At 30.6% G+C, this 52,818-nt stretch carries 81 protein-coding genes and 3 pseudogenes (2 of these 84 cut by a window edge); 68 read left to right on the top strand and 16 right to left on the bottom strand.

The features are described from left to right. Positions 1-1,071: the 3' portion of a deoxyguanosinetriphosphate triphosphohydrolase gene (locus ACNI3D_RS05515; RefSeq protein ID WP_419768539.1), read on the top strand. 261 nt of this gene lie to the left of the window's left edge; only the last 1,071 of its 1,332 coding nucleotides appear in the window; its start codon lies off the left edge, out of view; the stop codon is at positions 1,069-1,071. 5 nt (positions 1,072-1,076) lie between these two features. Here ACNI3D_RS05515 and ACNI3D_RS05520 read toward each other — a convergent pair. Further along, positions 1,077-1,324, bottom strand: a pseudogene (locus tag ACNI3D_RS05520) (helix-turn-helix domain-containing protein). A 415-nt stretch (positions 1,325-1,739) separates the two neighbouring features. Here ACNI3D_RS05520 and ACNI3D_RS05525 point away from each other — a divergent pair. From ACNI3D_RS05525 to ACNI3D_RS05535, 4 genes and pseudogenes are all read left to right on the top strand, one after another. Then, positions 1,740-2,432, top strand: coding sequence for a hypothetical protein (locus ACNI3D_RS05525; protein ID WP_419768540.1), 693 nt, complete (start codon positions 1,740-1,742; stop codon positions 2,430-2,432). A 213-nt stretch (positions 2,433-2,645) separates the two neighbouring features. Continuing rightward, positions 2,646-3,173, top strand: a pseudogene (locus ACNI3D_RS16995) (MCP four helix bundle domain-containing protein); the annotation flags it as partial. A 126-nt stretch (positions 3,174-3,299) separates the two neighbouring features. Beyond that, positions 3,300-4,649: pseudogene (locus ACNI3D_RS05530) on the top strand (methyl-accepting chemotaxis protein); the annotation flags it as partial. A gap of 188 nt (positions 4,650-4,837) precedes the next feature. Next, positions 4,838-7,159 carry a HAMP domain-containing methyl-accepting chemotaxis protein gene (locus tag ACNI3D_RS05535; protein ID WP_419768542.1) on the top strand — a complete coding sequence of 774 codons (2,322 nt, stop codon included), beginning with the start codon at positions 4,838-4,840 and terminating at the stop codon, positions 7,157-7,159. A 6-nt stretch (positions 7,160-7,165) separates the two neighbouring features. Here ACNI3D_RS05535 and ACNI3D_RS05540 read toward each other — a convergent pair whose 3' ends face one another. From ACNI3D_RS05540 to ACNI3D_RS05550, 3 genes are read right to left on the bottom strand one after another with little or no spacing between them, the layout of a single operon-like run. Beyond that, positions 7,166-7,801 (bottom strand): N-acetyltransferase, encoded by a 636-nt coding sequence (locus tag ACNI3D_RS05540; RefSeq protein ID WP_419768543.1) that lies wholly within the window; start codon positions 7,799-7,801, stop codon positions 7,166-7,168. A gap of 2 nt (positions 7,802-7,803) precedes the next feature. Next, on the bottom strand, positions 7,804-8,070 hold the full coding sequence (locus ACNI3D_RS05545; RefSeq protein ID WP_129102042.1) for a hypothetical protein: 267 nt from the start codon (positions 8,068-8,070) through the stop codon (positions 7,804-7,806). Positions 8,071-8,101: 31 nt separating this feature from the next. Continuing rightward, a complete protein-coding gene (locus ACNI3D_RS05550) occupies positions 8,102-8,518 on the bottom strand; it encodes a hypothetical protein (protein ID WP_419768544.1) in 417 nt (138 codons plus the stop codon). 47 nt (positions 8,519-8,565) lie between these two features. Between ACNI3D_RS05550 and ACNI3D_RS05555 the strand changes: the two genes are divergently transcribed. Continuing rightward, positions 8,566-8,901, top strand: a complete 336-nt coding sequence (locus ACNI3D_RS05555) for a DNA adenine methylase (protein WP_419768981.1) — start codon at positions 8,566-8,568, stop codon at positions 8,899-8,901. A 22-nt stretch (positions 8,902-8,923) separates the two neighbouring features. On the opposite strand, the gene ACNI3D_RS05560 is transcribed toward ACNI3D_RS05555, so the two are convergent. Further along, on the bottom strand, positions 8,924-9,277 hold the full coding sequence (locus ACNI3D_RS05560; RefSeq protein WP_419768545.1) for a hypothetical protein: 354 nt from the start codon (positions 9,275-9,277) through the stop codon (positions 8,924-8,926). A 107-nt stretch (positions 9,278-9,384) separates the two neighbouring features. Between ACNI3D_RS05560 and ACNI3D_RS05565 the strand changes: the two genes are divergently transcribed. Further along, positions 9,385-10,047: a S24 family peptidase gene (locus ACNI3D_RS05565; protein ID WP_419768546.1), complete on the top strand. Its 663-nt coding sequence runs from the start codon at positions 9,385-9,387 to the stop codon at positions 10,045-10,047. Between the two features lies 1 nt (position 10,048). Continuing rightward, positions 10,049-11,017 carry a hypothetical protein gene (locus ACNI3D_RS05570; RefSeq protein ID WP_419768547.1) on the top strand — a complete coding sequence of 323 codons (969 nt, stop codon included), beginning with the start codon at positions 10,049-10,051 and terminating at the stop codon, positions 11,015-11,017. A 485-nt stretch (positions 11,018-11,502) separates the two neighbouring features. Here ACNI3D_RS05570 and ACNI3D_RS05575 read toward each other — a convergent pair whose 3' ends face one another. Together ACNI3D_RS05575 and ACNI3D_RS05580 are read right to left on the bottom strand one after the other, a co-directional pair. Next, a complete protein-coding gene (locus ACNI3D_RS05575) occupies positions 11,503-12,258 on the bottom strand; it encodes a hypothetical protein (RefSeq protein WP_419768548.1) in 756 nt (251 codons plus the stop codon). Positions 12,259-12,346: 88 nt separating this feature from the next. Then, positions 12,347-13,030 (bottom strand): LexA family transcriptional regulator, encoded by a 684-nt coding sequence (locus tag ACNI3D_RS05580; protein WP_419768549.1) that lies wholly within the window; start codon positions 13,028-13,030, stop codon positions 12,347-12,349. Between the two features lie 342 nt (positions 13,031-13,372). Here ACNI3D_RS05580 and ACNI3D_RS05585 point away from each other — a divergent pair, with 342 nt between their 5' ends. From ACNI3D_RS05585 to ACNI3D_RS05680, 20 genes are all read left to right on the top strand, one after another. Further along, positions 13,373-13,513 carry a hypothetical protein gene (locus tag ACNI3D_RS05585; RefSeq protein ID WP_419768550.1) on the top strand — a complete coding sequence of 47 codons (141 nt, stop codon included), beginning with the start codon at positions 13,373-13,375 and terminating at the stop codon, positions 13,511-13,513. Beyond that, positions 13,506-13,766: a hypothetical protein gene (locus ACNI3D_RS05590; RefSeq protein WP_419768551.1), complete on the top strand. Its 261-nt coding sequence runs from the start codon at positions 13,506-13,508 to the stop codon at positions 13,764-13,766. Before ACNI3D_RS05585 ends, ACNI3D_RS05590 begins: the two co-directional genes overlap by 8 nt. A gap of 1 nt (position 13,767) precedes the next feature. Continuing rightward, positions 13,768-14,004, top strand: a complete 237-nt coding sequence (locus ACNI3D_RS05595) for a hypothetical protein (RefSeq protein ID WP_419768552.1) — start codon at positions 13,768-13,770, stop codon at positions 14,002-14,004. A gap of 1 nt (position 14,005) precedes the next feature. Continuing rightward, a complete protein-coding gene (locus tag ACNI3D_RS05600) occupies positions 14,006-16,114 on the top strand; it encodes a TnsB C-terminal domain-containing protein (protein WP_419768553.1) in 2,109 nt (702 codons plus the stop codon). A gap of 9 nt (positions 16,115-16,123) precedes the next feature. Beyond that, positions 16,124-16,828: an AAA family ATPase gene (locus tag ACNI3D_RS05605; RefSeq protein WP_419768554.1), complete on the top strand. Its 705-nt coding sequence runs from the start codon at positions 16,124-16,126 to the stop codon at positions 16,826-16,828. Beyond that, positions 16,818-17,645, top strand: coding sequence for a hypothetical protein (locus tag ACNI3D_RS05610; RefSeq protein WP_419768555.1), 828 nt, complete (start codon positions 16,818-16,820; stop codon positions 17,643-17,645). Before ACNI3D_RS05605 ends, ACNI3D_RS05610 begins: the two co-directional genes overlap by 11 nt. A 32-nt stretch (positions 17,646-17,677) precedes the next feature. Next, positions 17,678-17,854: a hypothetical protein gene (locus tag ACNI3D_RS05615; protein ID WP_419768556.1), complete on the top strand. Its 177-nt coding sequence runs from the start codon at positions 17,678-17,680 to the stop codon at positions 17,852-17,854. After that, positions 17,851-17,979 carry a hypothetical protein gene (locus ACNI3D_RS05620; RefSeq protein ID WP_419768557.1) on the top strand — a complete coding sequence of 43 codons (129 nt, stop codon included), beginning with the start codon at positions 17,851-17,853 and terminating at the stop codon, positions 17,977-17,979. The genes ACNI3D_RS05615 and ACNI3D_RS05620 overlap by 4 nt, the downstream gene beginning before the upstream one ends. Then, positions 17,972-18,244, top strand: coding sequence for a hypothetical protein (locus ACNI3D_RS05625; RefSeq protein ID WP_419768558.1), 273 nt, complete (start codon positions 17,972-17,974; stop codon positions 18,242-18,244). The genes ACNI3D_RS05620 and ACNI3D_RS05625 overlap by 8 nt, the downstream gene beginning before the upstream one ends. Continuing rightward, positions 18,234-18,662: a hypothetical protein gene (locus tag ACNI3D_RS05630; RefSeq protein ID WP_419768559.1), complete on the top strand. Its 429-nt coding sequence runs from the start codon at positions 18,234-18,236 to the stop codon at positions 18,660-18,662. Before ACNI3D_RS05625 ends, ACNI3D_RS05630 begins: the two co-directional genes overlap by 11 nt. Before the next feature lie 67 nt (positions 18,663-18,729). After that, positions 18,730-18,918, top strand: a complete 189-nt coding sequence (locus tag ACNI3D_RS05635; RefSeq protein WP_419768560.1) for a hypothetical protein — start codon at positions 18,730-18,732, stop codon at positions 18,916-18,918. After that, complete coding sequence (locus ACNI3D_RS05640) at positions 18,918-19,586, top strand: DUF3164 family protein (RefSeq protein WP_419768561.1); 669 nt, start codon at positions 18,918-18,920, stop codon at positions 19,584-19,586. Before ACNI3D_RS05635 ends, ACNI3D_RS05640 begins: the two co-directional genes overlap by 1 nt. Further along, on the top strand, positions 19,586-20,173 hold the full coding sequence (locus ACNI3D_RS05645; protein ID WP_419768562.1) for an N-acetylmuramoyl-L-alanine amidase: 588 nt from the start codon (positions 19,586-19,588) through the stop codon (positions 20,171-20,173). The genes ACNI3D_RS05640 and ACNI3D_RS05645 overlap by 1 nt, the downstream gene beginning before the upstream one ends. After that, on the top strand, positions 20,170-20,322 hold the full coding sequence (locus ACNI3D_RS05650; protein WP_419768563.1) for a hypothetical protein: 153 nt from the start codon (positions 20,170-20,172) through the stop codon (positions 20,320-20,322). Before ACNI3D_RS05645 ends, ACNI3D_RS05650 begins: the two co-directional genes overlap by 4 nt. Positions 20,323-20,324: 2 nt before the next feature. After that, positions 20,325-20,552 carry a hypothetical protein gene (locus tag ACNI3D_RS05655; RefSeq protein ID WP_419768564.1) on the top strand — a complete coding sequence of 76 codons (228 nt, stop codon included), beginning with the start codon at positions 20,325-20,327 and terminating at the stop codon, positions 20,550-20,552. A gap of 151 nt (positions 20,553-20,703) precedes the next feature. Further along, complete coding sequence (locus ACNI3D_RS05660; RefSeq protein WP_419768565.1) at positions 20,704-20,919, top strand: hypothetical protein; 216 nt, start codon at positions 20,704-20,706, stop codon at positions 20,917-20,919. A gap of 14 nt (positions 20,920-20,933) precedes the next feature. After that, positions 20,934-21,227 carry a hypothetical protein gene (locus tag ACNI3D_RS05665; protein ID WP_419768566.1) on the top strand — a complete coding sequence of 98 codons (294 nt, stop codon included), beginning with the start codon at positions 20,934-20,936 and terminating at the stop codon, positions 21,225-21,227. Then, positions 21,227-22,132: an AAA family ATPase gene (locus ACNI3D_RS05670; RefSeq protein ID WP_419768567.1), complete on the top strand. Its 906-nt coding sequence runs from the start codon at positions 21,227-21,229 to the stop codon at positions 22,130-22,132. The genes ACNI3D_RS05665 and ACNI3D_RS05670 overlap by 1 nt, the downstream gene beginning before the upstream one ends. A 232-nt stretch (positions 22,133-22,364) precedes the next feature. Then, positions 22,365-22,796 (top strand): phage protein GemA/Gp16 family protein, encoded by a 432-nt coding sequence (locus ACNI3D_RS05675; RefSeq protein WP_419768568.1) that lies wholly within the window; start codon positions 22,365-22,367, stop codon positions 22,794-22,796. A gap of 132 nt (positions 22,797-22,928) precedes the next feature. Further along, on the top strand, positions 22,929-23,180 hold the full coding sequence (locus ACNI3D_RS05680; protein ID WP_419768569.1) for a Mor transcription activator family protein: 252 nt from the start codon (positions 22,929-22,931) through the stop codon (positions 23,178-23,180). Here the strand turns inward: ACNI3D_RS05680 and ACNI3D_RS05685 are convergent. From ACNI3D_RS05685 to ACNI3D_RS05705, 5 genes are all read right to left on the bottom strand, one after another. After that, a complete protein-coding gene (locus ACNI3D_RS05685; protein WP_419768570.1) occupies positions 23,177-23,671 on the bottom strand; it encodes a phage virion morphogenesis family protein in 495 nt (164 codons plus the stop codon). The genes ACNI3D_RS05680 and ACNI3D_RS05685 overlap by 4 nt on opposite strands. A gap of 86 nt (positions 23,672-23,757) precedes the next feature. Further along, on the bottom strand, positions 23,758-24,975 hold the full coding sequence (locus tag ACNI3D_RS05690) for a phage head morphogenesis protein (RefSeq protein WP_419768571.1): 1,218 nt from the start codon (positions 24,973-24,975) through the stop codon (positions 23,758-23,760). Next, positions 24,968-26,356 (bottom strand): phage portal protein family protein, encoded by a 1,389-nt coding sequence (locus ACNI3D_RS05695; protein ID WP_419768572.1) that lies wholly within the window; start codon positions 26,354-26,356, stop codon positions 24,968-24,970. Before ACNI3D_RS05695 ends, ACNI3D_RS05690 begins: the two co-directional genes overlap by 8 nt. A 3-nt stretch (positions 26,357-26,359) precedes the next feature. Continuing rightward, positions 26,360-27,961 carry a phage terminase large subunit gene (gene terL / locus ACNI3D_RS05700; RefSeq protein ID WP_419768573.1) on the bottom strand — a complete coding sequence of 534 codons (1,602 nt, stop codon included), beginning with the start codon at positions 27,959-27,961 and terminating at the stop codon, positions 26,360-26,362. Between the two features lie 111 nt (positions 27,962-28,072). Next, positions 28,073-28,588 carry a DUF1804 family protein gene (locus tag ACNI3D_RS05705; protein WP_419768574.1) on the bottom strand — a complete coding sequence of 172 codons (516 nt, stop codon included), beginning with the start codon at positions 28,586-28,588 and terminating at the stop codon, positions 28,073-28,075. Positions 28,589-28,725: 137 nt separating this feature from the next. Between ACNI3D_RS05705 and ACNI3D_RS05710 the strand changes: the two genes are divergently transcribed. The 22 genes from ACNI3D_RS05710 (at position 28,726) to ACNI3D_RS05815 (ending at position 43,620) form a co-directional block, all read left to right on the top strand. Then, positions 28,726-29,634 carry a phage protease gene (locus ACNI3D_RS05710; protein WP_419768575.1) on the top strand — a complete coding sequence of 303 codons (909 nt, stop codon included), beginning with the start codon at positions 28,726-28,728 and terminating at the stop codon, positions 29,632-29,634. Between the two features lie 12 nt (positions 29,635-29,646). Then, complete coding sequence (locus ACNI3D_RS05715; protein WP_419768576.1) at positions 29,647-30,132, top strand: hypothetical protein; 486 nt, start codon at positions 29,647-29,649, stop codon at positions 30,130-30,132. An 11-nt stretch (positions 30,133-30,143) separates the two neighbouring features. Beyond that, complete coding sequence (locus ACNI3D_RS05720) at positions 30,144-31,130, top strand: major capsid protein (protein ID WP_419768577.1); 987 nt, start codon at positions 30,144-30,146, stop codon at positions 31,128-31,130. After that, positions 31,121-31,444, top strand: coding sequence for a hypothetical protein (locus ACNI3D_RS05725; protein WP_419768578.1), 324 nt, complete (start codon positions 31,121-31,123; stop codon positions 31,442-31,444). Before ACNI3D_RS05720 ends, ACNI3D_RS05725 begins: the two co-directional genes overlap by 10 nt. Beyond that, positions 31,435-31,776 carry a hypothetical protein gene (locus ACNI3D_RS05730; protein ID WP_419768579.1) on the top strand — a complete coding sequence of 114 codons (342 nt, stop codon included), beginning with the start codon at positions 31,435-31,437 and terminating at the stop codon, positions 31,774-31,776. The genes ACNI3D_RS05725 and ACNI3D_RS05730 overlap by 10 nt, the downstream gene beginning before the upstream one ends. Positions 31,777-31,785: 9 nt before the next feature. Further along, a complete protein-coding gene (locus ACNI3D_RS05735; RefSeq protein WP_419768580.1) occupies positions 31,786-32,211 on the top strand; it encodes a hypothetical protein in 426 nt (141 codons plus the stop codon). Continuing rightward, a complete protein-coding gene (locus ACNI3D_RS05740) occupies positions 32,208-32,510 on the top strand; it encodes a hypothetical protein (protein WP_419768581.1) in 303 nt (100 codons plus the stop codon). Before ACNI3D_RS05735 ends, ACNI3D_RS05740 begins: the two co-directional genes overlap by 4 nt. A gap of 48 nt (positions 32,511-32,558) precedes the next feature. Further along, positions 32,559-32,873: a phage holin family protein gene (locus tag ACNI3D_RS05745; RefSeq protein WP_419768582.1), complete on the top strand. Its 315-nt coding sequence runs from the start codon at positions 32,559-32,561 to the stop codon at positions 32,871-32,873. Next, positions 32,870-33,433 (top strand): hypothetical protein, encoded by a 564-nt coding sequence (locus ACNI3D_RS05750; RefSeq protein WP_419768583.1) that lies wholly within the window; start codon positions 32,870-32,872, stop codon positions 33,431-33,433. The genes ACNI3D_RS05745 and ACNI3D_RS05750 overlap by 4 nt, the downstream gene beginning before the upstream one ends. Further along, positions 33,434-33,781, top strand: coding sequence for a hypothetical protein (locus ACNI3D_RS05755; RefSeq protein WP_419768584.1), 348 nt, complete (start codon positions 33,434-33,436; stop codon positions 33,779-33,781). It begins immediately after the preceding gene. Further along, a complete protein-coding gene (locus ACNI3D_RS05760; RefSeq protein WP_419768585.1) occupies positions 33,781-34,875 on the top strand; it encodes a baseplate J/gp47 family protein in 1,095 nt (364 codons plus the stop codon). The genes ACNI3D_RS05755 and ACNI3D_RS05760 overlap by 1 nt, the downstream gene beginning before the upstream one ends. Beyond that, entirely contained in the window at positions 34,872-35,495 is a 624-nt protein-coding gene (locus ACNI3D_RS05765; RefSeq protein ID WP_419768586.1) for a phage tail protein I, read from the top strand. Before ACNI3D_RS05760 ends, ACNI3D_RS05765 begins: the two co-directional genes overlap by 4 nt. Next, positions 35,496-36,566, top strand: coding sequence for a phage tail protein (locus tag ACNI3D_RS05770; protein ID WP_419768587.1), 1,071 nt, complete (start codon positions 35,496-35,498; stop codon positions 36,564-36,566). A gap of 4 nt (positions 36,567-36,570) precedes the next feature. Continuing rightward, complete coding sequence (locus ACNI3D_RS05775; protein ID WP_419768588.1) at positions 36,571-37,080, top strand: hypothetical protein; 510 nt, start codon at positions 36,571-36,573, stop codon at positions 37,078-37,080. Between the two features lie 9 nt (positions 37,081-37,089). After that, positions 37,090-38,259, top strand: a complete 1,170-nt coding sequence (locus ACNI3D_RS05780) for a phage tail sheath protein (protein WP_419768589.1) — start codon at positions 37,090-37,092, stop codon at positions 38,257-38,259. A 22-nt stretch (positions 38,260-38,281) separates the two neighbouring features. Beyond that, positions 38,282-38,770: a phage major tail tube protein gene (locus ACNI3D_RS05785; RefSeq protein ID WP_419768590.1), complete on the top strand. Its 489-nt coding sequence runs from the start codon at positions 38,282-38,284 to the stop codon at positions 38,768-38,770. Between the two features lie 9 nt (positions 38,771-38,779). Beyond that, positions 38,780-39,067, top strand: coding sequence for a phage tail assembly protein (locus ACNI3D_RS05790; RefSeq protein ID WP_419768591.1), 288 nt, complete (start codon positions 38,780-38,782; stop codon positions 39,065-39,067). Positions 39,068-39,210: 143 nt separating this feature from the next. Beyond that, positions 39,211-41,223 carry a phage tail tape measure protein gene (locus tag ACNI3D_RS05795; protein WP_419768592.1) on the top strand — a complete coding sequence of 671 codons (2,013 nt, stop codon included), beginning with the start codon at positions 39,211-39,213 and terminating at the stop codon, positions 41,221-41,223. 2 nt (positions 41,224-41,225) lie between these two features. Further along, on the top strand, positions 41,226-41,591 hold the full coding sequence (locus ACNI3D_RS05800; protein ID WP_419768593.1) for a phage tail protein: 366 nt from the start codon (positions 41,226-41,228) through the stop codon (positions 41,589-41,591). Further along, positions 41,588-41,791, top strand: coding sequence for a phage tail protein (locus ACNI3D_RS05805; protein WP_419768594.1), 204 nt, complete (start codon positions 41,588-41,590; stop codon positions 41,789-41,791). Before ACNI3D_RS05800 ends, ACNI3D_RS05805 begins: the two co-directional genes overlap by 4 nt. A gap of 13 nt (positions 41,792-41,804) precedes the next feature. Further along, positions 41,805-42,746 carry a contractile injection system protein, VgrG/Pvc8 family gene (locus tag ACNI3D_RS05810; RefSeq protein WP_419768595.1) on the top strand — a complete coding sequence of 314 codons (942 nt, stop codon included), beginning with the start codon at positions 41,805-41,807 and terminating at the stop codon, positions 42,744-42,746. 94 nt (positions 42,747-42,840) lie between these two features. Further along, the gene (locus tag ACNI3D_RS05815; RefSeq protein ID WP_419768596.1) at positions 42,841-43,620 is read left to right on the top strand and encodes a DNA adenine methylase; all 780 of its coding nucleotides are present in this window, start codon (positions 42,841-42,843) and stop codon (positions 43,618-43,620) included. Between the two features lie 19 nt (positions 43,621-43,639). Here the strand turns inward: ACNI3D_RS05815 and ACNI3D_RS05820 are convergent, their stop codons facing one another. Genes ACNI3D_RS05820 through ACNI3D_RS05835 form a run of 4 tightly spaced genes read right to left on the bottom strand, consistent with a single transcriptional unit; the run spans position 43,640 to position 44,565 of the window. After that, positions 43,640-43,885, bottom strand: coding sequence for a hypothetical protein (locus tag ACNI3D_RS05820; protein ID WP_419768597.1), 246 nt, complete (start codon positions 43,883-43,885; stop codon positions 43,640-43,642). Between the two features lie 13 nt (positions 43,886-43,898). Next, positions 43,899-44,084: a hypothetical protein gene (locus ACNI3D_RS05825; protein WP_419768598.1), complete on the bottom strand. Its 186-nt coding sequence runs from the start codon at positions 44,082-44,084 to the stop codon at positions 43,899-43,901. A 3-nt stretch (positions 44,085-44,087) separates the two neighbouring features. Next, on the bottom strand, positions 44,088-44,339 hold the full coding sequence (locus ACNI3D_RS05830) for a hypothetical protein (protein WP_419768599.1): 252 nt from the start codon (positions 44,337-44,339) through the stop codon (positions 44,088-44,090). After that, positions 44,326-44,565 carry a hypothetical protein gene (locus ACNI3D_RS05835; RefSeq protein ID WP_419768600.1) on the bottom strand — a complete coding sequence of 80 codons (240 nt, stop codon included), beginning with the start codon at positions 44,563-44,565 and terminating at the stop codon, positions 44,326-44,328. The genes ACNI3D_RS05830 and ACNI3D_RS05835 overlap by 14 nt, the downstream gene beginning before the upstream one ends. A gap of 28 nt (positions 44,566-44,593) precedes the next feature. Here ACNI3D_RS05835 and ACNI3D_RS05840 point away from each other — a divergent pair, with 28 nt between their 5' ends. The 18 genes from ACNI3D_RS05840 to rpsH form a co-directional block, all read left to right on the top strand. Further along, positions 44,594-45,241 carry a S24 family peptidase gene (locus tag ACNI3D_RS05840; RefSeq protein ID WP_419768601.1) on the top strand — a complete coding sequence of 216 codons (648 nt, stop codon included), beginning with the start codon at positions 44,594-44,596 and terminating at the stop codon, positions 45,239-45,241. Positions 45,242-45,251: 10 nt separating this feature from the next. Next, entirely contained in the window at positions 45,252-46,007 is a 756-nt protein-coding gene (locus ACNI3D_RS05845) for a YkgJ family cysteine cluster protein (protein ID WP_419768602.1), read from the top strand. A gap of 333 nt (positions 46,008-46,340) precedes the next feature. Beyond that, entirely contained in the window at positions 46,341-46,655 is a 315-nt protein-coding gene (rpsJ, locus tag ACNI3D_RS05850; protein WP_013134908.1) for a 30S ribosomal protein S10, read from the top strand. Positions 46,656-46,668: 13 nt separating this feature from the next. Continuing rightward, positions 46,669-47,244 (top strand): 50S ribosomal protein L3, encoded by a 576-nt coding sequence (rplC, locus tag ACNI3D_RS05855; protein ID WP_129101154.1) that lies wholly within the window; start codon positions 46,669-46,671, stop codon positions 47,242-47,244. Beyond that, positions 47,241-47,828, top strand: a complete 588-nt coding sequence (rplD, locus tag ACNI3D_RS05860; RefSeq protein WP_419768603.1) for a 50S ribosomal protein L4 — start codon at positions 47,241-47,243, stop codon at positions 47,826-47,828. Before rplC ends, rplD begins: the two co-directional genes overlap by 4 nt. A gap of 1 nt (position 47,829) precedes the next feature. After that, the gene (locus tag ACNI3D_RS05865) at positions 47,830-48,111 is read left to right on the top strand and encodes a 50S ribosomal protein L23 (protein ID WP_013134911.1); all 282 of its coding nucleotides are present in this window, start codon (positions 47,830-47,832) and stop codon (positions 48,109-48,111) included. Positions 48,112-48,120: 9 nt separating this feature from the next. Then, positions 48,121-48,948: a 50S ribosomal protein L2 gene (gene rplB, locus ACNI3D_RS05870; RefSeq protein WP_129101156.1), complete on the top strand. Its 828-nt coding sequence runs from the start codon at positions 48,121-48,123 to the stop codon at positions 48,946-48,948. 9 nt (positions 48,949-48,957) lie between these two features. Then, positions 48,958-49,236: a 30S ribosomal protein S19 gene (rpsS, locus tag ACNI3D_RS05875; RefSeq protein ID WP_013134913.1), complete on the top strand. Its 279-nt coding sequence runs from the start codon at positions 48,958-48,960 to the stop codon at positions 49,234-49,236. A gap of 1 nt (position 49,237) precedes the next feature. After that, positions 49,238-49,570 (top strand): 50S ribosomal protein L22, encoded by a 333-nt coding sequence (rplV, locus tag ACNI3D_RS05880; RefSeq protein WP_129101157.1) that lies wholly within the window; start codon positions 49,238-49,240, stop codon positions 49,568-49,570. Beyond that, a complete protein-coding gene (rpsC, locus tag ACNI3D_RS05885; RefSeq protein ID WP_129101158.1) occupies positions 49,570-50,268 on the top strand; it encodes a 30S ribosomal protein S3 in 699 nt (232 codons plus the stop codon). The genes rplV and rpsC overlap by 1 nt, the downstream gene beginning before the upstream one ends. 2 nt (positions 50,269-50,270) lie before the next feature. Next, positions 50,271-50,696, top strand: coding sequence for a 50S ribosomal protein L16 (gene rplP, locus ACNI3D_RS05890; protein ID WP_129101159.1), 426 nt, complete (start codon positions 50,271-50,273; stop codon positions 50,694-50,696). Beyond that, positions 50,683-50,874, top strand: a complete 192-nt coding sequence (gene rpmC / locus ACNI3D_RS05895; protein WP_013134917.1) for a 50S ribosomal protein L29 — start codon at positions 50,683-50,685, stop codon at positions 50,872-50,874. The genes rplP and rpmC overlap by 14 nt, the downstream gene beginning before the upstream one ends. A gap of 11 nt (positions 50,875-50,885) precedes the next feature. After that, positions 50,886-51,140, top strand: a complete 255-nt coding sequence (rpsQ, locus tag ACNI3D_RS05900) for a 30S ribosomal protein S17 (RefSeq protein ID WP_129101160.1) — start codon at positions 50,886-50,888, stop codon at positions 51,138-51,140. Next, complete coding sequence (gene rplN, locus ACNI3D_RS05905) at positions 51,140-51,508, top strand: 50S ribosomal protein L14 (protein ID WP_013134919.1); 369 nt, start codon at positions 51,140-51,142, stop codon at positions 51,506-51,508. Before rpsQ ends, rplN begins: the two co-directional genes overlap by 1 nt. Position 51,509: 1 nt before the next feature. Further along, positions 51,510-51,749 carry a 50S ribosomal protein L24 gene (rplX, locus tag ACNI3D_RS05910; RefSeq protein ID WP_129101161.1) on the top strand — a complete coding sequence of 80 codons (240 nt, stop codon included), beginning with the start codon at positions 51,510-51,512 and terminating at the stop codon, positions 51,747-51,749. A 1-nt stretch (position 51,750) separates the two neighbouring features. Beyond that, positions 51,751-52,299, top strand: a complete 549-nt coding sequence (rplE, locus tag ACNI3D_RS05915; RefSeq protein ID WP_129101162.1) for a 50S ribosomal protein L5 — start codon at positions 51,751-51,753, stop codon at positions 52,297-52,299. Continuing rightward, complete coding sequence (locus tag ACNI3D_RS05920; RefSeq protein WP_013134922.1) at positions 52,299-52,484, top strand: type Z 30S ribosomal protein S14; 186 nt, start codon at positions 52,299-52,301, stop codon at positions 52,482-52,484. The genes rplE and ACNI3D_RS05920 overlap by 1 nt, the downstream gene beginning before the upstream one ends. Before the next feature lie 12 nt (positions 52,485-52,496). Next, positions 52,497-52,818: the 5' portion of a 30S ribosomal protein S8 gene (gene rpsH / locus ACNI3D_RS05925; RefSeq protein WP_013134923.1), read on the top strand. 77 nt of this gene lie beyond the right edge of the window; the window shows 322 of its 399 coding nt (coding positions 1-322); it begins with the start codon at positions 52,497-52,499; its stop codon lies off the right edge, out of view.

The raw sequence follows: 52,818 nt of genomic DNA on the forward strand, positions 1-52,818 counted from the left end.
AGAAAAAATGAGAGTATAAATCCATATGATGTGGGATATATAGTTCAAACAGCTTGTTTGGCACATGATATTGGGAATCCACCCTTTGGACATGCAGGTGAAGAAGTTATTAAAGAGTGGTTTGCAAAAAATAAAGAAGAGAGTTTTCTAAAAGCCTTATCAAGTGATGAGTTAGATGATTTTTTAAACCTAGATGGCAATGCCCAAAGTTTTAGAATAGTATCAAAACTTGAAAACAATAGTTTTAAAGGTGGTATGAATCTTACTTTTTCTACTTTGGGAGCACTTATAAAGTATCCTTATGCTTCAAGTAATTGTAAAAAAATAGGAAAGTCAAAATTCAACTTTTTTCAAAGTGAAAAAGAGTTTTTCGAACTACTTTTTAAAGAACTTGATTTGGTAAGAAAAGATGGGACATATATGAGACATCCACTTTCTTATTTGATGGAAGTTGCTGATGATATTTGTTATGGGTTGTTAGATTTACAAGATGCCCATGAACTTAAAATCATCACACTTAATGACACAATAAAAATCTTTGAACATATATTAGGAACCCAAGAGGTTAAAAATTCACTTGCAAATGAAAAGTATGATGATTTCCAAAGATTATCAAGATTTGTTGCCCTGTCAATCAACAATCTTACTAATCATGCAATGGAAAAATTTGAAGAAAATTTAGAACATATCTGCAGTGAAAACCAAGAAAAAGATTTATTAACATATTTTACAAATGATGATTTAAAGCAAGGATTATTGGTAGCAAAAAAACTAGGTCATGAAAAAGTATTTAATGAGACTAGAAAAGTAGAATTAGAACTTGGTGCTTATAATATAATTGAAACCTTGTTAGATAACCTAATAAAAGCTACTTATAGACTGCACAAATGCAAAGATGAGAAAAAGTTATCCTTTAAAGATCAAAGAGCCTTGCAACTAATGGAAAATGATAAACCAAATAAAAACGACTCACTATACAATATGTATCAAAGAGTTATTGATTATATCGTAGGTATGACTGATAATCATGCAAAATATATTGCCCATCAATTTATTGGAATGAGTTATTAAAATATTTATTTTAATAACTCAGATGGTTCTATATTAAAAAGTTTCGCTAATTTATATACATGTTCTAAATTAAAATGTTTTTTGTATTTTAAATTCTCACAATTAGAATAAAAAGCAACTGATTTTATACCAATTTCAAGGGCAACTTCTAATTGTTTTAATCCCTTTTCAATTCTTTTTTTTTTATGTTTTCTGATATTTTCCTATAAAAAAATTCAATTTCAATTTCAGTTGTATTATCTAATAAATTCATTTCTGTATTAATTATCCTATTATTATATAATTTAAATAACCCTGTAATTATTATAGTTATAATAATTTTTATCTTTTTTGTATTAATTACCCTATTATTACATTAGCAACATAACTATATAGATATAATAATTTTTTATCTTTATTCTATAGGATAAATATAATAATTGTTAGGATTTAATTATCTTTTTATATTCATATTTTTATTGATTTTTAATAAATATAATAATTACTAACTTTATAATTGATGTATTATTATCCTATGGGATATAGAAATTATTATTTTATTTAATTATGATATCAATAATTAGTAATTACTAATTACTAATTACTAATTACTAATTAGTAGTTTATCATATATTAATCATAATTGAGATGAGAAGAATGAAAAGAAATAATAAGAAATATATTTACTAATGAAAGAAAATAATTTATTGAGTAAAGAAGATTATAGAATTTTGCAGTTGGCAAATGTCATGCAAAATGTCATGTCTGAATGTAAAAATCCCTTAAATAAAATATATACTATGTCTTCAGGTACTTTGTTAAATGCAGAAATGGGTTTAATTAATGAAGAATCTTATAAAGAGACTTTAATTACTATAAATGAAAACATTAAAAGTATACTAAATGGCATTAGTTATTTTGATATATTTTTATCAAATAAAGATGAATTGAAATCATTTAATATCAATAATGCTTTACAAAATGCAATATCCATGCACAATGAAATTTTTACAAAATACAAAATATTAGTTAAAACAAATTACTTAGCTAATAGTAATTTTACTGGTTATGAAAATGAATTAACACAAATATTTATATGTGTATTGTCTTCGTTAATCGATATCTTAAAAAATAAGTCAAAACATAAAATAATAATAATCAAAACAGAAACAAATCAAAATAATACAAAGATTACTATTAGAGTTACTAATGGAAATATAAATGAAACTCCTTTAGACATTGGGTTATATATATCAAAGAAAATTGTTGAAGAACATTATAAAGGAGAAATTATAATAGAAAAAAAAAGATTTGAATTAGAAGGAAAAATATATCAAGAAATGAAGTTTATAATTAATATTAACAATAATATAGTTATTTGAGCTTTATTAATAAAGTGCCCAGAAGTCTATTAAATTATTTATAATGTAAGAATTATATTTTTATATTAAAAATTTTTTTTAGGTTTTCGTTGAGAATTTTGTTTAAGTACTTTTTTACTAAAAAGCACTTACTTAAAATAGTTAAATATTTATTTAATTGTTTTGATAAACTATTATGCTGAATAATAGTTAATTATAATTACAGGTTTTAATATGTTAAAAAATATAAAAATTACTACAAAGTTAAGTTTAGGTTTTGGAATTATTTTAGTACTAATTGGATTGCTTGGGTTTTTTTCTTTGCAGAGAATGAGTATGGTAAATGATCAATCAACAATAATGTCAGATAATTGGATGCCAAGTATCAAAGTGGTGGAGGAAATTAATACAGATACTTCAGATTTTCGTATTTCAGAATTTTTACATGTGTTGTCGCAAACTCCTGAGAGTATGAAAATTGCAGAAGATAAAATGAAAGATGTATTGGTTAAATTAAATAAAGATCGTTCACTATATGAAAAACTTATATCTTCTACTGAAGAGCAAGATTTATATGACAAGTTCTCTAAAGAGTTTGATAATTATATGGAAATACATGATCGTTTATTAACTGTATCAAGAGCAAATAAAACTGATGAAGCTATTAGAACTTTACAAGAAGGTGAAAAATCATTTAATGCTTATTCTTCTGAAATGCTTAAATTGGTTGAAATGAATGTTAATGGTGGACAAAAAGCTAGTGAAAATGGAGACATTGTATATGATAATGCAAAAACAATGGTTATGGTTATTATTTTTATTGCACTTGCATTAGGAATTGGAACAGGATTTCTTATTATAAAAGAAATTGTTAATAAACTTAACACTTTCCAAACAGGCTTAATAGACTTTTTCAAATACTTAAATAGAGAGATAGGAGAAGTAGAACGAATAAAAATCGACTCAACAGATGAATTTGGGAAGATGGCAAAAGTAGTAAATGAGAATATAGAGAAAACAAAAAAAGGAATAGAAGAAGATAGAAAATTAATAGATGAGACAATAGCAGTATTAGGAGAGTTTGAACAAGGTGATTTAGTACAAAGATTAGATATAAATGTATCAAATCCAGCTTTAATGCAATTAAAAGATGTGTTAAATAAGATGGCAGATAATTTAGAGAATAATATAAATAATGTGCTTAATATTGTAGAAGAATACTCTTCATATAATTATTTAAATAAGATATCTACAAAAGGTATAAAAGAACATCTTCTAAAATTAGCAAGTGGAGTAAATAATCTAGGTGATTCAATAACTGAGATGTTAGTTGAGAATAAATCAAATGGTTTAACATTAGATAAAAGTTCAAATATTTTACTAAATAATGTAGATAAATTAAATCAAAGTTCAAATGAAGCAGCAAGCTCATTAGAAGAAACAGCCGCAGCCTTAGAAGAAATCACAAGTAATATTAGAAGTAACACAGAAAATATAGCAAAAATGTCTTCACTATCATTAGGAGTAACAGAAGCAGCAAATGCAGGTGAAGCCTTAGCAAATGACACTACCTTGGCTATGGAAGAGATAAATGCTCAAGTAACAGCAATAAAAGAAGCAATCACAGTAATAGATCAAATAGCTTTCCAAACAAATATTCTAAGTCTAAATGCAGCAGTAGAAGCAGCAACAGCAGGAGAAGCAGGGAAAGGATTTGCAGTAGTTGCAGGAGAAGTGCGAAATCTAGCTTCAAGAAGTGCAGAAGCAGCAAGTGAGATAAAATCATTAGTAGAAAATGCTACAAATAAAGCAAATGATGGGAAAAATATAGCAGGTGAAATGATAAAAGGATATAAAGCATTAAATAGTAATATCTTAGAATCAACAAACCTAATTACAGATATAGAAAGTGCTTCAAAAGAGCAACTATCAGGAATAGAACAAATTAATGATGCAGTAAATGAATTAGATCAACAAACTCAACAAAATGCAATGGTAGCATCTGAAACACAAGATATAGCAATCTTAACAGATCAAATTGCAAAATTAATAGTAAGTGATGCAAATACAAAAGAGTTTAAAGGTAAAGATAGTGTAAAAGCTAAATCAACTGAAAATAAACAAAATGTTACTTCATCCCTTGAAAAAGAAGTAAAAAAACCTGAAAGGAAAAAAGAAGTAAAGTATGAAGTGATAAAATCAAATAAAGACAATAATGATGAATGGGAGAGCTTTTAAGCTCTTCTGTTTTAATTTTTGTATATAAAAATAGAAAAGACAATGAATAAAATTATAATCATTTTGTGTAAAAAAATCATTAAATAAATTACTTTTAAATTTAAGTGTTTGAAATACTTATAATATCACTACTTTTATGCTAATATATTATTATTAGATATGATAAATAATAGTTAAAAGGAAATAATATGTTTAAAAATATGACTATTAAGATGAAGTTAATAGCTTCATTTATCACAATTGTGATTTTAATTGTTTGTTTGGCCGTATATAGCATATATTCAATTAATGAATCAGCTGATGGATTTACATCATATAGGGCAATGGCAAAAGATACTGTTCTCTCTACACGAATAGAAGGAAATGTTTTAGATGCAAGAATTAGTGTCATTAAATACTTAAATGCAGACTCTCAAAAAAATATAGATGACTTTGAAAAATCTTATAAAAAGATATTCAATATTATTGATATAGCAAAAAAAGAGATAATACAACCAAATCGTGCTTCTAAAATAGTAGAAATACAGAAGAATTTAATTACATATAAAGAGAGTTTTTCTAAAGTAATAAAATATACAAAAGATAAAGATAAAATTTTAACTACTATTTTAAATGTAAATGGTAAAAAAATTGAAGTTATTTTATCATCTATTTTTAATGTAACAAAAAATGAGCAAGATCATGAAGCTTCATATATTACAGGAAATGCAATTAGAAGTTTTTTATTAGCAAGACTTTATACAATGAAGTTTTTAGACACAGAGTCTAAAGATGCATATGATAGAGTAGAAAGTGAATTTAATATTTTATCTAATAATTTAATGAGACTAAAAAGTACTATAAAAAATAGTAATAGAATAACTCAACTTAATGAATTACTTGATTTAATACAAATATATACTAAGGGAGTTAAAGAGGTATATGATGATACTCTTAAAAAAAGAGAAATAGTTGAAGAAAAGATAAATGTTATTGGTCCTAAAATTGCAGATTTAAGTGAAGAAGTTAAATTATCAATTAGGGCAGAACAAGATTTAATCGGACCAGCTGTCCAAAAATTAAATTCAAATATAAAATTATTAATTACAATCATATCTATAATAATATTAACTTTAGCAATTTTCCTAGCAATAGCCTTACCAAGAAATATAGCTAACTTATTAAATACATTCCAAGAAGGATTATTAAACTTTTTCAAATACTTAAATAGAGAGATAGGAGAAGTAGAACGAATAAAAATCGACTCAACAGATGAATTTGGGAAGATGGCAAAAGTAGTAAATGAGAATATAGAGAAAACAAAAAAAGGAATAGAAGAAGATAGAAAATTAATAGATGAGACAATAGCAGTATTAGGAGAGTTTGAACAAGGTGATTTAGTACAAAGATTAGATATAAATGTATCAAATCCAGCTTTAATGCAATTAAAAGATGTATTAAATAAGATGGCAGATAATTTAGAGAATAATATAAATAATGTGCTTAATATTGTAGAAGAGTACTCATCTTATAATTACTTAAATAAAATATCAACAACTGGACTAAAAGAGCATCTTTTAAAATTATCATCAGGAATAAATGCCTTAGGTGAGTCAATAACAGAAATGTTACTAGAAAGTAAATCCAATGGATTGACTTTAGATAAAAGTTCAAATACTTTACTAAATAATGTAGATAAATTAAATCAAAGTTCAAGTGAAGCAGCAAGCTCATTAGAAGAAACAGCCGCAGCCTTAGAAGAAATCACAAGTAATATTAGAAGTAACACAGAAAATATAGCAAAAATGTCTTCACTATCATTAGGAGTAACAGAAGCAGCAAATAATGGAGAAGCATTGGCAAATGATACAACACTTGCAATGGAAGAAATAGATTCTCAAGTAACAGCAATAAAAGAAGCAATCACGGTAATTGACCAAATATCTTTTCAAACAAATATTCTTTCTTTAAATGCAGCAGTAGAAGCAGCAACAGCAGGAGAAGCTGGGAAAGGGTTCGCAGTAGTTGCAGGTGAAGTGCGAAACTTAGCTTCAAGAAGTGCAGAAGCAGCAACTGAAATTAAATCATTAGTGGAAAATGCAACAACCAAAGCAAATGAGGGCAAAAATATAGCAAGAGAGATGATAAAAGGATATAAAGTACTAAATGATAATATAGGGGGAACTGCAAAAATAATATCTGATGTAGAAAGTGCCTCAAAAGAACAATTGTCAGGAATAGAACAAATCAATGATGCCGTGAATCAATTAGACCAACAAACCCAACAAAATGCAATGGTAGCATCTGAAACACAAGATATAGCAACATTAACAGACGAACTAGCCAAACTAATTGTGTCTGATGCAAATTCAAAAGAGTTTAAAGGTAAAGATAGTGTAAAAGCTAAAGAATCTAATAAAGATGACAATATAAAAGAAGAGTTAAAACAAGATGCAAAAGAACCAAAGAGACAAAATCAAGCAGAAATAAAAAAGGCACAAAAAGATACTGACGACTGGGAGAGCTTTTAAGCTCTTCTACTTTATCTCTCTTTTTTTTATCTCATCTGATAATTCATCAAATTTAAAACGAGTTTTCATAAGTTTTAGACAATCTTCATGGATGAGAATCTCTTTTTCATCAAAAGAGTTTGCATTGTCTTTTAATTTATTATGGATATCTTCTAACTCCATATCATTGAATTCATCAGTAGAACCTTCATAATTAATCTCTTCAATCTCTTTTATATCCTTAGGCATCTTAAAATCACTGTAATAAAGTAACTCTTTAGTTACACCCCAATATCTTAGCCCTAATTTATTATAAAACTTAATAGAATTGTTTACACTATACAGCTTGCATCTTTCAACTTTATTGGGCTTTACTGAAGAAAAAAGATATTTTAATAATTTATATGCATAACCATTTCTTCTATATTTAAAAGGAGTTAGAATATTGTTTATTGTTAGATATTTGTTATTTTTAGAGATATTGTAAAAAAGATATGTAACATGACGATTATTGACTTTTAAAGCAAGGGGTGGGAATTTTTCCCAACTATAATAGTTATCCCACAAATCAAGTGCATTTTTTAGAAACTTTAGATTCTCAAAGTGGCTTAGTTTTTGTACCGATTCTAAATATTCTTCTCTACTTAGGGTAACAACTTCCAAAATTAATGTTCTTTGTGTTCATCTATTAATGTCATAATTTTGTCGTAAACTTCACTTGCTTGTGTATCATTGATTTGATTGGTATTGATTGATTCAACGATATTTTGTAGCTCTACCATAAATGATTCCATCTCTTTTATAGCTTCTATGTCATCTTCTGTTGCTTCATTATTCTCTAAAAGTTTTAACAAGTCTTCTAAATATGCTTCAACTTCTGGTAACATTGTTACTTCGACAACTTCTTTTAACTCATTTTTAATATTGGACATTTTTAGCCTTTTAATTAATTATTCAATTATTTTAAAATACAAAAGCAATATCTGCTATAGAAATATTATACATTAAAACCTTTGTATTATCAGAATCAATAACACTATATTTTATAGTTAAATCATTTGGATTTTCAATTTCTTGATGATTTTCCACAAATTTTTTGTATCTATTTTCATCTAAAATAGAATAAATAAAAAGTACCTTTTCTTTAAATTTTTCATTATTTATATATAAAGAGAAAACTTCAGGTTGTTTTTCTATGTCATATTTGTTTACAAAATTAATTGCATACATTTTTTCTACAAGGTCTTTTTTTATGTATTCTTTTGAATTATATGTATAATAATCATCTGCTAATATCTCTTCTAATTCATCTGATATTTCAAAATAATTAAACTTACTGTAGTCATTATCCTTTTCAATTAAATATTTTTTCTCAATCATAAATCTCCTTTTTTAAATAAATATTATATCAAATATTACTTAGTGTTATAAGAAAGTATAATTTTGAAAATATGTCTTTTCTAAAGTTGATACCTCTATATGATAAAGAAGAGGTTTTATTTTATCTTGACCCACCATATGTATCTACTGAGAGCTACTATAAAAATACAGGTGGATTTGGTATCAAAGAGCATAAAGAATTAGCAGCACTGTTGTCTCAAATAAAAGGTAAATTTTTACTCTCTTATAATGACTGTGAGCTGGTGCGTGAGTTATATAAAGACTTTAAGATAGTAAGTAGTAAAGAGATAGAGTACACGCTTGGTAAGAATGCAAGTGGAAAGAATAAGAGTGTTCGGGAGGTTTTTGTTATGAATTATTAGATAAGGCTTTTCCCTTATCTAATTAAAATCTTGTAAGAACATGGGAACCCATATTTACATAAAATCTAATATTATTGTTTTCAAGTTTTAGTGGTATCATAGTTCTTTCTTCAAAAGGTAAATGAGAAACATTTTGTTCTGTGCTTCCTTCTTCTTCAAGATAGCCATATTTTAAATCTATAATATCTCCAGCTGGAGTAACTTCTAAGTACCCGAAACCTATACCATTATAATTATCAAATAAATCATCTGTTTCTTCCAATTCAAATAGATTATTTTTTAATAGATTGATTTGTTCTTGAGTAAGTTTTTGTTCTACTTTTGAATGTAGTTTTGTAGGTATCGTATTGTTTGGTTTATAGTGTAGTATTTGCATAGTTTTTCCTCTTTTTTTATACATAGACAATAACATTGCTTGGGCTATGAAGTCAAGCAAAAAAGCTGTTTTTAAAAAATATTTGCACATAAAATGTTAGTAAAGTTATGATAATATTTAGCATGAAAAAATTTGATGAAATAATAGAGAAATTAAAAGACATACTATCTCAAGAGTATGGCAACAAAAAAATATATGATAAAGATGTTGCAGTAGCTCTTGGAATAGAAGAGTCAAACTTTAGAAAACAAAAGCATCGTAATACTATCCCATACTTTGAAATTATGAGCTTCTTAGCTAAAAGAAACATATCTATCAATTGGTTCTTCTTTAACCAGCTTCCTGAGTCCCTGATTGAATCTACATCAAACTATATAATACTAAAGTATCAAAGAACAGTTACAGCTTCAGCTGGAGGTGGAGCTATAAACTATGAACTTGACTCAACTCCACTTGTAATAGATAAGCAATTACTAGACCATATTAATAGTAGCTACAAATATACTGAAGTATTAAAGGTATTTGGTGAGTCTATGGAACCTGACATAAAAGATGAAAGCCTAGTCTTTATAGATAAGAGTAAAACAGATATAAATAGTACAGGTGTATATCTAATCAATACAAATGATGGCTTATATATTAAATGTATTAAAGTAGAAAATGATAAAGTTATTCTAAAATCAAATAACCAATCTTTTGATGATATAACATTATATATAGATGATGTAGATATTGTTGGTAGAGTTTGTGGTGTGTTGGTAAAGGTATAAAATGAAGAGTGAACTATTTAATAAGTTGTATTCTAATTTGGTTCATGATATCAAAAAGGAATTTTCTTCATTTAATGTGAATATAAATGAAGAAAAAAAAGATGATGAGTTTATAGTTGATTATATGAATTGGAGACGAAGATTCATAAGTAGATATAAAAGAAAAGTTTATTACTCAAGAGAAATTAAAGAAAATCCAAAATATAAGAATTATAAAAAGTCAATTGAGAAGATAGCCTATAAGTTTAAGAGTGGAGATGATTTAACACCTTTTTTATCAAAAGGAATAGTTGATACTCCTTATAAAAAAAACTCTAGAAAAGATAAAGATATATTTTTAAATGCATTTGGAATACATCATTTTCATTTAGGTAATGTTATCACTTCAAAAAAATATGGTATTAATTTTGTAAAGAGACATGATGATTTATTATATGCATTGATTAAAGATGACAAAGTATATTTCATAGACATTGATATTCATAATTTTGGTAACCTTAATTTATTTAGGATTATGAAAGATAATTGGGAATACTTATTATCAAAATATGAATTAAGAGGAATTTTACCTTCAAAGAAGAAAATGACTGATGAAATGGTAGATATATTAATTCATAAAGGTGCTAATGTAACTATTGAATTAGATAATAAAGTATATGGATTAGGTTTTGTGGTATCAAGTGGACATACGGGAAGTTGGATGTTTGATTTTAATTCATTTATAAATCAATTAGAAAAAATTGTATATATGCTTATATTTAATGATACTATTCTAAAAAATCAAATTAATAAGATGTACAACAATCGTTATAATAATATTGATTTTAAATTAGTTGTAAAAGCTGGATATATATATTTGGTTGAAGAAAGTTCTCAAAGCACAATTATAATCAATTGGGCGGAAAGTTCTTGTGAAATTTTTGAGGATTATTGTAAGCAAGGAAAACATGTGATGGATTTAAATTACTAGATTTTGCTTATAAAATGTTAGTGAAGTTAAACATTATGAAGCTCTTTTCTTGTGTACTAACATTTCATAGGCAAATAATTAACATTTTAAAAGCCGTTTTACACGTGTAAAGAATAGTATAAAAAGTTAGTAGAATATTAAAGGCGATTTTTTGAATTATCTCCCAATTTATAGGCTTTATAGGGGTTTTTCCTATGTGGTTGTTAAAAGGTTAGTGTTTAAACTTTCTTATACATTCTCTTATACATTTCAATACAGCATCTTATACAATCTTTAATTTATCATTCTTTGGCTTATAAATTGCCTATATGGCGTTTGTTTTATTAATTTAATATGTGGAAAATAAAAAGAGAAACGAGGAATATTTAAAAGTATGATTGGGTTGTAAAGTTGTTGTAATGTACCCTTTGAAATGTACCCAATGTATCTAAAAAATTGTTTATGAAAAGTGAGTGAAAGTATTACTCACTTTTCATGTGAATTATTTATTTTAAATCGAATAGCTGTTGTGTTACTGCATCAACTTTTACTTGAATTGTTTGTTTAACGATTCCTCCAAAAGCATTTTTACCTTTAAATTCAGTTTGTACAAACATATATGGTCTTTCTACTCCATAATAAACAAAGCTTCTAATAGTTTTAATATGTTCATAAGATGATGAATCATTCATTGAATTTTTAATTAGAGTTTCTAATGGAAAGTAGCTACCATCCCATGGACTAAAACCTTCAAGTAATAATGCAGTGTTGTAGTATGTTTTCATTTTATGATTTGGAGATAATTTATAGTCATCATAACACCAATCTAACATTTTACCAATTGTGTAGTTATCTTGTTTTTCATAGATTAAATTTCCTAAGCAATTATAAAATTTATTATTATATTCTGATGATAGTTCTTTTCCTTTTACATAATCACTTGCAACAGTTTTTAAAGTATTAACAGGAAGTGTTCTTGCATCTTTTAATGTTGTTTCTTTTTGATTATCATAACTAGGTGAACTAAAAAAAACAATTATTGCAATAACAATAATAACTATTCCCCATATTTTGGCTTTTTTTACAAATTCTTTTTTTACGATTATTTCATCAACCTCAAAAATGGCATTTGATTTAGTAATCCCATCATCAATGTACTCTATAAAAACATAGCCTTTTTTCTCTAACTTTTTTTTAATTCTTTCAAGGTCTTCCTCTCTTTGAGCTTTTGTTAATCCTGTAATTGAGACTGTCTTTTTCATAATTTACCTTTAATTGTTTTATCTATAATAACATAAGAGAAATTAAAGAATAAAAAATAAATACTTTTAAAATACTTTTAAATCACTATTAAAATGGTTTTATTTTTGCTCTTACTATACCAATGATTTTGATTAGGTTTAAATTTTCACCTTCAATATGTATATCATCATATGAGCTATTATCACTTTGTAATTTAATCCAAGTTTTGAATGGGTCTGATTTAAATCGCTTTATATAAACCTCTCCATTTATATTAGCTATTACTGTTTCACCATTCTTAGCTTCATCATTTTTTTCTATGATTACATATTCTCCATTAGATACATAAGGTTCCATAGAGTCTCCATAAACTCTTATAATATCTAGCCTATCATATTTTCTTATGTTAATAATTTCATCTAAAAATATTTTACTAAGGTGCATTTTCTTTGGTGTTACATCACCATTTAATGCACCATAACCAGCTGCAGCATATACTTCTGGATAAAAGTTTATAGATACTACATCTTTTGATGGAATATTATTATTTAAAAAAGGTAAATCTTCTCCATCTTCTATAAACATCTTACCTTTTCCTGTTTGCAACCAATTTAAATTTATATTTTCTTTTTCTGAAATGATACAAATCGTTTCATTTATTACTTCTTTTGTTTTTAATTTTCCTATTGCTTGTTGAGTATAACCATATTTTTCTGCAACTTCTTTGTTGTTTTTCTTACCATATCTTGTTATTAAAGCCTCTTCAAATCTACTTCCTACTGAATTCAACATTATAAATAATCCTTAAAATGATACAAATTGTTTCAAAACTCTTGACAAATGAAACGATTTGTTTTATACTTCCATCATAATTAATCACACATTCGAGATTAATTATACATAAATCAAGATAAAACGCAAGATTTATCTTATGTTCTTTAATTGATATTGTTAAAAATCGAGTCGGCGGGATTCTTTGATAGAGATGAAGGTTGAGGCAACAGAGACGATGATGCAACTCTACTCGTAGGTAAAGCTTCTAAGGAAGAGCCTAAACAAAGTATCAATATTTATTATTAAGCCCTCTTTTGCGAATTTTTGAGGGCTTAACTATGCGTATTGAAAGGAGTTTATATGTTGATTTGTTTAAAAGTATTTAGCGTAATTATTTTATTTATATTTTTTATAGTTTTGAGAGCTGCCTCAAAAGAGATGGACAGAATTCTAAAAGAAAATAGTGAGAATAAAAAAGAAGGGAGTCTTTTTTATGACTAGTCATTTGTTGGAAATAGCAGCTGTATTTATATCTCAGTTATTACTTATTTTTTTAAGACTTGTAAATGTTCGTTTAGTCGTAAAAGGGCAAGTTTTAAAATCAATGGTTTATACATTGTTAATACAGTTTGCTTGGTTAATAAGTAGTGCAATAGGAATAAAGGCTCTACTTGACAATGATTTAATAACAGTATGTTTCTACTTAGCTGGTGGAGTAGCTGGGTCATACTTGAATTTTAAGATAAAGGTTTAACATGGGGAAAAGTTTAAAAGAAATGACCTTAAAAGAACGATTTGATAGTCGTGGTTTTTCTCCTATGGCTTATAGCAGAGCTTATAAAGTCGATAGGACAACATTAACAAGGGTTTTAGATGGAACATTAACAGGTGAAAAAGAGAGTCCAAGAAGTGGAGGTGTAAGAAAAATCTTTGCTCAACTTAAAAAAGACAAGATTTGGATAGGTCCACTTCCATGGGAAAAGGAGAAATAGTATGGAGTTAACGGTTAGAAAATTAGAAGAGATATTAAATATTCGACATAACAACATTCTTAAAGCCCTAAAAGAAACTCCATATAAACTCGAAAAAGTGGAAGGCTCGGCAAAACCTGTTAAGCATTACAGCATTGAAGACTTACCTCAAAGATATAAAGATAAGTTAAGTGAGCAAGGTATTGAGGAAAAGGTTGAGAGCAAAAAAGACACTGACATTTCAAAAGCAAAATTTACAACTATTTATTTGATGGCTAGTCCTGATAAAAAAGAAAAGGCGATGTTAAAGTGTCGCTTGATTGAGTTTTATTTGAAAAGAAAAGGGACTCTAAATCAGAAACAATGGCTAAAAGATACACTTAACAATGATGTAGATTTTGATCCACTTGGAAAAGTATCTATTAAGCAACTCAACGATTGGTTGAAACTTTATAATGATGCTAAAAAAAATAGAAGTAATGTTGTAGAAGCTTTTATTGATAAACGAGGTGCAAAAGCTGGAGCTGGAATCAAGACCTTAACTGAGCAAATGAAAAAGGTAGCTGAGAGTTATTTTATAAAAGATACTTTTATAAAGATGACAGAGGTTCATAGAAATATGAAGTTCAAATTTGGCGATATGTTGCCAAGTTATGATGTACTCAATAACTACTATAAAGAGTGGAAAAAGGAAAAGCCTCTTTTATATGCTTTTGCACAATCTCCTGATGGTGCAAAAAATAAGTATATGCCAGCAGTTGGAAATATGAGTGAGAAAGCTAAACACAAAAATCACTATTGGGAGCTTGACTCGACACCAGCTGATATCATTTGTGAAGATGGAAAGCGTTATGCGATTATGGCTGCTATTGATGTCTTTACACGAAGAGTAGTTTTTCATGTAAGTGAAAGCTCCAGCTCTTTTAGTATTTCTCAACTTCTACGAAAAGCAATATTAAAGTTTGGTATTCCTGAGAATGTAGTAATTGATAATGGTAAGGATTATACCTCAAATCACTTCATGAGTGTTTGTTATAACTTGGGTATCAACCCTGTAATTGTACCTCCATTTAGTGGAGATAAAAAACCTCATGTGGAGAGAATATTTGGAACTTTATCCCGTGAAGTTTTTATGCAAATTCCAGGATTTATTGGAGCTAATGTTTCCCAAAGGTCAAAGATACAAGCAAGGCAATCTTTTGCCCACAAGATTAACTCAGTTGAGAGATGGAGAGCAGAACTAAACTCAAGGAGTGATGAAGAGAAAGCCTTGATAAAAGATGCTTGGAAAATCAAGAAAGAAAATCTAGGCTTAGAGTTAAACATTCTTAAAACTGCAGAGGAACTGCAAGACTTATGTAATAGATGGGTTCATAATATCTACGAACAAAGGTCACATGGTTCTTTAGGAGTATCTCCTGTAAACAAATGGAATAACTGCCCAGCTCCTGTTGAAACAATACCTGATGAAAGTATGTTAAACCTTCTTTTAGGAGAAAGTGTTACTAGAAGAGTTGGTAAAAAAGGTGTTGGTTTTGATGGATGTAATTATTGGCATGAAGAGTTCATAGATTATTTAGGAAAAAGTGTCTTTATACTTGCTCCTGATGATATGGGTTATATCTTTGTACATGATGAAAAGATGAAGTTTATATGTATAGCTGAAGATGTAGAACATAAAGGTCTTAGTAGGTCAGCTGCTAAAAAAGCAGCTAGAAAATGGACAGCACTTACTAAACATCTTGACAAGATGATAAAAGAGTCTAAACAATATGCTGATGTAACTATTGAGACAAGAATAGAAGCTGTTAAAAATAGAGTTGAAACTCACACATATGCAGTTACAAAGCATACAGATGTGATAGATGCCACTATGAAAAATGCACCAATAATTGAAGCCAAAGATTTAAAAGCTTTAGAAAAATCAAACAAATACGACTTTAAAAATAAAGATGAAGAGGGCAAACCTCAAAAGGTACTACCAAGTGGAAGACCACCTTTTAAATCAAAAGTTGAACGCTTTGTTTGGGTGTTAGAACATGAAGATAAAAAGAATGACAAAGATATAGCTCTCATGGAAAAATATCCTGACCTATATGAACTTGCAAAACAACAAATCAAAATATCATAAGGAGATTAGATGCAACATCAGTTTATACCAACAGATAATTATATTATGTGTTTAGAGGCACTTAAAGAGTTAAGAGAGTTACCAAGAGATATGGAAAAGATGGGGCTATTTTTTGGAAACGCTGGAAGAGGTAAATCCTTGATAATAGAAAAGATAGCAATAGATCAAGATGCAGCACTAGTAAGGACACTTGGAAGTTGGACACCAAAGTCTATGATGATAGATATATGCGTAGCTTTGGATTTAGATGATACAGGTACAACTACAACCTTGCAACATAAGATTATAGATGAATTAATACTTACTAAAAAGACATTGATAGTCGATGAAATTGATACTTTATTTTTGAATGGCAATAAGAAGTTATTACTAATGATTAGAGATATTCATGACATGGCTAAGACACCTATTATATTAACAGGGATGGAAGAGTGTGAAAAAAGGTTTAAAAGAGACACTCACTATTATGAGCGATTTTCAAGAAAAGTAAAGATGGGAAACACTACACGAAATGATATCAAAAGATTAACTTTAAACTCTGATGTAACTATTGAAGATGACTTGGTGGAATACCTCTTTACTCAATATGGAAATTTTAGACCTGTAAAAGTATTGATTAATGCTTTAGAGTCATATTGTGAAGACAATGATATCGAAGTAGTAAATCTAAAAACTTACAAATCAATTCCAAAAGAGAAGTTAAATGTCATCTAAAACACCTATAGAAGAGAAGATAGCAAGATATATCAAGATGAAAAAAATCTTCTCTTTTTCTGAAGCAATGATTGTGACAGGAGCAACAAAAGATATCTTACTAGATGCTCTTTTGAAATATGAAGAACAAGGATTAATAAGATTAGATAAGCATGAGAATACTATCACTCAAAGGTTCTATATAGTTCTTAATAAACCACTTAAAAAAGAAGAGGTGAAAGTCAATACTTTATCCGAGGCAATATTTAGACCTCTTGATAAAGTAAACAAAAGACTAGCCTTAATGAAAGTAGAAACAATCACATATATAGAATTATTTTATTTCTCAAAGCTCTCAAGAGGGATATTTAAAAAGGTAGTAGGTCATTTAGTTGACCTTGAGATACTTAAAAATCTGAGTGAGCCAAATAGTCAAAATATGAATTATGAAATTGATTATTCAAAAGTTGAAGTTTTACTCACATTTTTCAAGCAAAAAAAATATGAAGATATAAGACAAATACTTGATGGTAAAAAGCCCTTGGTATTTGTAAAACTTCCACCTATCTTACCTGAGATATTAAAGACTATACAAGAAAATGAGGTTTTAAAACGGGATGAACTAAGTATCTTATCAAAAATCACAAGAAAGAAGCTGAGTGATTGGTGGAAGATATTACAAAAACTTGGGCTCATAGTTGACAAGTTTCATGAACCTGATGAGAAAAGAGTGACTTATATCTTTAGTGCAAAACGTGCGAGAGCAGTATTGAGGGAACTTGAAAAGGGTGCTTATGAAAAAGACAATGAACTGAGACACTTATGGTTGAAGAACTAGAGTTATTAAAGATTGAAGTTGAAAGGAAGTCTATGGGGATAGTTGCTAAGGAGCTAAAAGTTAGTAAGGCAACTATTAGCTTGGTGGTAAGAGAGAAGTATCCAAATCCATACAAGATATATGCAAAAGTAAAAGAGAGATATGGACAAAAGATAATAGGTGCAAATGCAAAAGCAGATGCAGTAAGTTTATTTAAGGAGCTGATATGAATAGTGGAGAAGTTTTAGTTTTGGCTGTGGTGTGTTTTTTGGTGGGTTTTATTTTTAATGAAGTCATAAGAAGCAAGAAAGATGACGGAAAGATGGAGTTTAGTGAAAGGCTGAAAAATGACTAGAAAGAACTTGAAAGTAGAAGAGATAAAAGAGGGTGAGTATCTTGTAAAAGTTGGAGTTGTGAGCTTCCAAATAGATAGAAAAAACCTTGAAATTTTAGCTTTTTTGATAGCTAATACTCTAGGTGCAAATATGGTGGAAGATGAAGAGCTTCAAGAGGTATTTAAAAGATATGACGAACTGAGTATTTCTGTTCCAGTACTAAGAGTCAATGCAAATGCTAAAAGTACCAAAGAACATCCGTTAGGAGAGAAAAATGATTTATGAAGGATATGTATTAAATAGTGAACTACATAAGAAAGCTGGTGTATCTCACTGTGCAATCTCACAATTGACAAGTGTAACAAAAGATAAATTAGGAAAATTAGTAATTATAAAAAAAGGCACTCTTCCTGAAAAATATCAGAGTGCTGCTGAAAAATGTACGGACTTAGGAAAATATACATTAATGGCTGAATTTAACCGTGAGCTTGGAATGTGTCCGCATTATCTTTCTGTATTTGAAATAAATCATAATCTTGAATTTAAAGGCGTGAAAATTTTAGACACAAGACTGATAGAGCTACCTGAAAGGATAATAGAATTATTTAAGGAAGGTAAAACTTTATTTAAAATCACATCAGATAATGAAGAGTATGCAGATGAAGTTATTGATATGCAAGGTTTGAAAATAGGATTTTATTAAGAATATTCATAAAGCAGCTGGTGAGCTGCTTTATTGAGTATTACTCAAATCAATATAAAGGATACAAATGAAAAAAGAAGAGTTAATTGAGTGGATTGATGGAGAAGTCAAAAAAATAGATGAAGATGAAAGATATCATTATCGTCCAAGGGCAACGATAAGAGAAAATGCACCACTTGCATTTGTTCAATTTGAGATGGAAACAAAAATGAGACTTTTAAAAGAGTTCAAACAAAAATTAAACAAGGAGAAATAATGGCAAATATTAAAGATGGTAAATGGGAAGATAAAGAAGGAAAATTTGTCCACCCTGACATGATAAGAATGGATAAGCAACTTGAAGATGAGCTGGTTGAGTCATTGGTAAGTAAAGCGATTACATTACAGGACAAAATGAAAGAATACAAAATCCATGCTTTTGCTGAGTGTTATGCTTTTGTAGATTTACTAAGAAGTAACTATGACATGGAGCGAATCACAAGTAAAAGTGGTGCTGTAACACTTAAAAACTTTAACGGAACTATGGAGGTTCAAATCCAAGTTGCAAAGCTTATAACATTTGACCAAAAATTAACTCTTGCAAAAGAGAAGATAGATGAGTACTTAACTGAAAAAACAAGTGGAAGTGATGCAGAAATACAAACACTTATCACAAGAGCATTTGATGTTAAGAATGGAAAAGTTGATGCAAAACAAATCATTAGCTTAAAAAGTTATCCAATAGAACATACACTTTGGAGAGAAGCTATGAGTATGATTGATGAGGCTACAGAGATAGCTGGAACAAAGTCATATATTAGATTTAAGCAAAGAGATGGATTGAACCTTGATGGTGCTATGCAAACTATCATTTTAGATTTGGCAGCACTTCCTGTAACGGAAGGGGAAATTCAAACTTATCAAAAAGATATAGGAGAAAAGTAATGAGAGTAGCAGTAGTAATAGGACATAGCGAAACATCACAAGGAGCATCAAATGCTTCTTATGGTGTGAGTGAGTTTGAGTTTAATAGAAAGTTAGCTCATGACATAGAAAACAACTTTGCTGAATATAACTTGATTGATGGGATTGTTGTTGTTTATCGTGAACATGGTTATGGGAAATTACCCCATGAGATAAATGAGATAGGTGTTGATTTAATCGTTAGCTTACATTGTAATGCCTTTGATACTGAGGCAAATGGTTGTGAGATGCTTTACTACCATAAGAGTGAAAAGAGCAAAGAGATAGCTCGAATCTTTCAAAATAAGTTAGTACAAAACCTTGATAATAAAGATAGAGGTATCAAGCCTAAAACAAGTGAAGACAGAGGTGGATATCTTCTAAAAAATACAGTTGCTCCATGCATCATCTGTGAGCCATTTTTTATAGACAATGATGAAGAGCTTTTAAGAGCTGATGAGTGTTTTAAAGATGGAGATTTGACTCGCTGGTATTGTGAAGCGATTAATGACTCATTGAAGTTTTTAAGAGATGGTAAATATGTTGAAAATAGTGGGGAGATTGAGTGATGATAGTACAAGAACTAATAGATGAACTTAAGAAAATGCCAAAGGATGCAGTAGTAAGAGTTGGAGAAGAAAGTGGTTGTGAAGAGCATCCCATATTAGGAGTAGAACTTGAAGCTGGTGATGTAAGAATTGAGTATAGAGAGGAATAAAAATGAAAGAATATAAAATTTTTATACCTCTTAGTATTGATGGTGAAAAGTCTGTAAAAGAGTTAAGAGTTACAGCAAATAGTGTTACTGAAGCACATTTTGCTGGAGTAGCTTGGGTAAAAGAGAGTATTAAACTGATTGAATATCCAAGTAAAGATGAAATGAAACCATATAACTATATGTCTGCTGGTTATAAAGATGAAGGTTTAGATTCTTCTTGTGGAGAATAAAGAATTATGAAGAGCTATAAACTCTTCATAATTCTTAACTTTAAATCTTTGAAATTACACTTAAAAGTGTCGATGGATTATATCAAATGTATTTTGAATAAAGGTTTGTAATAGGCAAGGCTTTATTTAGATTATTTAGATTGGAGTAAAAATGGATGGATTAAAAATATTGCATGAACTAAAGAAGTTACATAATTTAATAAAAAATTCACAGTCAAAAATCCTAAAAGAAGAACAAAATATCAAGGACTTTGAAAATCGCATAAAAGAGATACGACGAGCATGTGAACATGACTATAAATATGAGAGTGTATTTTACTATGACAAATATACTTGTAAGTATTGTGGTCATATTGAAATATGTTAACAGAAAGGGAAATAATGGAATTAATGCCAAATACAGGTGATGCAAAGATGGATGAAGCTTATCAAAAGATGCTTATATACACGAGTGGTTTTGATAGCTTTGAAGAGGTTTATAACTATTTTTTAAAGCAAGTTACTACTGATGATAAAGATTATTTAAATAAGTGGCTTTTGAAAGTATTGTATGTGAATTTGAAACAAACTAAAAAACATAAATTTGATGAGCTGCTTGAGAAAGTATCAGCTGAGAATAAAGCTCAGCTTGAGTCATGGCTTGATAGCAAATTAAAAGAAATAAGAGGTGTGTAATGATATTTGATTTTGAAAAGATGGCTTTAACTCCAAAAGATTTGGATTGTGAAGAGACACAATTTTATATAAAAGATTTTTTAGTTAGTGAAGCTATTACCATGATATATGGTCCACCCTCTCAAGGTAAGACTTGGTTTATGTTAGGAATAAGTAAACTCTTGTCGGCTACTGTAAATAAGATTTTCTATGTAGATTTTGATAATCCAAAACGACAACTCAAAGAGAGGGGTGTTCAATGGTTGATTGAAAATTATACAAACATTAAGTATTTTACTAAAGGTGGATTAAAAGTAACGAGTACAGAGTTCTTAAAAGAACTAAAAAACAATGCTTTTGGAAGAAACTATAAAGATTGTACATTTATTTTTGATAGTACAAGAGACTTTGTTGATAATATTCATAATGATACTCAAGCAAAAGCTTTTATGGAAACTATGAAAGATATTAGAGATGCTGGAGGTACTGTTTTATTAATTCATCATGCTACTAAGAATGGAAAGGTTATAGATGGAAGTGGTGAATTTGCAAAGAGTGCAGATAATATATACGAATTTAAACAAAAAGCTAAAATAGGAAGTCAGTTACAATGGAACTTAAAAGTTGAGAATGACAGAGATGCTATTTGTGACTGTGGGTTTAGTGTAGATACAGATACTTTAACATTAAAAGAAATGGATCCTTTGCTTTCTTCTATGAATGACTATGAAGAGGAGTTTGTAAAAAAAGCAACTGAAGGATTGAAAAAGAATCCAAGCGGACTTGGAGAAACTGAACTTCTAGCTTATATCGGACATCCCAAAACAGATAAAACTGCACGAGCTGTTTTAGAAAAATTTGTGGATAAGTTTTGGTTAATGACTCAAGAGAAAAAAGGTCGACCAAAAACTTATAACTTAAAATAGCTACAACCATTACAACCATTACAACTACTATATAGTAGTCCTATGATAAAGGGGTTGTTTAGGTTGTAATGGTTGTATGCAAATCTCAATTAATCCATATTTTTAATAACTCAATTATAAAAAATAAAATCTTCCATAGGGTTTTATTCATATCTCATCCTTTTTTTTTAGAATTTTATGTGAATTTTGAAATCATAAAAAGGGGGGGGTAATCTTTTAAGAAAGGTAAATCATGACAGCAGCACAAGAAAAATATAAAAAGAGCTTGATACAAAAGATACAAGTATCAAAAGGAAATGTATTTGCAGATGACGAAGATAGAAAGGCTTTTATGCTTTCACGCTTTGGAGTTGATAGTACAACTAAAATGAGTATAGACCAGCTTAAACTATTGTGTGACTTTTGTAATAGAAAGGTGAGTGAGATACCACTTTTAGTGAATAATGAAAAACTAATAATGAAAAATGAAAAAGAAGCAATGATAACAAGAGCACAGTATCTTAAAATATTAAAACTTTGGAAGCAAAAATCAAGAACAAAAGATGAGAATGCCCTTTGGGTGTTTATCTGCAAATTAATAGAAGACACCCCTGAAGATATAAATCAGGTAACTAAACATAAAGCTACCAAAGTCATAATAGCTTTAGAAAACATGAAACCCTAACACCTAACTCTTAGGTAAAACCACGAATCTACTCGTGGTTAAAACATCACAAAATGACATCAAAATACAATAATATTGCAAAATGAAATTTTATTTGTTATACTTTCATAAGATTTTTGAAAGGAGCTTACTGTGTATACAATAGGAGAAATTGCTGAAGATATAAGAAAAAAGAACCTATCTGATGAACAATTATACAAAAAATACGGTGGCTTCAAAATCTATATACCTAAAGTAATGCCTAACTATGAAGAGAAAGTAATAGCAGAATTTAACGGATATAATCAAGCAGCTCTTGCAACTAGATATAATGTAAGTATAAATACTATCTATACTATCATAAGAAAGTCAAAGCCTAAAATAAAACAACCAGCCTTGTTTTAAATATCTCCCATAATATAATCTTCTATATCTTCTATTATCTCATTTGCTAAATTTTTATCTAAATCTAAATCATCATCAAAAGGTAAAAATCTTCTTTGTGCTATGTTTCTTTCTTTATCCCCAAAGAAGTGTGTTGCTGCATACTCTTTACCAGCTGTTACTTCTGTACTATTTTTAGTCGCTGTAAAATCAATAGAACCCATAAGCCCACCTCTTATACCTTGGTTTTGGAGTATTTTTTTGTCACTTATTCTTTGTTTACCCTTTTTTGTATTACTTCGCTTTTTACCACCATTTTGTGCAAAGGTTGTATTAGAACTAACAGGAGACCATGATTGCCCTGTGATAGGATCTCTTTCTTTTTCAAAAGACTCCATACTTTTAGATACTATTCCCTCTCCAATATTATGCATAATAGGCTTCATGTTAGTCACTCTTTGAGTAATGCCTTTTAAGTAGTTTTCTACTTCTTGAATATTCTTTTTAATCATGATATAATTCCTCTATATAAGGGTTAGATGTACGCTTAAGTGGTAAAGTGGCGGGAAACCGTATTCGTGTACTCGAAATGCACCATCTATCTCTTAATAACTTTATAAACTCCACTTTCAATATTTCCATTTATAGTATCAATGTCGACTTTTCCAGTAGTTACAATCATGTTATACTCTTGTGCTCTATGTTTATAGTTTACTTCAACAGCTATTTTATTCTTTTTCTCTTCTCCATTAAAAACATATAGTATATTTTTGTGCTCTTCATCATAGATTACCATATATGGATTTTTCAATGAGTGAGGGATATTCTTTATCTCTTCTATACTAAGAGCTGTACTATTTTTTTGTTTAGCCTCTCTTGTCATGTGCAATAGACTTTTTTTACTTAAGTATATGTGAGGAGTACTTGGCATAATATCTTTTGATTTCAAGAACTTAAATACTTCAAAATCAATGGCTCCTGTAGTAATTATATTTTTATGATATTTAACATCTTTTATAACTTCATCTACAAAGCTTTGATATGATTTTATTCTATCTTGAGAATAAATATAACTTATGGCATTTTGAGGTATTTTTTCAGAGCTATTTTGAGCTAGCTTTATAGCTTTATTATAGTAGCTGTTTTCCAAACTTTCAGTTGATAAGAATCTTGTATCATATGCAAAGTCTTTATCAGAGAAATCTTTATACTTGATTCTATCTACTTTTATACCTCTTCTTTTAAGGTCTTTCTTTGATAAAGATTTTACATAACATCTACATCCCCACCCATTTGGTGGAAAGTTCTTATTCCAAAAAGCATCATTCCTATGTTTTACAATTCCATTATAAGCTGCATGGTCTGGTCTAGTATTTGAATCCATGATAGCACTGTATTGTATATATTCATTTGTACTTGAATATATATTATTAGCTCTTCCTTGTGCATGAGCTGCTCTCATGTTGGTTTCAAATATAGTTCTTAATCTTCTTGAACCTATATAGACTTTTTTTACTTCTCCTGTTGTAGGGTTGATAATGTCCTTTTCTCCCCACCAGCCTTTTTTTTGTAAGGTTGGAGTTAGTTCTTTTTTCCACTTTTTAAAGCTTTTCCCTTCTTTTTGTGCTTGGATTATTGACCCCTGAACATCACTTAATATATCAAGTTGCATGATTTTAGCTACAGTAAAAGCTTTATGATGTGCCTCTTTTTCTATCTCTTTATAATCAAAAGATATCTTTTTTTTCTTTTCTTGTAAGTAGGCTATATTTTTAGCTGGAGCTTTTTTAAAATCAAGTTTTATTATGTCACTCATCAATGTGACCTTGAATAGTTGCATTTGCAATATAGTCACTCATGACAGAGTTCAACTCTTCTAAGCCTAAATCTCCATATTGCTCTTGTATCATAGTTACAGCTTCTTGATAGCTATCTGCTTCATTTATGATGTCATATATCTCTGATAAAGTTTCCTTCTCTATATTTTTTGTATCTAGTTCATTTAGTTGTTTATCTATGTGGTCAAATGGTTTTGAAGTAGAGTTGTATTCTTTTATATTTGTTTTTGAAATGTTAGTATTGTTTATCTCTCTTCCATTTTTTTGTATAGTATTTTGTGTATTAGAACTTGTCTCAAAAAGTAGTGCAAAAGTTGGATACTCTTTTAAGTCTGAAAAGTTTAAATCACAAATCTTTTTAATAAGATCATTTACTGTTTCACTTATAAGTGCCATATCTGCTTTGTGATATGATTCTTTTATATCATTATGAGTTTTGTCTCTTGCATAACTTCCCGAGCTACTATCAGAGCTTGACATCGTTCCACCTAAGATAATATGAGAAATTGCATTGTCAGCATATTTTATAAACTTCATAAACATCTCTCCATTTGCCTTACCTTCTACTAAAGAGACTTTATCATCTTTCCCAAATACTCCAGCACTTCCACTTCTTAACTCTAGAACTTGTTCAAACATTTGTAATATAGTTTCTTTATCTGTTGCACTTGAGTTTACAACTATAGGTGGAACTCCTAAAAGTTCACAATAGTTCATAGATTGACCTACAATGAAGTGCTTAATAGCAAATATCCAAATAAGTTTTGATAGTGTTGAGTAGTCTAAAATATCTCCTGAATCCATTTTGTGAGTATGGAATAAGAGCTTATAAGGAGATTCTTCTAAGAAATGTTTGGTTAGGTTACTATCTTGTATATAAATACCTCTTCTATCATCTTTTTGGATAAGTACATGATTTATAAAATTAAATTTTGTAGGTAAAAAGTAAGTGATATTATTTATATTTTTTGATTCCCAAATGAGGTCTATTATAGAATATCCGTAATCAATACCTGAGTTTATATCAGCTAAAAGAGAAGTTAACTTTATGTTCTTAAAATAAGTATTGATTAAATCAAGTGCTTTTTTATCTCCACCTTCTATGGAATGTTTAGCAGCTATGATTCTAATTTTTCTTTCTCCTAAGTCTCCACTTATTTGCCAATCTCTTTTAAGCATAGTTCTATATAGCTTCATGGTCTCTGTGAAGTTTTGAGTGTTTAGTATATGCTTTATAAGGGGAATATTTATATCATTGTATATTGTAGCTTTTGAGCTAAAGCCTGTACCTCTTATAACAATTTTTTCTTTTAGTGTTGGTTTTGAGCCTTTTATAGCTTTTGTGATTTTTCCTAACATCTTTTAATACCTTTTTTTTAAATAGTTAAATTTGTTTTTCATTGCTTTTTGTACAGCTTTAACATCTTTGAAGTTTGCTGTTTTATATCTTGCTACTCTATATGCCATTTCTGTTGCATCTGGAGAATCATCATGCCCTTTTGGATATCTTGTAAATAGTTCGTTAAAGGCTCTCATGTTTGGGTTAAATAAAATAGTTCCATTATTTGTAGATGGTGCAATTGATTCAATTCTTAATGCTTTTCCAGCTTCTGTATTTGATAATGGAGTTACAGGAAAATGTATGCCTTGTAAGATGGCTTCATCTTGAACAGTATCTTTATAGTACTCTTGGAACTGTACGGTTTCAAATCCTATATTTTGTAAATAGTAATCTTGAGCATATTCAAACATCCTAACTGCAACTTCATCAGGATGTATTCTTGCAATAAAACCATCTACAATAAAATATTTTTTAACAGATTGTGAAAACCCTAAGATACAAATAGCTGCAAAGTCACCTTTACTTTTTCCTAAAGCTGAGTCAACTCCCATATAGTAAACTAAATCAGTAGGTAAGTAAGCCCAATATTGAAGTTTAAATATCTGACCAACAATATCCGTTGAATCCATTTGTATCTCTTCCCCAAAGGCTTTGGGGTCTTCAAAGTAATCAAGCATAAGTGAAAAGATGACAGGGTAGTCCATATCTTTTTGATGAATTGTCCAGCTAGAGTCATCAGTTAGTAACCCTTCAAGTAAGGCATCTTTGTTTTTTAAATAAAAAGCGTAGGCATTATCTAAATCTCCATCAGCTTTAGCTATGCCATAAAGTTTTTCCCATAGATCTATTTTTTTTGGGAAAGAAATAATCCCAGGATAAACATGAGTTTTTACATCTACTCTTTGGCTTAATCTCATAAGTGGAGAGTCAAAGTGCAGTACTGTTCCAAAGAACCAAATATTATAAGGCTTGTTTCTATTCGGTAGTTTAAATAGAACTTTGATAATCCATTTGTATAGTTTTGTTCTTTGGTCGGGATTTTCTATATTTACATCATTTTCTAAATCATCACAATAAATATCATCAGGTCTTGTACCCATGAAGTTTTTACCTCTGATTCTTGTACCTGACCCAAAGGCTTGATATTTGATATAGTGACCTTCAATATTTACTATAAAAACTCTATCTTTCCAAACCCAACCTTTTGAAATAGCAAAGTCTGCTTTTAATCTTTTGTTCTCTTCAAATTCTAGTTTTATAGCTTCTAAGTTTTCTGTTGCTAATTCTGCACCATCAGATACATGAATTGGATATTTATGTATTTTTCTTATACTTCTCCATAAGCACATTGCTCTTGAACCAACAGTAGTTTTTGCACTTCCTCTATAGGCAAAGTATAGATTGATTTTATTTTTCTTAGCTACATTATCTGCTTCTTTGTAAAACTGTTTTCTAAACCTTGAGGTTTCTTTATCATTTCCATCAAGATAATGAGGCACATAGTTCAATACAAAAAATTTAAAATCCTCTAAAGCTTTTTTTCTTCTTGTTGATTTGCCTGAGTCATTTTGTGCTCTTAAGCTGGATACTCTTTTTTTTAGTTCTTCATATTCTAAAGTCAATTTAAATTCCTTTTACTAAGGCGTTTAAAACCCGTTTAAAAACTCTTGTTTTCTTTTTGTCGTATGATTTGTCGGTTTGCATACAAAAAGGCTTTATTTTAGAGATATGGCTCATTTGTGTTTTTTCACTTTTTCTACAGTTTTTGCAACAATATCTTCGAAGTGTTCTGCTAAAAAATCTATCACTTGGTTTTTATCATGTTGCTCACTAAAATCAATAATAGTTTCTAGAGCTAATCTTGCAGCTTTATCAGCTACTCCTTTACAATCATTTACACTAGGTCTTTTCAATTTATAGTAGTTAGAGGCAAAGGCATTTAATTTATTAAGTTTTTCAGCTGGGTCTTGTATCTGTTCTATGGCTTCTTTTTCATTTTCGAAGGCATTGAATAATGTAGTTAAAAATTGTTGTTGGTCTTTTTCAAAGTTTTCGCTTGAGGTAAGGTTATTGTAATTTTTACTTGCTCTTATCTCATCCCAGTCAATACCTAGGTCTTTGTCTTTCTTTTTGTGATAGCTTACTGTTCCTCTAGTTATATTAAGTCTAGTGGCAATTTCACTATCTCCTAAACCATCATCTATATAAAGTTTTTTTATTACTGCTTTTTTACTTTTTTCTTTTGCCATGATCACTCTTTCTTATTTAGCTAACTATGTTCAACAATTTTGCACTATTTTTTAGGGCTAATTTCCCAAAATCTTTGGGAAATTACCTTTTTTAGGTGTGTAATAATGCTTACATTGAAAAAATGTAAGGAAGCAAAATGAAAAAAACATTACTGTCACTTGCAACTGTCGCTGCACTTAGTGGACATTGCATTGAGTATAACTCTAAAGAAAATAGTACTCATCTTCAAAAAGCCATAGAACTAAACTTTAAACAAGGAGAAAAGATACTTATATCTCCTATTGGGGAAGTCGTAGGCTTTGATGGAAGGGTATTTAAGATTGATGGTGAAGCAGTTATTGCAAACACTAAAGCAAATGCAGTTGACCTTCCTTTTGAAATCAATCATGGGTTTGATGTGCTTTATGGTGGTAAAGCTGCTGGATGGATTGATTTTAATTCTTTAGAACTTAGAAAAGATGGAATATATGGTTCTTTGGAAATCAATGATTTAGGTAAAGAGCTTATTGATGGTAAGTTTTATAGATATGTAAGTCCAGCTTTTATCATGGATAGAAATAAAGAAGATAGGTCTGTACTGTCACTTGATAGTGTAGGTTTAGTAAATGCTCCAAATTTAGTAAATAAAGCTTTAAATTCAAAAGCTGATGAATCAGTGATAAGAGAGCTTAATACCAAAATCACTACTTTAGAAACTGAGAAAGGTCAAGCAGTAGAAACTGCTGAAGGTACTGCAAAAGAGTTGGAAGAAACAAACTCTAAACTAACAAAAGCTGAAGAAAACTATAAAAAAATTCAAGCTGATTTGAAAACTGAAAAAGAAGTTAATAAATCTTTGAGAATTGACTTAGCAGTAGAGCAAAATAAAATTTTACCAAAAGACAGAGAATTTTGTAAAAGCTTAGATGATGCGCAACTAAATAGTTATATTCAAAATAATGCGGGTTCTAATTTAGCAAAAGAGCTGGGGCTATCTATTAAGCCAAATGAACAAAACAGTAATAAATCAAGAATTGAGATTGCAGCAAAAGCTGGATCTAAATAATAAGGAGAAGAGATGCAAAAAAACAATGCGTATGACGCACTAAATACGAGAGGTAAAACTCAAGATGATATTTTTATTAATATCCACAAATCAGTAAAAGCAACTGTAACTATTCCTGTTGGAACTAAGCTAAGACCTGCTGACTTATTGGTGACAACTGATGGTGGTAAAACTTTTGTACCAGCTTATATAGATGAGTACGATAATGCAAAAACAGATTATGCAAATGGTTCTAAGGCAATTTCATCAGGTCATATTTTTACAGCTCTTGAAGAAAACCCAACTGCTGATTCTATTGATGATGATACGAAGTGGAGAGATGATGGAGTGTATGTAATTAATGGTGCTGCCATGATTACTTTTGAAAGAGAAGCTACTGAAACTGAAGAGTCTCTTGTTTGTGCTGTTGCTGTGGATTGTGAGTTGTTATCACATCAAATGTATAGCTTTAATGAGTCATCAAGAGTGGCTGGTTTCCCAAATATTTTAATGAAATAAGGAAGTGAAAAATGAATGAATTACTATTAGCATTACTTGCTGAGTGGGGTGTTATTGAGACTTGTGCAATGATGAATCAGATTGTTATGCCAAATGAATATTTTGGAAATAAATATTTTAAAGACAGAGAAGGTAAATACTCTGATAGCTTAAAAATTCCTATTAAGAGAGGGAACACAATCATCATGGAAGCAATTCCAAGTGGTGCACCTAGACCTGATAGTTCAGATGAATCTATTCATAAGTTATTTGTAGAGTTGGCTAGATTTGCTGACACTAAACATATCTCTGTAAAAGATATCAAACATCTTATGAGTTTTGATGACCCTGAAAAACAAAGAGATGCTTTTGCAAAAATCATTGGAAAAAAAGGTGGAGAAATTAAAAACAAATTTACTGCTACCAAAGAGTACATGAGACTTGGAGCAATGGCTGGAATCGTAAAAGATGGTAGTGGTAAAGAATTGTTTAAATTCAAACCTGATGATCATGCAGCTTTTGCCTTAAATTCATCAATCAACCCTGAGTCTAAATTTGAAGAGTATGAAGATGACTTGGTAAACGAGTTCGGATATGTACCCGAATATGAAATGATGACAGATAGAGTTGCTTTTAATGGTATTTGGGATTATGCAGTAAATAAAAATCTTACAGGGACAAATGGTACTGTTAAAAAAGTAAAAGATGATGGTAGAACTTGTATTGATTACAATGGAAAACTTATCCGTCCTATTACAAATGCATACCCTGATAAATTTGGAAACACTAGAAAGTTCTTTGAAAATGGAAAAGGTATTTTAGTGCCTGTTGGTACAGATGCATTCCAAGAGTTTTATACTCATGCTGAACATGTAGATGCAATAGCTGGTGAGCCTGATGAATACTTCTCTAAAGTAAAAGAGAAAGATGATGGTTCAGGTGTTAATTTAATTGGGGAGTCTATTGCTATCCCTATTAATACAAGACCTTATGCAGTAAGAGAAATAGCATGGAACTAATCGGAAGATTAGAAAAAAGAGCTAAAGCGGGATTATCAAATCCCGCTGAAGTTACACCTGAGCTTTTATCAGCTGCAATAGTAGAAGCAAATGAAATCGTAGGAAATAAAGATGTAGGCGATACTGTGAAGTTGGATATCGCCAACTTTAGATTAATGCTTATGCTTAAAAAGAATGGTGTAGATGAGGAAGATTTAGACCTTTATAAAGAGGCTTTAAAAAGTGTTAAAAGTGCATCTAGTATAGAAATAAAAGGAGAAATAACTCCAGCTAGTTTTGTGAAAATAGGACAAAGGGAAAATATATGGGGTTAATTACTACTAAAGAAAAAGTCAAAGGGATGACATCTCTAGAGTTAATTGATGTTGAGGGAGATATAAACTCAAAAGGAAATTATATCCATGTGAGTGGTTCATTAAAAACCAATCTTATTAAATCTAAATTTAAATTCATAATTACTATTGCTGGGTTTAGTTTATGTGGAAATGAGGACCCCATTGAAGAGAGATTAGACAAGCTTCTTTCTGAGCTAGGTAAGTATGAAATTTCACATAACGAAGACTTGGAAGTATCGTCTAAAGTGGTCAAAATTGACAGATTATTAGCTTATGAAGTTAGTCTTAGTGTCCTTGGCGATACAGAATAAAGGAGGACTATGAAACTACCAAATTATGCACCAAAACCATGGTGGGAACATAAAGCAAATGCAATTAGCGAAGACTGCAATGGCTGTGGAAGTGAGCTTGACTTAAGTGGTAAGTTAGTTCCTGACACTTTGTATGGTTTGAATATAAGAGATAACTGTTGTTGTCCTCATGACTACGGTTATAAATATGGTAAAACATGGCTAGATAAAACTTTTACCGATGTGATGTTTTTATACAACATGACAGCTGTAATTCTTGATGCAGCTATGAATAGTAAGTGGTACTCAGTAAACAAGCTTTTACTGATACCTAGACTTTTAAGAGCTACTAAATACTTTGTGGCTGTTGTTAAGTATGGGGATAAATCTTTTGCAGATGGTAAAGATTCTGTATCAGATGAAAAAATAATCACATTTAAAGGAGAATTTCGATGAGAAAGTTTTTATTAATGATTGTTGCTGCATTTATGATGATGGCTTGTACAGGTTGCGATAATTCAGAGGTTGAATCTTCTTGGGATAAAGCAAAAATTGCCCAAAAGGTAGTTAAAGCTATAGGTAAAACAGCTATAGAAGAGGGTGTTGTTTCAGATGCTACTGCTGATAAGTTGAAAAAAGTAAATAGTGCGGTTGAAGGTGCTGGTGGACTTGCCGAAGATGTATATAAAAGTGTGAATGTAGGAAAAAAAACAGATGCGACTACTTCTTCAAGCGAAGAGAAGACGCCAGAATAATATTTATAAAATGTTGGTGGTAAGTTAATGGAAGCGATTGGGGTCTTTATGAGTAAATATACATGGATAATTCTTTATGTAAGTGCTTTATCTATTTTAGGTGGAGTAACTTCTTATATTAGAAAAACAAAAGATGGAACTATCACTAGATTTAGTTTTAGCGAACTTGTAGGTGATATTGTTATCTCTTTTTTTATAGGAGTAGTTACCTATCTTATTTGTAAAGGTCTCAATGTAAATGACATACTTACCGCTGGTTGTATTGGTATCTCTTCTCATATGGGTACAAGGTCTATTGTATTTTTGGAAGAGGTGATTCCTAAAATAGTATGTAAGTACTTTAATGTGGATTGTAAAAAATGATAACACTATCACAGCTGCTAGTTAAACTTAACAATCTCGTTCAAATTGGAACTATCCATGAGAGCAAAATATTAGATGGTCAACACTTAGCTCGTGTGATTTTAGATGATGATGGAATCAATAAGCGTGTGAGTCCTTTTATTCCTGTTAAAAGTTTAGCCAACTCTTTTGGAAGAGCTTTTTTCCCTATTCGTTCAGGTGAACAGGTCATAGTGATAAGTCCATTTGGAAACATCAATGGTGGATTTATTATTAGGTCTATTTTTCATAAGAAGTGTCAACTTCCAAGTGGAGCTAATGAGAATATTGCAGTAATTGAGTTTGAGGATGGGACTAGATTTTCATACGATACAAAAAATAAAAAGCTAATTGTATCTTGTGTTAATGAAATAGATTTTATCGCTAAGAAGATAAATATTAAAGCAGAAAATACTAATTTTGATGGTGGGGCAATAACTCACAATGGTACACCAATAGATGATACTCATGACCATACACAAAAAACTGGAGATCATTTTGGTGCTGGAGGAATTACTACTCCACCAAATAAGAAGGCTTAGATGAAAACAGTATCAGTAATAAGTGCAGTTGCTAGTAAAATCTTTGATAGCTCTATTGACGAGAGCTTTACTCGTATAACTACAACACCACTTACAAGTAGAACTTTGAGAAATAAGTTTGGAAGTAAGATGCATAAGCTTATTGATAAGGTTATGGACGAAGAGTGGAGATTGTTATTTAGAAAGTATTTATTCGAGTGCTTTTTTGATGACAATAATAATCCATGGGATGAAAGACTAAATCCAAAAAGCGTGGAAATAGTAAGTGTGGATGCAACAACAGGAAGCGTTACTGCATCAATCAATTTTGAAGGGTTTGATATAACAACACAAATGGGAGGATTTTAATGAGCAGCTTAAAAGAGATGATTGATAAGTTACCTGAGCTTAAAATCTTCGTAGAACAAAGTGCTGAGTCGATATTGACTGACCTAAAGCTTGAGTTTAAAGGAAGACATCCTGATGTAGAGCTAATAGAGTCAGGTTCTATTTTGATGCAGTTAGAAAATACAGCATATAGAAAAGCTTTTCATAATGTAGCTTTAAACAACAAAATTAAAGAGATGCTTCCACACTATTGTCAAAATGATGATTTAGATAATTTTATCTTTGGGTTTTATGGTGGAGAGCAAAGACATCTTGGAGAAGAACCAACAGCTCCTTATGAGTTTAAGTTAGAAGAGCCTTTATCAAATGATGTAATTATTCCCAAAGGTTTTATCTTAAGTGATAAGGGAACTGTTCAAGCTTATTTGATGGCAAATGTGATTATAGCTCACGGGGAGTTAAGTGCTGAGGGTAAGGTAAAACTTGATTTAAAAGTAAAAGAAAGTGATATCAAAACTGAAACTCCTATTTCTACATTTCCCCATGTGGTAACTGTAAAAGCTCTTGATACTTTCAAAGGTGGAAGTTCAAGAGAGACGGACGAGGAGTTTTTTGAAAGGGCAATTTTAAGCTTAAATAAGTACTCAACAGCTGGTGGAAAAAAAGCTTATATATATTTTTGTAAGTTAGCTGATGAGAGGGTATTTGATGTAAAAGTAATATCTCCAGCTCCTTTACTAATAGACTTATATATCTTAGCCACAAATAATGAGAGTGAAGTATTAGACAATGTAAGAGCAGTACAAGGTTCTGATAGAGTTCAAGCTTTTTGTGATGTAGTAGATGTAAAAGCTGCTATTAAAAAAGAGGTAACTCTTACTCCTAATGTTTATTTACTTGATTTATTGCAAACAGCTAGTGTGGATAAAGAGATCCAATCAAACTTTACAAATAAGTTCAAAATAGGGGAATCTTTCCCTTACTCAAAAGCTATAAAAGCTTTAGAAGTAGCAAATGTATATGAAGTGGTTATGGATGCTGTTGATTTAAGTGTGCAGCCAAATGAGTACTTGAGTATTACAGTTACTCCAAACTATGTGGAGGCTTCTTTATGAGTGATTTTAAATCTATCTTGCCACCAAATGAAGATGCAGTTCAAAGAACGATTGAAAAGTTAGGAGCAGAAACTTTTGATTTTCAAGAGCTTGAGAAAGTGACTATCAATCCTTTGGATTGTGATGCTTCACTTTTACCTCACTTAGCTTTGGATTTAGATGTAAGTATTTTGGGGCTTGATGAGATGGAAGCTAGAAAATATCTACAAAATGCAAGGGAAATCATAAGACTACATGGAACTGTATGGGCTGTAAATAGTGCTGCATCTTCAGTATTTGGAGATGAGATTGAGGTGGAACCATGGAACAAACATGATGGAGTTGCTGGTACTTATAAAATAAAAGTAAATGTAACACCTGAGAAAAGTGTAACAGATGAAAATCTAAATAAAACAATAAGACTAATAGATGATGCAAAGCCTGAAAGTAGACATCTGTCAGGTATCACTATAAACATGAAAAATAGTGGAATGCATAAGTATGCTGCCATTATTAAAAGTCGTGAAAGTATCACTGTGAAGCCTAAGATATTAAAAGATATTGAGATGAATGTAACAAAAAAGGTCCTGATAGCTGTCCATGCTATTGAGACTTTGATAATAAGACCAAGGGGAGTATAAATGGAATATTTTACAGTACTAACAAACATAGGAGCCCAAAAGATAGCAGCTGCAACTGCTGCTAATTCGACTATTAATTTATCAGAAATAGCAGTTGGAGATGGTAACGGAGTAGTTCCTGTCCCTGATATCTCTCAAGAAGCTTTAGTAAATGAAAAGTTTAGAGCACCTTTAAGTGAGCTAACACAAGATGAAGTAAATAAAAACCATTTCATAGCTCGTTCACTAGTACCAGCTGATAATGGTAACTTTTGGATAAGAGAGATAGGTATATATGATGTTGATGGTGACTTGATAGCAGTAGGAAACTATCCTGAGACTTATAAATCTATATTAACAGATGGAGCTGCTAAAGAAGTAGACCTTATAGTTGTATTTGAAGTTGCAAATGCAGATGTTGTTAAGTTAGAAATTGACCCATCTATTGTGATGGCTTCTCAAGATTTTGTGAATCAAAAGGTTGCTACTAAGGCTGATAAAAATCATAACCATGATTTGATTTATGCAAAACTTGGTGGGAGTAATACCCAAAAGTTTAAAGTCAAAGCCGCAAATGAAGATAGTGAAGCAGTTAATAAATTACAAATGGAGACTGCACTGAAAAACACTTTAACTTTAAATAATTTTCTACATATTCAAGAACAAAAACCAAGTGGTATTGATAATGGAAATGGTTCAGCTTATCTTGAAAGTAGAGATTTAAATACAATAATAACTAATAATATTGATGGTGCTTCACTAAGCAATCGTGTTATAACACTTCCTGCAGGAAGTTTTTTAATAAGTGCTTCTGCAACAGCTGGAAATTGTATGCTGCATAGAATAAATTTATACAACATAACTGATGAGAGAATTGAAATTGTAGGTACTCAGCAAAGAGTTACAACTTCTAATGAAGCTGCACAGTCTGATTCTAATATTAAACCTAGCTTAGTAACTCTAACAGATTCTAAAAATTTTAGATTAGATCATTATCGGACTCTTTTCCCAACATCGGGGAATCTAGGATTTGCTATCGGTGATGGAAATGTTGAAATTTATGCAGAAGTTCAAATTTGGAAGGTAGGATAATATCATGGAAAAATTTTTTAAAGTAGATAAGAATAATATAGTTATTCAAGTTCAACCAAATGCTGAAAATGGATTTAAAAAAACAGTAGAAAATGTGGTTTGTGGAATGAAATACGAAAATGAAAAATTTGTTCTTGTTGAAAATGTTGGTGCAAAAAGAGAAAGGGAAGAATCTCAAGCAAAAATACAAAAAACAAAAGAATTAAACGAGCTAGTAATAGATATCAACACAGTTCTTTATGATGCCAACCAAGAAGCCATAGGAAACATGGCTGCAGTTGTAGCTATTGCAACTGCTACTTTTCAAAGAGCTATTTCTGTTGGTATTGTAAAAGCTGGAGAGACTGTTCCAACTATCATGACTCCAGCTGAGGCATATAAGTATGTTTATAAAGACCAAACAGTTACTTGGAAAGGTGCTGATAATAAACCTCATACTGTACAGCTTGAGAGTTTAGTGGAAGCAAGTGAAAAAGCAATGACTGCAAAAGCAGCGATTTTATTTAAATATTAAGGAGATGAAATGAGTACAGAAAGAGGAGTCGTAGTTGAACGATCAAGTGAAAGTGCAAGACCGATATCAATAAATTCAACCTTGCCAATTGCTTTAGTTTGTACCGCAGCTGTACAAGCTGGAACTTATAGTTTTGATAGTCCTTCTGATGCAAAGGATTATATGTCAGCAACTTCAGGAAGTAGTGCTGGAAATATGATGAAATATCTTAGCTTAGGTGTTGATGAATTTCCAACTATCGTACCTACTATTTTAATAGTGTGTAATGAAGGTGATGATGATGCTGTTACAAAATCAAATATTATTGAGGGAATAAACTCAATTAAAAAAGTGGCATCTACAATAAACCTTGCAAGTAAAAAGGGAAGTGTTGTTGGATATAACCCTGACATAATTTCTGTTGCTGATTATGCTATTGGAGATGTTGATGTAGCTAATAGTGTAATTACTGTATGTAATGCTATTAAAGCTAGAACATTTTTTGATTTGGATGCAGATTCAAATGGTGATGCAATATCTCAAAGAGATTTATTTGGAAGTGATAGAGTGACTTTAGCCAAAACATCACTTGGTAAATGGAATACAGCTACTGAAAGTACAGATTATTATGATAGTGGTGTAGTTTTAGCATGGCTTAGAGCATATGTAGATGGTGCTGATGAGATTGGTTATTCTCGTTCTATTTCAAATGAGGTTTTACCTTTTAGCTCTATTAAAGAGCCTTCTGATTTTGTAGCTGGAGTATTAGATGAGACAGATCCTTTAACTGTAGCTCAAATTATGAGTTTTATTACTTATATGGGTATTAGAACATGGAACTATAAAACAACAGATGCTGACCCTATTTGGCAAAATGCTAGAAGAGTTAGAATCATAGACTTAGCTGGTGCTGCTGTTTTAAAAGGTATTTTCTTTGCTGTTGACCAACCAATTATTCAATTAAGAGAAGCAAAAAAATCTCTAAGAGAGTTTATGAATACACTAGTAGGTAAAAATGTGATGTTGGCTCATGAAGTAAGACTTGACATGAAAAGAACAACTCCATCAGAAATAACAGCTGGTAGGTTTTATTTTATTATTGACTTTCAAGAGATGCCTGTGGCTGAGAGAATTTGTGTGACATTTAATCAAACAGATAGATATGCACCTCTTGTGTATGAAATGCTAAATGCAGCTTAATTAAAAAACAAAAGGACGAAGTATGAAAGCTAGAAGTGTTATAACAGGTGTAAATGTAATTATCAATGGAATTGGGAATATTGGTTCTTGTGAATTCAAACAAGCAGATGTTGCTTTAGTACAACTTGAGCAAGACACAGGAGTGGGAAAAGCACAAGTTACTGTCCCACTTTTTGAGAGTTTAGATGTGGAATATAAGTTCCAATCAATACCAGCTAGTATCTACAAAGAGATGGCTAAAAGAGACAATGCACTTATTGAAGCAAAACGAACAATGAAAACAGGTGAAAATGATGATGTTGAAGAGTGGCACTGTAGAGGTGGAATGTCAATTAAATATGGAAACTCTAAGCCTGGGGAATTTTTAGATGTAACTGTTAGCCAAAAAGGGTTAAGAGCTTATTATCATGAATCCAATAATGAAGTTATTTCAGATATTGACCATGATAATGGTAAAGGTTTACATGGTGGAGTTGACCATACTCAAAAAGCTAGACAAGCATTACAATAAGGAAAGAAGATGTCAAAAGTATATAAATTAAAAGCAAAGTTAGGTGATGTAGTTATTGAGATTGAAGATGAACTTAAAATAGGTGGTAAGCCCGTTTCAAAAATAGTGATGAGAGAACCACTTGTAACTGATATTGAACTTGTGAATCATATTGAAGATGAGATTGATAACAATGCTACTTTAGTTGCTAATCTTACAGGTTTTACAGTTGATGAAGTAAAAGGTTTACCAATACATATATTTGAAGCTCTGGTTGAGGGTTTGGGGAGTTTTCAATCTTCGAATGGGACGAAGTAATTGACCGCATGACCTTTATAGGTCATGTGTGTCATTTTTCGATAGAAGATATGAAAAAACAAAAAGTCTCAACATTTGAAAAAATTTTACACAATGCAAATGAACTTTATAAGCAATTAAACCCACAATAAGAGGAGGATACTTTGAAAACAATTGGCTTAGGAATAGTTATTCAAGGAGCAGTATCTTCCTCTTTTAACTCTTCTTTAAAAACAACTAACTTTGGTATTCTTGGTATTGATAAGAGTATTAAAAGAATGAGTAAGACAAAGCTTGATATAAAAGCGTTTCAAACACTTTCAAAAGATGCATCAAACAACAAAGAAAAATTAGATAGATTATCTAGATCATTGAAAAAAACTGGAATTGATACTTCAAATTTAAATCATGATAGTAAACTTTTAAGACTAAGTTTAATAAATCTAAAAAAAGCATCAAAAATTGATATTAAAATCAAAGGTGCTAAAGAACAATTTGCACAACAAAAGGCTTCAATCTTAGGAATTGGAGCAGCACTTTATGGATTGAAAAAAGTTTCAAATGTTGCTAGTGATGTTTTAAAAGCTCAAGGGGAAATTAGATCTCTTGATATTAGTAAAAAAGGTATTGATGCCATAACTAAAGCTGGTCATAATATGAGTTTACAGTTTGGTCAAATAACAGCACCTGCTTTTATCAAAGCTAGTTACGATATTAAAAGTGGTATTAGTTCATTAAGTGATGAAGGTGTTAAAGATATGACTAAAATGGCTGCAACAACAGCAGTTGCAACAAAAGCATCAATTGCAGATATGACTAACCTTTATGCTTTGGGATATGGTATTTTTAGAAATGACTTTACTTCAGATATGAACTTTGGTAAAAAGTTTAGTGGGGCTATATCTATGGCAGTTCAAGCTTTCAAAACTGATGGGGCTGACTTAGCAGCTGGTATCTCTAATGTGGGTGCAAGTGCAAAAGTTATGGGTGTATCTTTACAGGAAGAGTTGGCAATTATTGGAATGAGTAAAAAGGCTTATGCTAGTGCAAGTGAAGCTGGAAGTGGTTATAGAGCCTTTTTAAATGGGGTTGGAAAAGCACAAAAAGAACTAGGCTTGGAGTTTGTAGATAGTAATGGAAAAATGCTTCCTATGGTCGAAATATTAGGAAAGATAAAAGATAAATATGGAGATTTGAGCTTAGCTGAAAGTAATGAGTTAACTACTGCATTCGGAGGTACAGAAGCAGTAAAAACAATTTCAGCTCTTTTACCATTAATTGATGAGTTAGGAACTGCTCAAAAAAATATCAGTAAATCTATGGAAGAGGGAACTCAAAAAGCAGAAAAAATGGCTTTAGCTATGGATAGTGGTTATGGTTGGGAAAAGATGAGTAATGCTGTTGCTTACACTAGTTATACCTTTGGTAAAGTTTTGATTCCTGTTGTAAATTTTGCAGCTAGTACTTTAGGTGGATTTGCTAAAAGTATAGCTTGGGTAGATGAAAATATTTCTTGGTTTATTCCTCTTGTTAGTGGGGTAACTTTTGGAATAGTTGGATTAGTAACAGTTCTGAAAATAGCTACCTTGACAAAGATGGGACTTGCTTTAGCAACTAATACTTTGAAAAAAGCTTTTTTTATGCAAATGGCACAGAACTATATGAGTGCTACATCTTTTAATGCTTTGAATTTTAGGTTAAAAGCTTATGCTTTATGGTCAAAATTAGCTACTGCTTCACAATGGCTTTTTAATGCTGCTATGAGTGCTAATCCTATTGGATTGATTATCATAGGAATATCTGCATTAATTGGATTGGGAGTTATTCTTTATAAGAAATTTGAGCCTGTTAGAAACTTATTTAATAGTATTTATGAGGGTGGTAAAAAATTACTTAGTTTTATTGGATTTGGTGGTGGTGATGAAACTGAAGCTTCACCTAAAAAAACTAAACCTATAGGAAAATTAGCAGCAACAGCTTTAACAACAACTGCACTAGCTGCTAATCCAATAACAACAGGAGAAGTAAAACCTCAAGCACCAATTACACAACAAAATGCATATACTCTAAAAGTAGATGCATCCAATGCTAATAGTAATGTGGATGTAACAAAAGCAGTTGAAGATGCCATTGAAAATGTAGAACGAAGAAAAAGAAATAGAAGTTTTGAGGACTAAAGATGTTAGGAATGATAGACGAGTATAAATTCGAAATGACAAAAGCACAGCTACAGTCTATATCTGAAGAGATAGACTTTGGTATTGTGAGCTCTTTTAGGATTGGAAACTATCCTAAACATCAAGCCCCATCTAAGGGGAAAAGAGGATTTACCTTATCAGGAATTCTTATCATGCAAAGTATAAAAGAGCTTGAGAGTTTAAGAGAACTAGGTGAGGCTCAAAAGCCAGTTGTCTTATCTCTTCCAAGTTTACCTACAATACAAGTAATGATGATGAATTTATCAACAAATAAATCTAACTTTTTAAATACAGGTGAACACTTAGAACAAAGTTTTACTTTGAAGCTTGAGAGGTATTTTAAATGATTGTATATATCAAACAAAAAAATAAAACACTAAATGATGTGGTACTAGAACACTATGGTGACTTAAATCATTTGGATGATGTTATCGCTTTAAATCCAAAGCTTTTATCTAAGGTTATTTTAGATTTGGGAGATCATGTTGATTTGCCTGAGTTTGAAGAGAAAGCTCAAGTGCAAACTGTAAAAGCCCTATGGTCATAAGTAGGGAGATAAGATGCAAATACAATTTAAACTTGAAGCCAATGGTGTGGATGTAACGCAACAGCTTAATAGTGAAACTTCAGAGATAAGCTTTAGCGATGTAGATGGAACTGTATCTGATGAGATAACTTTAAGGGTTGAAGGCTTACATAAAAGACCAAAGACAGGAGATGAACTTAAGCTTTGGCTTGGAACTAAAGAAGAGGGACTTTTTTATTGTGGTATGTTCAAAGTCTCAAGAACTCCACTTACTTACGGAGAAGAGAACTTTTTAGGTATTACAGCAACTGCTGTTGATTTTTCTAAGAATTTGAAAGTTAAAAGAAGCCAATCTTATGAGAACTGTTCTATTAAAGAGATATGTGAGATAGTAGCTAAGAGACATGAACTAATCACAAAGAGTGATTTTGAAGATATCTATATACTTCATATAGAACAAACTACTGAGAGTGATTTGCACTTTTTAAAAAGAATAGCCTCTGAATATAACGCTTTGTTTTCAATAAAAAACAATACTTTGGTATTTCAAAAAAGAATTAAAGATGGTAAAAAATCTGCTGATTTACCTAGATTTGCTTTAAAAAAAAGTGATAACAATAATATAAGAATAGAACCCACAAACAAGAGTTCATACAATAGCTGTAAAGCTGTATGGCGGGATACAAAAGAGAATAAACAAAAAAGTGTAACTGTAGGTGATGGTGAACCAATATATTGGATTAAAGATGCTTTCGAAAGTGAAGCTGATGCAAAAGCAAAAGCAATGGCTGCTTTACAAAAAGCAAATGCTGGAACAAAAGATGGAACTATAAAATGTGATGGTTTTGAAATATATGCTGGTGGAATCTTAGACCTTACAGGAACACTAGAAGATGATGATGAATACAACATCAAAAAGGTAGATCATACTGTAAATAGTAGTGGTTGGAAAATAAGTATAAAAGTAGAAAACTAAAAGCACAGTCAACTCCCTCAAGCTAACTGCATAAAAATTTTAACTAAAAAAGTCATATCGGCTCAAAATTGTGACTTTTTGGAACGGAGATAATATGCAGAGCACAAAATTAAAAGCACCCTTTGGTTGGGTAGGTGGCAAGAGTAAACTTGCCAAAGATATAGTAGGCTTAATGCCTGAGCATACTACTTATATAGAAGTATTTGGTGGGGCTTTAAATGTCTTTTATGCTAAACCAAAAAGTAAGCTTGAAATAGTAAATGATATAAACTCTCAGCTTGTGAACTTACATAGAGCTATGAGAACCAATCCTGAAACACTATCTTTTTTCTTAAATCAAATGTTAGTCTCAAGAGAGATATTTGATGATATTAAAAAAAGAAGATGGAAACCAAGAAACAATATAGAAGCAGCTGCTTTTTATTACTACCAACTTGTGCAAAGTTTTGGCTCAAAAGGCGACAACTTTGCCATGGCTGCTAAGAGTGGAAGAAAACCTAAAGACATATACAAATCATATAATAAATGGAGTCATAGGCTAAAGGGCGTGACCATAGAAAATATGTCTTTTCAAAAGTTAATACCTCTATATGATAAAGAAGAGGTGCTCTTTTATCTTGACCCACCATATGTAAGTACTGAAAACTACTATAAAAATACAGGTGGATTTGGAATCAAAGAGCATAAAGAGTTAGCAGCACTGTTGTCACAAGTAAAAGGTAAGTTTTTACTCTCATACAATGACTGTGAGCTGGTGCGTGAGTTATATAAAGACTTCAAAATAGTAAGTAGTAAAGAGATAGAGTACACGCTGGGTAAGAATATGCATGGAAAGAATAAGAGTGTTCGGGAGGTGTTTGTTATGAATTATTAGATAAACCCTTAAGAGGGTTTTATCTATTTAAGTTTAAATCATTATCTTCATCTTTAGATGGTTTCTTAATTTCTTTCAAAACTTTACTTAAATTAAAAGGGTTTTCTATTCTTGAAATTTTCGCATTAATAGCATCTTTAATACATTTTTTACTATTACAATTTCCGCAATCAACATCGAGGTTTATAGCTCTTTGTCTAAATTCTTCTAAAGATAAAGTGTCTTTACTAGCGAGTAAGTTGTTTAAATCATCTATTGTTGACATTGATATCCTTTAATTATATGTTAATAAATTTAAGTAGTTTATATTGTAGGTAAAAAAGTTCTTTTTGGAATAATAATCTCAAGACTGTTGAATTATTATGAAGGTCTTTTTTATAATAGTTTTGTTTTCCAGCTTCGATTCTATGTTCTATTGATACAATTTCATCAAATGTCGTTTCCCAAATTTTATTCTTTTTCATAGGCTATTTTCCCTCTTTCAAATAATCATAAACTATATGGCTTAGGTCAGCACGTTTAAAAGTTACTATTTCTCGAAGTTTATTTGATTGTATTGTTTGAGTTCCCCATACAGTTACACCATTGATTTTCTTCATGTCTTTAACTTGCTTATCAGTAGATAAAGAAGTAGCATTCATTACTTTTTTAATATCATTCCCAAGGTTAGAAAAATCTGTATTTTTGCAAGAGTCATTTTCCTTTTCAAAATGGTTCATGAGTATCCTTTGTAAAATTTATTAAATTTCCAGTATTATCTATTTCGAATGATACAATTATAGGTCGTGCAATAGGGTCTTCTACTATAGTTATAATGTGTTCCTTCAGGCTTTCTCTATTAGCTCTACCTTTGTTGTTATAAAGAAATTCAATTATTGATTGTTGTAATTTTTCAGCTATTTCAGTAGGCTTATCTAACTGTATAAGTATCTCTTTATTCTCCATAATTAACCTTTTTTTGCTAATATTTTATATGAAAGATTATAACGAAATTATAGAAAAACTAAAAGATATACTCTCTAAAGAAATGCCAAATAAGAAGATATATGACAAAGATGTTGCACAAGCTCTTGGAATAGAAGAGTCAAACTTTAGAAAACAAAAGCATCGCAATAGTATCCCATACTTTGAGATTATGAGCTTCTTAGCTAAAAGAAACATATCTATCAATTGGTTCTTCTTTAACCAGCTTCCTGAGTCCCTGATTGAATCTACATCAAACTATATAATACTAAAGTATCAAAGAACAGTTACAGCTTCAGCTGGAGGTGGAGCTGTAAACTATGAACTTGACTCAACTCCACTTGTAATAGATAAACAATTACTAGACCATATTAATAGCAGCTACAAATATACTGAAGTATTAAAAGTATTTGGTGAGTCCATGGAGCCTGATATAAAAGATGAAAGTCTAGTCTTTATAGATAAGAGTAAAACAGATATAAATAGTACAGGTGTATATCTAATTAATACAAATGATGGCTTATATATTAAATGTATTAAAGTAGAAAATGATAAAGTTATTCTAAAATCAAATAACCAATCTTTTGATGATATAACATTACATATAGATGATGTAGATGTTGTTGGTAGAGTTTGTGGTGTTTTAATAAAGGTCTAAAGGAAATAGTATGAGTGATAATTTCAAAAAAGCTAATGATATAATTAACAAGGAGATTATGAATAAAAGTAAAATAAGTCCTACTTTTGAGATTCTTGAAAGTATTGAAAAAATTGCATTTTACATGAAAGATGAAAATCATTATTTCTCAACATTATATACAGTATTGAGTCCTAATTATTACAAATCATTTGATAAAAGGATTAAAAAGGCTACAACAAATGAACAGTTTGCATGTGACAAAGGATGTTCACATTGCTGTAAAAGGTTAAAGATAGGTTTCCCAGTTTTAGAAATAGATTATATAGTAGATTATTTGAATGAACTAGATGATGATAAAAAAGAAGTTATAGCTATTAATTTAAACTCATTAGAAGAAAAAGATCGTGACAAGAAAATTAATAAAAGAGAATATATAAAAGAGGCAATAATTGAACAGGAAAGTACACTATTATATGATTGCCCTTTTTTAATTGATGATGTATGTTCTATATATGAAGCAAGACCTATGATATGTAGAACATATTTATCAAAAAGTTTTGAATCATGTTATGTACAAGGTACAGCAGATAATGTATTAGATAATATATATGGACAAGGGTATCACAATTTACTTAAGCATGATAATAACATTATGTATACTGTAGGATTACCAATAAATGCAAATTTTCCATTTTTTGCAATTAAACATGGGAATAATAAGTTTTACTCTTTAAATAAATATAATAAATTTTTAGATTTTATTCAACATAAGATTAATAAATAAAATATTTGCGTATAAAATGTAAGTAAGTAAAGTATCATGAAGCCTATAATTAAGTACATTAACATTTCATAAGCAAATAATTAACATTTCATAAGCCGTTTTACACGTTTTACAGAAGTATAAAATAGTTTTTATTAGTTAAACTTCCAATTAACTTAATGTATATTAAAATAAAGCATATTTATCCTTTTAAAAAGGAAATAAATATAGTAATTAATGATATGAAGACCCATATATATTGACATTGCATAAGAAAAAAGTTATAATGCGCGTCCATGAAAAATGGTTAGAGTGTGTTTATCGCACATTTAACGAGTTCTTTAAAGGAAAAAAATGGAAAAAATAAGATTAAAGCTTAAGGCTTACGATCACAGAGTTTTAGACAGAAGTGTTGCTTCAATTGTTGAAGCTGTTAAGAGAACTGGTGCTGAGTTGAGAGGTCCTATACCTTTACCAACTAAAATCAGAAGATATACAGTAATCAAAGGTCCTCACGTAAATAAAGATTCAAGAGAACAATTCGAAATCAGAGTTCATTCAAGAATGATTGATATCGTATCTGCAACTCCTGATACAGTAGATTCATTAATGAAACTTGACTTAGCTCCTGAAGTTGATGTTGAAGTTAGATCTATGGGTCAAGAATAAGAAAGGGTAACAAATGGAATTTATCGTAGAAAAAATTGGTATGAGTAGAACTGTTTCAGTTCCTGCTGTTCCTGTTACACTTTTAAAAGTTCTTGATACAAAAGTATGTGAAGTAACTGATGGTGTAGCAATTGTATCATATAGTAATGGTAAGAAATTTAACAAGACTATAGAAGGGCAACAAAAAAAATACAACTTATCTAAAGAATTCAATAGATTTGCAACTATGGAAGTAGCAAATACTGAAGCTGGAGATTTAGATGTATCTGGATTAGCAGAAGCTAAAATTTTAAAAACTACTTTTAAAACTAAAGGTAGAGGTTTCTCTGGTGCAGTTAAAAGATGGAACTTTGCTGGTGGTAGAGCATCACATGGTCATAGAATGGGAAAAAGAACTGGTTCAATCGGTAATGCTGAGTGGCCAGGTAGAGTTCAACCAGGTAAAAAAATGCCAGGACAATACGGAAATACAAATGTAAGTGTTAAAAATGAAATTTTCTCTTTTGATGCTGAGACAGGTATTTTAGCTGTTAAAGGTTCAGTATCTGGACCAAATGGTGGATTAGGAAAAGTAAGGATTGCTAAATGAGTAATGCAGTAGTAGTAAAAACAGGTGAATTACCTGAAACATTTAAAGATGTTAATTCACATAACTTATACTTATATGTAAAATCATACCTAGCAGCTCAAAGAGCAAACACAGCTAGAGTAAAAAACAGAACTGAAGTTAGAGGTGGTGGTAAAAAACCTAAAGCTCAAAAAGGTTCTGGTGGTGCAAGATGGGGTTCTAAAAGATCACCATTATTTGTTGGAGGTGGACAAGTATTTGGACCATCTGCTAGAAATTACAATCAAAAAATTAACAAAAAACAAAAAGTTTTAGCATTAAGATTTGCTATTAATACTCATGTTGAAAAAGAGTCTTTATTTGTAGTTGATTCTGTTAAATTAGAATCAGGTAAAACTAAAGATGCGGTTGCAGTTATAAATGGTTTAAACCAAAGAGATACTTTAATCATTGTTGATACAATTGATGAAAAAACTTACTTGGCGTATAGAAACATTAAGAACTGTTATATGATTGAAAAACAAGAAGTAAATGCTTATATTGCAGCTGCTTATCACTCAATCTTAGTTGAGAAGTCAGTTCTTGAAGCATTAAAAGAGGCATAAGATGGCAGATATTACAGATATTAAAGCAATATTATACACAGAAAAAACTATTGAGTTACAAGAAAGTGGTGTAATCGTTGTTCAGACTAGTCCTAGAATGACTAAAAGCGGATTAAAAGATGTTTTTAAAGAATATTTTGGAGTTACACCTTCAAAAGTTAATTCATTAAAACAAAGTGGTAAAGTTAAAAGATTTAGAGGGAAAATCGGTAAAAGAGCTGATTTCAAAAAATTCTATGTAACATTACCTGAGGGCGCTGAAATAGCGAACCTTTCAGCATAAGGGGATAGTATGGCAATTAAAAAATTTAGACCAATAACTCCTGCTAGAAGATTTATGTCAGTTATGGATACTTCTGATATTACTTCAAAACCAACAGTTAGATCTTTACTTACAAGAGTAAAAGCTACAGCTGGTAGAAATAGTAACGGAAGAATCACTTCAAGACATAGAGAAGCAGGTGCTAAAAAACTTTACAGAATTATCGATTTCAAAAGAGATAAATTTGGTGTAGAGGGTACTGTTTCTACAATTGAGTACGACCCATATAGAAACTGTAGAATCTGTTTAGTAACTTATACAGATGGTGATAAAAGATATATTTTACAACCAAGTGGTTTAAAAGTTGGAGCTAAAGTTTCTGCTGCTGAATCTGGTTTAGATATTCTTCCTGGAAATTCAATGAGACTTGTTAATATTCCAGTTGGTACTATGGTTCATAATATTGAAATGAAACCAGGAAAAGGCGGTCAAATCGCTAGATCTGCTGGTGGATATGCTCAAATTATGGGTAGAGAAGATAAATATGTAATTATGAGACTTCCTTCAGGTGAAATGAGAAAAATTCTTGCTGTTTGTATGGCAACTATTGGTATCGTTGGTAATGAAGATTTCTCTAACATGGTTGTTGGTAAAGCTGGTAGAAGTAGACACCTTGGTATTAGACCTCAAACTAGAGGATCTGCAATGAATCCAATTGATCACCCACACGGTGGTGGTGAAGGTAAAACTAACTCAGGTAGACATCCAGTTACTCCATGGGGTATGCCAACTAAAGGTTATAAAACTAGAAAGAAAAAAGCTAGTGATAAATTAATCATTTCAAGAAAAAAGAAGTAAGGGTTTAAGATGTCAAGATCAGTAAAAAAAGGTCCATTTATAGACGCGCACTTAATGAAAAAAGTTATCAAAGCAGTTGAGACTAAAGATAGAAAACCAATTAAAACTTGGTCAAGAAGATCAACAGTTTTACCTGATATGATTGGCTTAACTTTTAATGTGCACAATGGAAGAAACTTCGTACCTGTAAATGTTACAGAGAACCACGTGGGTTACAAATTAGGTGAATTTGCACCAACTAGAACTTTTAAGGGTCACAAAGGCTCTGTTCAGAAGAAGGTAGGATAAGATGGGTAAAGCTATATTAAGATTTATTAGAGTTTCTCCAATTAAAGCAAGACTTATTGCTAGAGAAGTTCAAGGTATGAATGCAGAGTATGCTATTGCATCTTTAGAATTTACACCTAACAAAGCTGCTGGATTAATTTCAAAAGTTATTGCTTCTGCAGTTGCAAACTCTGGATTAGAAGCTGAAGATGCAATTATTACATCTGCAAGAGTTGATAAAGGTCCAGTATTAAAAAGATTTACTCCAAGAGCAAGAGGTTCTGCTTCTCCAAAGCATAAGCCAACGGCACATATTTTTATTGAAGTAGAAGCTGCACCTAAAGGAGATAAGTAATGGGTCAAAAAGTTAATCCAATTGGTTTAAGATTAGGTATCAATAGAAACTGGGAATCAAGATGGTTTCCTAAATTCTCTTCTATGCCTGCTAATGTTGCAGAAGATAGCAAAATCAGAAAATTCGTTAAAAAAGAGCTTTACTATGCAGGAATCGCTCAAACTTTAATCGAAAGAACAGCTAAAAAAGTAAGAGTAACAGTTGTTGCTGCAAGACCTGGTATCATTATTGGTAAAAAGGGTGCAGACGTTGAGAAATTAAAAAATTCTTTAACTAAATTAGTTGGTAAAGAAATCGCTGTAAACATTAAAGAAGAGAGAAAACCACAACTTTCTGGTCAATTAGCTGCTGAAAATGTTGCTCAACAATTAGAAAGAAGAGTTGCATTTAGAAGAGCTATGAAAAGAGTTATGCAAAATGCTATTAAAGGTGGAGCAAAAGGAATTAAAGTTTCTGTTTCTGGTAGACTTGGTGGAGCTGAAATGGCTAGAACTGAGTGGTACTTAGAAGGAAGAGTTCCTTTACATACTTTAAGAGCTAGAATTGATTATGGTTTTGCTGAAGCACATACTACATATGGTTGTGTTGGTGTAAAAGTTTGGATTTTCAAAGGTGAAGTACTTGCTAAAGGTATTCCAGTTGAAAAAGAAGAAGCTTCTAAACCAAAAAGAAGACCAACAAAGAAAAGAGGTAAATAATTATGTTAATGCCTAAAAGAACAAAATATAGAAAAGTAATGAAGGGTCGAAATAGAGGTAAATCTATGAGAGCCAACACATTAGCATATGGTAATATTGGAATTAAAGCTTTAGAGCATGGAAGAATCGATTCAAGACAAATCGAAGCTGCCAGAATTGCTATGACAAGAGCTATTAAAAGACAAGGTAAAGTATGGATTTGTGTATTCCCAGCTAAACCACTTACTGCTAAACCATTAGAAACAAGAATGGGTAAAGGTAAAGGTCCAGTTGACAAATGGGTAATGAACATTAAGCCAGGAAGAATTTGTTTCGAGATGGCTGGTGTAAGTGATGAAGTTGCTAGAGCAGCATTGACTTTAGCAGTTCACAAATTACCATTTAAATGTAAAATTGTAACAAAAGAGAGCGAAAATGACTTATTCTGATATTAAAGATAAAAGCCTAAACGAGCTAAACGAGTTATTAAAAGAGAAAAAGGTGCTTCTTTTTGAATTAAAAGCTAAGCTAAAAACTATGCAGTTGACTAATACATCTGAATTAAATGTTGCGAAAAAAGATATCGCAAAAATTCAAACAGCTATTACTGCAGTAAAAGCTAAGTAAGGATCTGTAGTATGAGTACGCATAAAAGAGAGATTCAAGGTGTAGTGGTAAAAGTTTCTGGAGAAAAAACTGCTTCTGTTTTAGTAACAAGATCAGTATTACATCCTAAATACCACAAAACTGTTAAGAGATTTAAAAAATATTTAGTTCATGATGAAAAAAATGAATTAGCTGAAGGTGATACTGTAATTGCGATTGAGTGTAGACCTTTATCTAAAACTAAATCTTTTAGATTAAAGACAATTGTTGCTACAGGAGTTAAATAATGATTCAAAGTTTTACTAGATTAAACGTAGCAGACAACACAGGTGCAAAAGAGATCATGTGTATCAAAGTTTTAGGTGGTTCTAAAAGAAGATATGCAACAGTTGGTGACGTTATTGTTGCTTCTGTTAAAAAAGCTATTCCTACTGGAAAAGTTAAAAAAGGTCAAGTTGTTAAAGCTGTTGTTGTTAGAACTCACAAAGAAGTTCAAAGAGAAAATGGTTCATTAATCAGATTTGATGATAATGCAGCAGTTATTCTTGATGCAAAAAAAGAACCAATTGGAACAAGAATTTTTGGACCAGTTGCTAGAGAAGTTAGATATTCAGGTTTCATGAAGATCGTTTCACTTGCACCGGAGGTATTATAATATGGCGGTTAAATTAAAAATTAAAAAAGGTGATACAGTTAAAATCATCGCAGGTGATGATAAAGGTAAAACTGGTGAAGTTTTAAGAGTTATCCCATCTAAATTACAAGTTATTGTAAAAGATTGTAAAGTTGCTAAAAAAACTGTAAAGCCTGATCAAGACAAAAACCCTAATGGTGGTTTTGTAAACAAAGAGATGCCAATGGATATCTCTAATGTAGCAAAAGTAGAAGGTGAGTAAGATGGCGAACAGATTATACGAAAGATATAACGCAGAGATTAAACCAGCTTTACAAAATGAGTTTCCTAAAAACAAAATGTTAACTGCTAAGTTAGAAAAAGTAGTTATCTCTGTTGGTGCTGGTGAAGCAATGAAAGATACTAAATTGATGCAAAACATTCAAGATACTATCTCTTTAATTGCAGGACAACATGCTATCCAAATCATTGCTAAAAAATCAGTTGCTGGTTTTAAAGTAAGAGAAGGTATGCCTGTAGGTGTAAAAGTTACACTTAGAGGTGAAAATATGTATGCATTCATTGATAAATTATGTTCTATTGCATTACCTAGAGTAAAAGACTTCCAAGGTTTAGATAGAAATGGTTTTGATGGAAGAGGAAATTTTAACTTTGGTCTTAATGAGCAATTAATGTTTCCAGAAGTTGTTTACGATAACATTATTAAAACACATGGTATGAATATTTCTATTACAACATCTTCTGCTTCTGATAAAGAAGCTTATAGATTATTAGAGCTTGTAGGAATTCCATTTACAAAAGGTAGAGAATAATGGCTAAGAAATCTATGATTATGAAACAACAACGAACTCCTAAGTTCGCTGTTAGAGCATATACAAGATGTTCAGTATGTGGAAGACCACATTCAGTTTACAAAGACTTTGGTCTTTGTAGAATTTGTTTAAGAAAAATGGCTAACGAAGGTTTATTACCTGGTGTTAGAAAAGCTAGTTGGTAAGGAAATAAAGCTATGATGAATGATATAATCGCAGATGCTTTAACTAGAATTAGAAATGCAGCATTGAGAAAACTTGAAGTTACTACTTTGTTACATTCTAATACAGTTGTAGGTATCTTAACAGTATTAGAGGCAAAGGGTTACATTGACTCTTTCAAAGTTGTTGATGGAACTAATAATAAAAAAACTATTCAAGTTACATTAAAATATGATGAAAAAGAAACTTCTGCAATCAATGAGATTAAAAGAGTTTCTAAATCAGGAAGAAGAGTTTATAAAGCTTCTTCTGAATTGAAAAATTTCAAAAACGGATATGGTACAATCATTGTTTCTA

It is taken from the genome of Arcobacter siniprincipis (SeqCode) (assembly GCF_048571125.1).
Lineage (GTDB): Bacteria > Campylobacterota > Campylobacteria > Campylobacterales > Arcobacteraceae > Arcobacter > Arcobacter siniprincipis.

Coding starts and splice junctions, on each gene's coding strand:
- ACNI3D_RS05570 (WP_419768547.1), top strand. CDS start 10,049: ATGAAGAGTGAACTATTTAATAAGTTGTATTCTAATTTGGTTCATGAT.
- ACNI3D_RS05535 (WP_419768542.1), top strand. CDS start 4,838: ATGTTTAAAAATATGACTATTAAGATGAAGTTAATAGCTTCATTTATC.
- ACNI3D_RS05590 (WP_419768551.1), top strand. CDS start 13,506: ATGACTAGTCATTTGTTGGAAATAGCAGCTGTATTTATATCTCAGTTA.
- rplP (WP_129101159.1), top strand. CDS start 50,271: ATGTTAATGCCTAAAAGAACAAAATATAGAAAAGTAATGAAGGGTCGA.
- ACNI3D_RS05560 (WP_419768545.1), bottom strand. CDS start 9,277: ATGCAAATACTACACTATAAACCAAACAATACGATACCTACAAAACTA.
- ACNI3D_RS05710 (WP_419768575.1), top strand. CDS start 28,726: ATGAAAAAAACATTACTGTCACTTGCAACTGTCGCTGCACTTAGTGGA.
- ACNI3D_RS05865 (WP_013134911.1), top strand. CDS start 47,830: ATGGCAGATATTACAGATATTAAAGCAATATTATACACAGAAAAAACT.
- ACNI3D_RS05615 (WP_419768556.1), top strand. CDS start 17,678: ATGGGGATAGTTGCTAAGGAGCTAAAAGTTAGTAAGGCAACTATTAGC.
- ACNI3D_RS05660 (WP_419768565.1), top strand. CDS start 20,704: ATGGATGGATTAAAAATATTGCATGAACTAAAGAAGTTACATAATTTA.
- rpsC (WP_129101158.1), top strand. CDS start 49,570: ATGGGTCAAAAAGTTAATCCAATTGGTTTAAGATTAGGTATCAATAGA.
- ACNI3D_RS05810 (WP_419768595.1), top strand. CDS start 41,805: ATGCAAATACAATTTAAACTTGAAGCCAATGGTGTGGATGTAACGCAA.
- ACNI3D_RS05830 (WP_419768599.1), bottom strand. CDS start 44,339: ATGAACCATTTTGAAAAGGAAAATGACTCTTGCAAAAATACAGATTTT.
- ACNI3D_RS05620 (WP_419768557.1), top strand. CDS start 17,851: ATGAATAGTGGAGAAGTTTTAGTTTTGGCTGTGGTGTGTTTTTTGGTG.
- ACNI3D_RS05595 (WP_419768552.1), top strand. CDS start 13,768: ATGGGGAAAAGTTTAAAAGAAATGACCTTAAAAGAACGATTTGATAGT.
- rplX (WP_129101161.1), top strand. CDS start 51,510: ATGGCGGTTAAATTAAAAATTAAAAAAGGTGATACAGTTAAAATCATC.
- rpmC (WP_013134917.1), top strand. CDS start 50,683: ATGACTTATTCTGATATTAAAGATAAAAGCCTAAACGAGCTAAACGAG.
- ACNI3D_RS05600 (WP_419768553.1), top strand. CDS start 14,006: ATGGAGTTAACGGTTAGAAAATTAGAAGAGATATTAAATATTCGACAT.
- ACNI3D_RS05765 (WP_419768586.1), top strand. CDS start 34,872: ATGAGTGATTTTAAATCTATCTTGCCACCAAATGAAGATGCAGTTCAA.
- rpsS (WP_013134913.1), top strand. CDS start 48,958: ATGTCAAGATCAGTAAAAAAAGGTCCATTTATAGACGCGCACTTAATG.
- ACNI3D_RS05645 (WP_419768562.1), top strand. CDS start 19,586: ATGAGAGTAGCAGTAGTAATAGGACATAGCGAAACATCACAAGGAGCA.
- ACNI3D_RS05545 (WP_129102042.1), bottom strand. CDS start 8,070: ATGTCCAATATTAAAAATGAGTTAAAAGAAGTTGTCGAAGTAACAATG.
- ACNI3D_RS05665 (WP_419768566.1), top strand. CDS start 20,934: ATGGAATTAATGCCAAATACAGGTGATGCAAAGATGGATGAAGCTTAT.
- ACNI3D_RS05770 (WP_419768587.1), top strand. CDS start 35,496: ATGGAATATTTTACAGTACTAACAAACATAGGAGCCCAAAAGATAGCA.
- ACNI3D_RS05675 (WP_419768568.1), top strand. CDS start 22,365: ATGACAGCAGCACAAGAAAAATATAAAAAGAGCTTGATACAAAAGATA.
- ACNI3D_RS05840 (WP_419768601.1), top strand. CDS start 44,594: ATGAAAGATTATAACGAAATTATAGAAAAACTAAAAGATATACTCTCT.
- ACNI3D_RS05720 (WP_419768577.1), top strand. CDS start 30,144: ATGAATGAATTACTATTAGCATTACTTGCTGAGTGGGGTGTTATTGAG.
- ACNI3D_RS05550 (WP_419768544.1), bottom strand. CDS start 8,518: ATGATTGAGAAAAAATATTTAATTGAAAAGGATAATGACTACAGTAAG.
- ACNI3D_RS05800 (WP_419768593.1), top strand. CDS start 41,226: ATGTTAGGAATGATAGACGAGTATAAATTCGAAATGACAAAAGCACAG.
- ACNI3D_RS05685 (WP_419768570.1), bottom strand. CDS start 23,671: ATGATTAAAAAGAATATTCAAGAAGTAGAAAACTACTTAAAAGGCATT.
- ACNI3D_RS05785 (WP_419768590.1), top strand. CDS start 38,282: ATGAAAGCTAGAAGTGTTATAACAGGTGTAAATGTAATTATCAATGGA.
- rpsJ (WP_013134908.1), top strand. CDS start 46,341: ATGGAAAAAATAAGATTAAAGCTTAAGGCTTACGATCACAGAGTTTTA.
- ACNI3D_RS05760 (WP_419768585.1), top strand. CDS start 33,781: ATGAGCAGCTTAAAAGAGATGATTGATAAGTTACCTGAGCTTAAAATC.
- ACNI3D_RS05740 (WP_419768581.1), top strand. CDS start 32,208: ATGAGAAAGTTTTTATTAATGATTGTTGCTGCATTTATGATGATGGCT.
- ACNI3D_RS05635 (WP_419768560.1), top strand. CDS start 18,730: ATGAAAAAAGAAGAGTTAATTGAGTGGATTGATGGAGAAGTCAAAAAA.
- ACNI3D_RS05670 (WP_419768567.1), top strand. CDS start 21,227: ATGATATTTGATTTTGAAAAGATGGCTTTAACTCCAAAAGATTTGGAT.
- ACNI3D_RS05695 (WP_419768572.1), bottom strand. CDS start 26,356: ATGTTAGGAAAAATCACAAAAGCTATAAAAGGCTCAAAACCAACACTA.
- ACNI3D_RS05655 (WP_419768564.1), top strand. CDS start 20,325: ATGAAAGAATATAAAATTTTTATACCTCTTAGTATTGATGGTGAAAAG.
- ACNI3D_RS05815 (WP_419768596.1), top strand. CDS start 42,841: ATGCAGAGCACAAAATTAAAAGCACCCTTTGGTTGGGTAGGTGGCAAG.
- ACNI3D_RS05525 (WP_419768540.1), top strand. CDS start 1,740: ATGAAAGAAAATAATTTATTGAGTAAAGAAGATTATAGAATTTTGCAG.
- rplC (WP_129101154.1), top strand. CDS start 46,669: ATGGAATTTATCGTAGAAAAAATTGGTATGAGTAGAACTGTTTCAGTT.
- ACNI3D_RS05725 (WP_419768578.1), top strand. CDS start 31,121: ATGGAACTAATCGGAAGATTAGAAAAAAGAGCTAAAGCGGGATTATCA.
- ACNI3D_RS05585 (WP_419768550.1), top strand. CDS start 13,373: ATGTTGATTTGTTTAAAAGTATTTAGCGTAATTATTTTATTTATATTT.
- ACNI3D_RS05605 (WP_419768554.1), top strand. CDS start 16,124: ATGCAACATCAGTTTATACCAACAGATAATTATATTATGTGTTTAGAG.
- rplE (WP_129101162.1), top strand. CDS start 51,751: ATGGCGAACAGATTATACGAAAGATATAACGCAGAGATTAAACCAGCT.
- ACNI3D_RS05745 (WP_419768582.1), top strand. CDS start 32,559: ATGAGTAAATATACATGGATAATTCTTTATGTAAGTGCTTTATCTATT.
- rplN (WP_013134919.1), top strand. CDS start 51,140: ATGATTCAAAGTTTTACTAGATTAAACGTAGCAGACAACACAGGTGCA.
- rplD (WP_419768603.1), top strand. CDS start 47,241: ATGAGTAATGCAGTAGTAGTAAAAACAGGTGAATTACCTGAAACATTT.
- ACNI3D_RS05835 (WP_419768600.1), bottom strand. CDS start 44,565: ATGGAGAATAAAGAGATACTTATACAGTTAGATAAGCCTACTGAAATA.
- ACNI3D_RS05565 (WP_419768546.1), top strand. CDS start 9,385: ATGATAATATTTAGCATGAAAAAATTTGATGAAATAATAGAGAAATTA.
- ACNI3D_RS05920 (WP_013134922.1), top strand. CDS start 52,299: ATGGCTAAGAAATCTATGATTATGAAACAACAACGAACTCCTAAGTTC.
- ACNI3D_RS05575 (WP_419768548.1), bottom strand. CDS start 12,258: ATGAAAAAGACAGTCTCAATTACAGGATTAACAAAAGCTCAAAGAGAG.
- ACNI3D_RS05750 (WP_419768583.1), top strand. CDS start 32,870: ATGATAACACTATCACAGCTGCTAGTTAAACTTAACAATCTCGTTCAA.
- rplV (WP_129101157.1), top strand. CDS start 49,238: ATGGGTAAAGCTATATTAAGATTTATTAGAGTTTCTCCAATTAAAGCA.
- ACNI3D_RS05820 (WP_419768597.1), bottom strand. CDS start 43,885: ATGTCAACAATAGATGATTTAAACAACTTACTCGCTAGTAAAGACACT.
- ACNI3D_RS05625 (WP_419768558.1), top strand. CDS start 17,972: ATGACTAGAAAGAACTTGAAAGTAGAAGAGATAAAAGAGGGTGAGTAT.
- ACNI3D_RS05805 (WP_419768594.1), top strand. CDS start 41,588: ATGATTGTATATATCAAACAAAAAAATAAAACACTAAATGATGTGGTA.
- rpsQ (WP_129101160.1), top strand. CDS start 50,886: ATGAGTACGCATAAAAGAGAGATTCAAGGTGTAGTGGTAAAAGTTTCT.
- ACNI3D_RS05610 (WP_419768555.1), top strand. CDS start 16,818: ATGTCATCTAAAACACCTATAGAAGAGAAGATAGCAAGATATATCAAG.
- ACNI3D_RS05755 (WP_419768584.1), top strand. CDS start 33,434: ATGAAAACAGTATCAGTAATAAGTGCAGTTGCTAGTAAAATCTTTGAT.
- ACNI3D_RS05640 (WP_419768561.1), top strand. CDS start 18,918: ATGGCAAATATTAAAGATGGTAAATGGGAAGATAAAGAAGGAAAATTT.
- ACNI3D_RS05580 (WP_419768549.1), bottom strand. CDS start 13,030: ATGTTGAATTCAGTAGGAAGTAGATTTGAAGAGGCTTTAATAACAAGA.
- ACNI3D_RS05775 (WP_419768588.1), top strand. CDS start 36,571: ATGGAAAAATTTTTTAAAGTAGATAAGAATAATATAGTTATTCAAGTT.
- ACNI3D_RS05735 (WP_419768580.1), top strand. CDS start 31,786: ATGAAACTACCAAATTATGCACCAAAACCATGGTGGGAACATAAAGCA.
- ACNI3D_RS05790 (WP_419768591.1), top strand. CDS start 38,780: ATGTCAAAAGTATATAAATTAAAAGCAAAGTTAGGTGATGTAGTTATT.
- ACNI3D_RS05825 (WP_419768598.1), bottom strand. CDS start 44,084: ATGAAAAAGAATAAAATTTGGGAAACGACATTTGATGAAATTGTATCA.
- ACNI3D_RS05690 (WP_419768571.1), bottom strand. CDS start 24,975: ATGAGTGACATAATAAAACTTGATTTTAAAAAAGCTCCAGCTAAAAAT.
- ACNI3D_RS05630 (WP_419768559.1), top strand. CDS start 18,234: ATGATTTATGAAGGATATGTATTAAATAGTGAACTACATAAGAAAGCT.
- ACNI3D_RS05845 (WP_419768602.1), top strand. CDS start 45,252: ATGAGTGATAATTTCAAAAAAGCTAATGATATAATTAACAAGGAGATT.
- ACNI3D_RS05705 (WP_419768574.1), bottom strand. CDS start 28,588: ATGGCAAAAGAAAAAAGTAAAAAAGCAGTAATAAAAAAACTTTATATA.
- ACNI3D_RS05715 (WP_419768576.1), top strand. CDS start 29,647: ATGCAAAAAAACAATGCGTATGACGCACTAAATACGAGAGGTAAAACT.
- ACNI3D_RS05780 (WP_419768589.1), top strand. CDS start 37,090: ATGAGTACAGAAAGAGGAGTCGTAGTTGAACGATCAAGTGAAAGTGCA.
- rplB (WP_129101156.1), top strand. CDS start 48,121: ATGGCAATTAAAAAATTTAGACCAATAACTCCTGCTAGAAGATTTATG.
- ACNI3D_RS05730 (WP_419768579.1), top strand. CDS start 31,435: ATGGGGTTAATTACTACTAAAGAAAAAGTCAAAGGGATGACATCTCTA.